This window comes from Mycobacterium sp. IEC1808, from assembly GCF_002101935.1.
Lineage (GTDB): Bacteria > Actinomycetota > Actinomycetes > Mycobacteriales > Mycobacteriaceae > Mycobacterium.
The window spans coordinates 1-47,951 of sequence record NZ_LQPV01000034.1; the positions used below are offsets into that span (position 1 = coordinate 1).

The 47,951-nt window shown below is 68.3% G+C and carries 49 protein-coding genes and 2 pseudogenes; 20 read left to right on the forward strand and 31 right to left on the reverse strand.

Translation table 11 applies throughout. The annotated features are described in order from the left end of the window. Window positions 1-1,490 (reverse strand): Hsp70 family protein (locus AWB92_RS19560; protein ID WP_142282194.1); only part of this gene is annotated, 1,490 nt, incomplete at its 3' end. Window positions 1,491-1,645: 155 nt separating this feature from the next. Next, complete coding sequence (locus tag AWB92_RS19565) at window positions 1,646-2,872, reverse strand: hypothetical protein (RefSeq protein WP_085188611.1); 1,227 nt, start codon at window positions 2,870-2,872, stop codon at window positions 1,646-1,648. Between the two features lie 38 nt (window positions 2,873-2,910). Here AWB92_RS19565 and AWB92_RS19570 point away from each other — a divergent pair, with 38 nt between their 5' ends. Further along, a complete protein-coding gene (locus AWB92_RS19570) occupies window positions 2,911-3,492 on the forward strand; it encodes a TetR/AcrR family transcriptional regulator (RefSeq protein WP_085188612.1) in 582 nt (193 codons plus the stop codon). A 42-nt stretch (window positions 3,493-3,534) separates the two neighbouring features. Next, window positions 3,535-4,029, forward strand: coding sequence for a nuclear transport factor 2 family protein (locus tag AWB92_RS19575; protein ID WP_068187994.1), 495 nt, complete (start codon window positions 3,535-3,537; stop codon window positions 4,027-4,029). Here AWB92_RS19575 and AWB92_RS19580 read toward each other — a convergent pair. Beyond that, window positions 4,019-4,672: a L,D-transpeptidase gene (locus tag AWB92_RS19580; protein ID WP_085188614.1), complete on the reverse strand. Its 654-nt coding sequence runs from the start codon at window positions 4,670-4,672 to the stop codon at window positions 4,019-4,021. The two genes, AWB92_RS19575 and AWB92_RS19580, sit on opposite strands and share 11 nt — an antisense overlap. A 71-nt stretch (window positions 4,673-4,743) precedes the next feature. Then, entirely contained in the window at window positions 4,744-5,370 is a 627-nt protein-coding gene (locus AWB92_RS19585) for a phosphatase PAP2 family protein (protein WP_085188616.1), read from the reverse strand. A 36-nt stretch (window positions 5,371-5,406) separates the two neighbouring features. Between AWB92_RS19585 and AWB92_RS19590 the strand changes: the two genes are divergently transcribed. Continuing rightward, window positions 5,407-5,889, forward strand: a complete 483-nt coding sequence (locus tag AWB92_RS19590; RefSeq protein WP_085188618.1) for a hypothetical protein — start codon at window positions 5,407-5,409, stop codon at window positions 5,887-5,889. On the opposite strand, the gene AWB92_RS19595 is transcribed toward AWB92_RS19590, so the two are convergent. After that, window positions 5,873-6,157, reverse strand: a complete 285-nt coding sequence (locus tag AWB92_RS19595) for a hypothetical protein (RefSeq protein WP_085188620.1) — start codon at window positions 6,155-6,157, stop codon at window positions 5,873-5,875. The genes AWB92_RS19590 and AWB92_RS19595 overlap by 17 nt on opposite strands. A 31-nt stretch (window positions 6,158-6,188) precedes the next feature. On the opposite strand from AWB92_RS19595, the gene bluB reads away from it, so the two are divergent. Beyond that, entirely contained in the window at window positions 6,189-6,854 is a 666-nt protein-coding gene (gene bluB / locus AWB92_RS19600) for a 5,6-dimethylbenzimidazole synthase (RefSeq protein ID WP_085188692.1), read from the forward strand. Between the two features lie 72 nt (window positions 6,855-6,926). Then, entirely contained in the window at window positions 6,927-8,291 is a 1,365-nt protein-coding gene (locus tag AWB92_RS19605; RefSeq protein WP_085188622.1) for a sulfatase, read from the forward strand. A gap of 7 nt (window positions 8,292-8,298) precedes the next feature. Here AWB92_RS19605 and AWB92_RS19610 read toward each other — a convergent pair whose 3' ends face one another. Beyond that, entirely contained in the window at window positions 8,299-9,081 is a 783-nt protein-coding gene (locus AWB92_RS19610) for a trans-aconitate 2-methyltransferase (protein WP_068188004.1), read from the reverse strand. A gap of 102 nt (window positions 9,082-9,183) precedes the next feature. On the opposite strand from AWB92_RS19610, the gene AWB92_RS19615 reads away from it, so the two are divergent. After that, entirely contained in the window at window positions 9,184-10,377 is a 1,194-nt protein-coding gene (locus AWB92_RS19615; RefSeq protein ID WP_241523522.1) for an alpha/beta fold hydrolase, read from the forward strand. On the opposite strand, the gene eccE is transcribed toward AWB92_RS19615, so the two are convergent. From eccE to rpsN, 13 genes are all read right to left on the reverse strand, one after another. Next, entirely contained in the window at window positions 10,367-11,359 is a 993-nt protein-coding gene (gene eccE, locus AWB92_RS19620) for a type VII secretion protein EccE (protein WP_085188624.1), read from the reverse strand. The two genes, AWB92_RS19615 and eccE, sit on opposite strands and share 11 nt — an antisense overlap. Further along, the gene (gene mycP, locus AWB92_RS19625) at window positions 11,356-12,750 is read right to left on the reverse strand and encodes a type VII secretion-associated serine protease mycosin (RefSeq protein ID WP_085188626.1); all 1,395 of its coding nucleotides are present in this window, start codon (window positions 12,748-12,750) and stop codon (window positions 11,356-11,358) included. Before mycP ends, eccE begins: the two co-directional genes overlap by 4 nt. Further along, window positions 12,747-14,153 (reverse strand): type VII secretion integral membrane protein EccD, encoded by a 1,407-nt coding sequence (gene eccD, locus AWB92_RS19630; protein ID WP_142282196.1) that lies wholly within the window; start codon window positions 14,151-14,153, stop codon window positions 12,747-12,749. The genes mycP and eccD overlap by 4 nt, the downstream gene beginning before the upstream one ends. 82 nt (window positions 14,154-14,235) lie before the next feature. Next, on the reverse strand, window positions 14,236-15,126 hold the full coding sequence (locus tag AWB92_RS19635) for an ESX secretion-associated protein EspG (RefSeq protein WP_085188630.1): 891 nt from the start codon (window positions 15,124-15,126) through the stop codon (window positions 14,236-14,238). Window positions 15,127-15,136: 10 nt separating this feature from the next. After that, complete coding sequence (locus AWB92_RS19640) at window positions 15,137-15,427, reverse strand: WXG100 family type VII secretion target (RefSeq protein WP_085188632.1); 291 nt, start codon at window positions 15,425-15,427, stop codon at window positions 15,137-15,139. Window positions 15,428-15,457: 30 nt separating this feature from the next. Continuing rightward, window positions 15,458-15,751 carry a WXG100 family type VII secretion target gene (locus tag AWB92_RS19645; RefSeq protein WP_085188634.1) on the reverse strand — a complete coding sequence of 98 codons (294 nt, stop codon included), beginning with the start codon at window positions 15,749-15,751 and terminating at the stop codon, window positions 15,458-15,460. Between the two features lie 54 nt (window positions 15,752-15,805). Further along, a complete protein-coding gene (locus AWB92_RS19650; protein ID WP_085188636.1) occupies window positions 15,806-17,299 on the reverse strand; it encodes a PPE family protein in 1,494 nt (497 codons plus the stop codon). Between the two features lie 3 nt (window positions 17,300-17,302). Then, on the reverse strand, window positions 17,303-17,608 hold the full coding sequence (locus tag AWB92_RS19655) for a PE family protein (RefSeq protein WP_085188638.1): 306 nt from the start codon (window positions 17,606-17,608) through the stop codon (window positions 17,303-17,305). A gap of 31 nt (window positions 17,609-17,639) precedes the next feature. Then, window positions 17,640-21,620 (reverse strand): type VII secretion protein EccCa, encoded by a 3,981-nt coding sequence (eccCa, locus tag AWB92_RS19660; protein ID WP_085188641.1) that lies wholly within the window; start codon window positions 21,618-21,620, stop codon window positions 17,640-17,642. Next, window positions 21,617-23,230 (reverse strand): type VII secretion protein EccB, encoded by a 1,614-nt coding sequence (gene eccB, locus AWB92_RS19665; RefSeq protein ID WP_085188643.1) that lies wholly within the window; start codon window positions 23,228-23,230, stop codon window positions 21,617-21,619. The genes eccCa and eccB overlap by 4 nt, the downstream gene beginning before the upstream one ends. Then, window positions 23,227-25,071 (reverse strand): type VII secretion AAA-ATPase EccA, encoded by a 1,845-nt coding sequence (eccA, locus tag AWB92_RS19670; protein ID WP_085188645.1) that lies wholly within the window; start codon window positions 25,069-25,071, stop codon window positions 23,227-23,229. The genes eccB and eccA overlap by 4 nt, the downstream gene beginning before the upstream one ends. A 174-nt stretch (window positions 25,072-25,245) precedes the next feature. Continuing rightward, entirely contained in the window at window positions 25,246-26,793 is a 1,548-nt protein-coding gene (locus AWB92_RS19675; RefSeq protein WP_085188647.1) for a PPE domain-containing protein, read from the reverse strand. A gap of 322 nt (window positions 26,794-27,115) precedes the next feature. After that, window positions 27,116-27,421, reverse strand: a complete 306-nt coding sequence (gene rpsN, locus AWB92_RS19680) for a 30S ribosomal protein S14 (protein ID WP_085188649.1) — start codon at window positions 27,419-27,421, stop codon at window positions 27,116-27,118. Window positions 27,422-27,605: 184 nt separating this feature from the next. Between rpsN and AWB92_RS19685 the strand changes: the two are divergent. The 6 genes and pseudogenes from AWB92_RS19685 to AWB92_RS19710 form a co-directional block, all read left to right on the forward strand. Beyond that, window positions 27,606-27,893 (forward strand): annotated as a pseudogene (locus AWB92_RS19685) (hypothetical protein); the annotation flags it as partial. Then, window positions 27,893-28,147 carry a type B 50S ribosomal protein L31 gene (locus AWB92_RS19690; RefSeq protein ID WP_085188653.1) on the forward strand — a complete coding sequence of 85 codons (255 nt, stop codon included), beginning with the start codon at window positions 27,893-27,895 and terminating at the stop codon, window positions 28,145-28,147. The pseudogene AWB92_RS19685 and the gene AWB92_RS19690, both read left to right, overlap by 1 nt. 233 nt (window positions 28,148-28,380) lie before the next feature. Beyond that, window positions 28,381-28,794, forward strand: coding sequence for a transcriptional repressor (locus AWB92_RS19695; protein WP_085188656.1), 414 nt, complete (start codon window positions 28,381-28,383; stop codon window positions 28,792-28,794). Between the two features lie 169 nt (window positions 28,795-28,963). Continuing rightward, on the forward strand, window positions 28,964-29,875 hold the full coding sequence (locus tag AWB92_RS19700) for a zinc ABC transporter substrate-binding protein (protein WP_241523523.1): 912 nt from the start codon (window positions 28,964-28,966) through the stop codon (window positions 29,873-29,875). Continuing rightward, a complete protein-coding gene (locus tag AWB92_RS19705) occupies window positions 29,872-30,708 on the forward strand; it encodes an ATP-binding cassette domain-containing protein (RefSeq protein WP_085188658.1) in 837 nt (278 codons plus the stop codon). The genes AWB92_RS19700 and AWB92_RS19705 overlap by 4 nt, the downstream gene beginning before the upstream one ends. Continuing rightward, entirely contained in the window at window positions 30,705-31,580 is an 876-nt protein-coding gene (locus AWB92_RS19710) for a metal ABC transporter permease (RefSeq protein WP_085188660.1), read from the forward strand. Before AWB92_RS19705 ends, AWB92_RS19710 begins: the two co-directional genes overlap by 4 nt. Before the next feature lie 79 nt (window positions 31,581-31,659). On the opposite strand, the gene AWB92_RS19715 is transcribed toward AWB92_RS19710, so the two are convergent. Next, window positions 31,660-32,565 carry a class I SAM-dependent methyltransferase gene (locus AWB92_RS19715; RefSeq protein WP_085188662.1) on the reverse strand — a complete coding sequence of 302 codons (906 nt, stop codon included), beginning with the start codon at window positions 32,563-32,565 and terminating at the stop codon, window positions 31,660-31,662. A 10-nt stretch (window positions 32,566-32,575) separates the two neighbouring features. Then, window positions 32,576-33,784 carry a GTP-binding protein gene (locus AWB92_RS19720; protein WP_085188664.1) on the reverse strand — a complete coding sequence of 403 codons (1,209 nt, stop codon included), beginning with the start codon at window positions 33,782-33,784 and terminating at the stop codon, window positions 32,576-32,578. A gap of 110 nt (window positions 33,785-33,894) precedes the next feature. Between AWB92_RS19720 and rpmB the strand changes: the two genes are divergently transcribed. From rpmB to rpsR, 3 genes are read left to right on the forward strand one after another with little or no spacing between them, the layout of a single operon-like run. Beyond that, window positions 33,895-34,131 (forward strand): 50S ribosomal protein L28, encoded by a 237-nt coding sequence (gene rpmB / locus AWB92_RS19725; RefSeq protein ID WP_085188666.1) that lies wholly within the window; start codon window positions 33,895-33,897, stop codon window positions 34,129-34,131. Next, the gene (gene rpmG / locus AWB92_RS19730; RefSeq protein ID WP_067109236.1) at window positions 34,132-34,296 is read left to right on the forward strand and encodes a 50S ribosomal protein L33; all 165 of its coding nucleotides are present in this window, start codon (window positions 34,132-34,134) and stop codon (window positions 34,294-34,296) included. It abuts the gene before it with no gap. A gap of 2 nt (window positions 34,297-34,298) precedes the next feature. Then, on the forward strand, window positions 34,299-34,562 hold the full coding sequence (gene rpsR / locus AWB92_RS19735) for a 30S ribosomal protein S18 (RefSeq protein ID WP_085188668.1): 264 nt from the start codon (window positions 34,299-34,301) through the stop codon (window positions 34,560-34,562). 400 nt (window positions 34,563-34,962) lie between these two features. Here rpsR and AWB92_RS19745 read toward each other — a convergent pair whose 3' ends face one another. From AWB92_RS19745 to AWB92_RS19775, 7 genes are all read right to left on the reverse strand, one after another. After that, a complete protein-coding gene (locus AWB92_RS19745) occupies window positions 34,963-35,706 on the reverse strand; it encodes a TIGR03943 family protein (protein ID WP_085188672.1) in 744 nt (247 codons plus the stop codon). Beyond that, window positions 35,706-36,698 carry a permease gene (locus AWB92_RS19750; RefSeq protein ID WP_085188674.1) on the reverse strand — a complete coding sequence of 331 codons (993 nt, stop codon included), beginning with the start codon at window positions 36,696-36,698 and terminating at the stop codon, window positions 35,706-35,708. Before AWB92_RS19750 ends, AWB92_RS19745 begins: the two co-directional genes overlap by 1 nt. 180 nt (window positions 36,699-36,878) lie before the next feature. Then, window positions 36,879-37,169, reverse strand: a complete 291-nt coding sequence (locus AWB92_RS19755; protein WP_085188632.1) for a WXG100 family type VII secretion target — start codon at window positions 37,167-37,169, stop codon at window positions 36,879-36,881. Between the two features lie 30 nt (window positions 37,170-37,199). Next, window positions 37,200-37,493 (reverse strand): WXG100 family type VII secretion target, encoded by a 294-nt coding sequence (locus AWB92_RS19760; protein ID WP_085188634.1) that lies wholly within the window; start codon window positions 37,491-37,493, stop codon window positions 37,200-37,202. A gap of 17 nt (window positions 37,494-37,510) precedes the next feature. Continuing rightward, window positions 37,511-39,289 (reverse strand): PPE family protein, encoded by a 1,779-nt coding sequence (locus AWB92_RS31105; RefSeq protein WP_085188676.1) that lies wholly within the window; start codon window positions 39,287-39,289, stop codon window positions 37,511-37,513. A gap of 2 nt (window positions 39,290-39,291) precedes the next feature. Then, window positions 39,292-39,600: a PE family protein gene (locus AWB92_RS19770; RefSeq protein WP_085188678.1), complete on the reverse strand. Its 309-nt coding sequence runs from the start codon at window positions 39,598-39,600 to the stop codon at window positions 39,292-39,294. A 122-nt stretch (window positions 39,601-39,722) separates the two neighbouring features. Continuing rightward, window positions 39,723-40,619: an oxygenase MpaB family protein gene (locus tag AWB92_RS19775; protein ID WP_085188680.1), complete on the reverse strand. Its 897-nt coding sequence runs from the start codon at window positions 40,617-40,619 to the stop codon at window positions 39,723-39,725. 74 nt (window positions 40,620-40,693) lie between these two features. On the opposite strand from AWB92_RS19775, the gene AWB92_RS19780 reads away from it, so the two are divergent. Then, window positions 40,694-41,398 carry a TetR/AcrR family transcriptional regulator gene (locus tag AWB92_RS19780; protein ID WP_085188700.1) on the forward strand — a complete coding sequence of 235 codons (705 nt, stop codon included), beginning with the start codon at window positions 40,694-40,696 and terminating at the stop codon, window positions 41,396-41,398. Here AWB92_RS19780 and AWB92_RS19785 read toward each other — a convergent pair. Together AWB92_RS19785 and AWB92_RS19790 are read right to left on the reverse strand one after the other, a co-directional pair. Then, window positions 41,331-41,879 (reverse strand): hypothetical protein, encoded by a 549-nt coding sequence (locus tag AWB92_RS19785; RefSeq protein ID WP_085188698.1) that lies wholly within the window; start codon window positions 41,877-41,879, stop codon window positions 41,331-41,333. The two genes, AWB92_RS19780 and AWB92_RS19785, sit on opposite strands and share 68 nt — an antisense overlap. A 37-nt stretch (window positions 41,880-41,916) precedes the next feature. Then, a complete protein-coding gene (locus AWB92_RS19790; protein WP_068184200.1) occupies window positions 41,917-42,498 on the reverse strand; it encodes a VOC family protein in 582 nt (193 codons plus the stop codon). 92 nt (window positions 42,499-42,590) lie between these two features. Between AWB92_RS19790 and AWB92_RS19795 the strand changes: the two genes are divergently transcribed. The 4 genes from AWB92_RS19795 to AWB92_RS19810 are packed head-to-tail and all read left to right on the forward strand — an operon-like array spanning window position 42,591 to window position 47,569. Beyond that, on the forward strand, window positions 42,591-43,235 hold the full coding sequence (locus AWB92_RS19795) for a TetR/AcrR family transcriptional regulator (protein ID WP_085188682.1): 645 nt from the start codon (window positions 42,591-42,593) through the stop codon (window positions 43,233-43,235). A 26-nt stretch (window positions 43,236-43,261) separates the two neighbouring features. Further along, window positions 43,262-44,365 (forward strand): alpha/beta hydrolase, encoded by a 1,104-nt coding sequence (locus AWB92_RS19800; protein ID WP_142282198.1) that lies wholly within the window; start codon window positions 43,262-43,264, stop codon window positions 44,363-44,365. After that, the gene (locus tag AWB92_RS19805; protein ID WP_085188686.1) at window positions 44,356-45,312 is read left to right on the forward strand and encodes a 2-hydroxyacid dehydrogenase; all 957 of its coding nucleotides are present in this window, start codon (window positions 44,356-44,358) and stop codon (window positions 45,310-45,312) included. Before AWB92_RS19800 ends, AWB92_RS19805 begins: the two co-directional genes overlap by 10 nt. Before the next feature lie 55 nt (window positions 45,313-45,367). Further along, the gene (locus AWB92_RS19810) at window positions 45,368-47,569 is read left to right on the forward strand and encodes an acyl-CoA dehydrogenase (protein ID WP_085188688.1); all 2,202 of its coding nucleotides are present in this window, start codon (window positions 45,368-45,370) and stop codon (window positions 47,567-47,569) included. Window positions 47,570-47,640: 71 nt separating this feature from the next. Here the strand turns inward: AWB92_RS19810 and AWB92_RS19815 are convergent. Further along, window positions 47,641-47,951: pseudogene (locus AWB92_RS19815) on the reverse strand (hypothetical protein); the annotation flags it as partial.

Consider the following 47,951-nt stretch of genomic DNA (forward strand, 5'->3'; position numbering starts at 1 on the left):
GGCGTCGGGGGCGGGGGCACGGGCCGCGCCGGCAGGGAGCTGACGGGCGGCGCGGGCAGGGGCGCGACGGTGGGCGCCGGGGGCACCTGGTGGTTCTCGATGCCCGACAACGTGTAGGCCACGCCGCCGATCGACGTCATGGCCACCACGGCGCACATCCCGATGACCAACTGCGACAGCCGCAGGCGCCGCCACGAGCTCTGTTTCGGCGGCTCGATCACGTTGAGGCGCATCGACCAGCCGGACCCGCCGTCTTCGTCGAAGGCCGTGGGGCTGTACGGCACCCGGATGTCGGGGCCGTATTCGGTTTGCGACCAGGCCAATTCGCGGTCGGTGAGCGCCTCGTCGTCGATCACCAGCACGTCGCCCGCCGGCAACTCCACGATTTCGCCGGCGGCCGCCGTGAGCAGGCCGATGGACGTGCGCGCCTGCAAATCGACCTGCTCCCCCCGGGACGCGATCTGCAACGCGCCGAGGGCGGCGGCGTGCGCCGGCTCCAGCGGGCTCACGACGGGTCGGCGGCCGTGCACCGAAAGGCGTTCCTTGACAAGGGGAATGCTGGCACCGCCGCCGACCATGACGACCGCCGACAGGTCGGACCAGCTCCTCTTGTGCCGGACCAGCATCTCGTCGAACGCGTAGATGAAGCCGGACAGCCGGTCCTGGATCAGGTCTCCTAGTTCGTCGCGCGTCAGCTTCATGGTGCACCGGCGACCACCGAGCTCGGCCGAGAATTCGGCCACCGTTTGGGTGGACAGCTGCTCCTTGGCCGCGCGGCACTGTTCCCGGAGCAGGCCGAGCTGGCCGACCGCGGCCGTGCTGGCCGGGTCCATCCCGCTGCCGTGCCCGAGTTCCTCGAAGACCTTGAGCAACAACGCCTGGTCGATTTCTTCGCCGGAGAAGGCGGTGTAACGCATTGTCGGTGTGAGGAGTTCGAAGTCGCCGGCGAGGCTGATCAAGGTGGCCGAGGTGCCGCCGCCACCGAAATCCAGCAGGCCGACCACGCCCGTCGCCGCGAGGCACAGCTCCGCGTTCGCCGCCGTCAGCGCCGCGATCGCGTCGGAGACCAGGCGGGGCGCCATGCCGCTTCGGACGAAGCCCAAATGCGTTCGTAGACCGTTGCGCAGCGCCTGCACCGTGCCGGGTTTCCAATACGCCGGGACGGCGATGGAGATCTCGGATGCGCCGGAGTCCGCCCCGGCGGCGGCCACCATGGCGTCCAACGCCTCCACCATGAGCAGGTCCGGGTCGTGAGCGGACCCGTCGGGCGACACCAGCGCAACCGAGTCGCCGACGCGCTCCACGAAGCCCCGCATGAGCACCCCGGGCTCGGACAACGGAGGGTTCGCGGAGTCTTCCACGGGCAGGCCGATTTTCGGCGCGCAGTGCGGATAAAGCGTCAGCACCGCACGGCGTGCAACCGGCGAACTTCCGTTTCGCGCAGCGACCAGGTTCGCGGTCCCGATCGACAACCCCACTGGGTCGTACATAGAGCGAGAACTTTCGTCTATAGAGGTCGGTGGCCAGCGTTAACCATAGCCGCGCGCGCACTGTATTCCGCCCGGCCACAGCCTCATTGGTATCCGGTCGATGCCGTGTCGTCACCGAAACGGTATCGACGATTCCCTTGACAGAGCGCGGTTGCTCAGATCACAGTAAGCGGCAGCGAACGCCTCGGCTCGAACTGGAATGTCGATCCGTGACTGACCTTGGCCACCTGCACCTCGGGCAGTTCCTTTGCCGCGGCGTCGGTTTCGACCAGCTCGGCGGTCCAGTCGGTCGTGGTGCCGCTGACCCGTACCTCGAGGTGGGGGTCGACCGCGGTGGCGATCGCCTGCAGCGGCTGCACGGATTCCGGTGAGCACAGCGAAATCCAGGCGCCGTCGTCGTGCGCCGGGGACCGGTGCACGAGCAGCCGGTTCTGCGCCGTTTCCGCGACGACGTAGCCCGCGGGGTTGAGCAGCGGGTGCAGCTCGAGCACCTGTCTTGTCCCCTCGATCCCGCCGGGCAATTGCAGCGCGCGGTGGATGCGCTCGGATGCCAGCCCGGCCAGGCCGGTCAGGCCGCGGGTGCACACGTCGACGGCCTGGGCGTCGTTGGCGGCGCGCGCCCGCACCGCGAGGGCGAACGACAGATACAGCAGGTGCATCTGCAGGCACACCTCGTCGGCCATGCGCATCAGCGCCGAGCGCGAGAACGCGGCGAAGTCGAAATCGGACAGCAACGGCCCGGAGTAATCAGACTGGCCCTCGTCGGAGCCATCGATCGGGTCCAATTCCCAAGCGGCGGTGCGTGTTTGGCGGATGACCTCGAGCGCCGGGATGCTCTGCGCCTCCGGGTGGGACTCGTCGATGATGACGGTCCACGCGCAGTGCGGATGCCGGTCCGCCGGCACCCGTGGCGGCCGGTGGATGGGGCGCATCTGCGCACGCGCGTTGGTCGCCACGGCGGTGGCGTCGAACGTCGGGTCCTCGATGGTGTGGCACATCCCGAAGACGTACTCGTCGCCCATCGGCTCCACGTCGAGCAGCGCGCCGCAGTGGTCGAGCTGGAACTCCCCGTGCCAGCGGTCGTGAATCGTGTAGCGGAAGTCCATGAATTGCGGCGGGGCGCCGATGTCGAGCTGCAGGCCCTTGAAGATGGTGGGCACGTCGTCGCCCTCGTAGTTCAGCGCCCGCTGCATGCGCTTGGTGTAGATCGGGCTGGCGCCGGCCCACTCCTCGATGGCGATCTGCACCATCTCCTCGCGGCCGAACTCCGTGATGCACCACGCCATGCCGGAGCGGTCGATCATGTGACCGATCAAGAGCAGTTCGGGAACCAGGACCGACAGCTCCTGGCGGGATAACCGCGCGTATCGGGATCCGGTCACCGCCCAAAAATAGACGGCTTTATGTTATAAAGTCAACAATGCCGATTGCCCCCACCCGCCGGACCAGCGCGCCGCGCAAGCGCGGCGATGACACGCGCACGCGGATCATCGACGAGACCGTGCGCTGCATCGTGGAGGAAGGGTTCGCCGCCGCCACCGCCAAGCACGTGGCCGAACGCGCCGGCGTGACGTGGGGGGTCATCCAGTACCACTTCGGGGACCGCAACGGCCTGCTGATGGCCGTCGTAGACGACGGCGTGGCCAGGCTGGTCGACAGCCTTTCCGCGGCCGACGTCAGCGAGCTTCCGTTGCGCGAGCGCATCGAGGTCGTCATCGACACCGCGTGGAGCTGTTACAGCAGCCCGACGTCGATGGCCGCCTTCGAAATCCTGCGCGCCACCCGGGGCGGGGCGTCGCGGCGCCACCTGATGGAGATGAACGCCGCGATCGGCCAGCTCGGCCGGCTGATCACTGACGACCCGGCCAATGCCGGTGTGGCCGAGGTCATTTGGGCCACCCTGCGGGGTGTGGTGCTGGCGCAGATGATCACCGGGACCACCATCGACTGGAGCCTGGAACGACGCGCGCTGATCGAGATGGCCACCCGCGCGCTGCAATGACGGTCCGGGACACTTAGGGCGACGTCGGCTCTCTCTATCACCGTGTGCTGCAATGTCGGGATGACCCCTCAAGAGTTCGCCGACATCGAAGCCATCAAGCAGGTGAAATACCGCTACCTGCGCGCGCTGGACACCAAGCATTGGGACGACTTCGCCGAGACGCTGGCCGAGGACATCACGGCCGACTACGGTCCGTCGATCGGCAACGAGCTGCACTTCACCAACCGCGCCGACCTGGTGGAGTACATGCGCACCTCGCTTCCCCTCAACGTCATCACCGAGCACCGGGTGACCCACCCCGACATCACCGTGGACGGCGACACCGCAACCGGCAGCTGGTATCTGCAGGACCGGGTCATCGTGGCCGACCTCAACTTCATGCTGATCGGCGCGGCCTTCTACCGCGACACCTACCGGCGCACCGACGCCGGCTGGAAGATCAGCGGAACCGGTTACGACAGGACCTACGACGCCACAATGTCGTTGGCGGGCTTGGACTTCAAGATCAAGCCCGGACGCGCGCTGGCTACTTCGTAATCGCAATCACCGCGCCGGGCTTCAGCCAGCGGATGATCTGCACCAGCGTGGCGTCGTCGATCGCCACGCACCCCTCGGTGGGCCCGCCGTCAGTGGTGTGAAAGAAGAACGCGGCACCGCCGCCGGGGGTCTTGTTCTTGTTGACACCCATCACGACCGCGTGCTTGTACTGCGGGATCTGCAGGTTCTCGCTGTCGGCCGTGTTGAACGGGCACTGCGCCTTCTGGCAGACCTGCATGCTGTTGAAGGTGGGGCTGTGGTCGTCGCCGCTCCACCAATGGTTCGGCCCGACTTGCGTATATGGAAGTCCCCCACCGGGATTGGGCGCCGTGCCGAAGGCGGAATCGAGGGTGTACACGCCCATCGGGGTGGCCGGCACTCCGCTGCGGGCCTGCGGCGCCATGCCCGCAGACCCAACGTGGGTGGGTATACCGGTCACCAGCGCCTGCCAACCGCTGGCGGTGCGTTGGTAGATATCCATTTTCGCGTTCGACCCGCCGGTGCTGACGACCGAAACCACCTGCGTGGCATTGCCGACGGAGTTCGCGAACCACGGAGTGGCCGCACCGCTCACCGGCGCCAGCACCAGCGCCGCGACCATCAGGCACACCGCAGCGCACAGCGAAGCGAGCAGTCGGCGCATGGATTCAATGGTCCGGCGACGCGAACCCCGAGGTCAAGTAAAGCTTTAGACCCGGTTGTGTCACTACGGTGTTACCAACCGGGCCGAAACACCCACAGGCACAAGAGGAAATAGAGGTATCCGAGCGACCACCCGGCCAGCACGTCGGACGGGTAATGCACGTTCAGCGCGACCCGGGCAATCCCGACCAACAGCAGGCTAAGTGCCGTCAGCGCGATCGCAGCGCGCCCCGCCGCGCGGCCGATCATCGGCAGCACGAACGCCAGCAGGGCGAGCAACGCCGACGTCGCCTCGAGCGCGTGCCCCGAGGGGAACGACGACGACGCTGCCGGCACCAGCATGGTCGCCGGGCGCGGGCGGTTCACCAAAGCCTTGGCCGCCGTCGTCACCAGTCCGCTCAGCGGCGCGCACGCCAGCAGCACCAGCGCCGCCCGCACCTCGCGCCGCATCAGCGCGACGACGGCGGCCACCGCTCCCAGCACCCGCAACGGCACCGGGCCCAGCACGAACGACACGACCTCCCAAAAGCGCACCCACGCCGGGTGCTTGACCGCGATCTCGCGCGCGGCGTCGAGCATCGACCAGTCGGCGCGAAGCAGCCAACCCCAATGCTGGCAGTAGCCCACCCACATCGCCGCGTAGACCGCGACGGCCGCCACCGCGACCCACGCGGCCGGGGCAATCCGGGGCCGGGTCATGAGTCCACCGATACCAGGGCGGTCATACTGGCATTCATGGCGGTCTTCGTCCGCAAGTTGCTCGGCATCGGCAAGTTACCCGCCGATCTGCACGCCCAGGTCGAGGCGGAGGGCCTGATCTACCTCGCCGACTATGTCGCGGTGACCCGGCGGTTCAGCGGCATCATCCCCGGCGTGCGGCTGCCGCACAGCGTCGCCAGTTACGTCGGCTCGCTGGCGTTCACCTCGGAGCGGGTGCTGGCGACGTTGTCCATGCTGCCGAAGCTGGCCGGGCCGACCGTCGACGCGCGCTGGGACGCGCCGCAGGCCGGCGCGGCCAAGGTCGAGATCTCGTCAACCGGGGTGCAGGTCGACGTCGACGTCAGCGAGGTGGACCAGAACTTCAGCGGCCACCTGTCGTTGCACTACAAGGTGGCCCTGGCGGACGACGTGCTGGCCGGCCTGCCGCGACGGTCGCTTGCCTTCGACATGCCGCCCGAGTACGTCTTCCGCGCGGTCGGCGTCACCTATAGTCCGTGAACGTCATCTTCGGCCAGGGCGGCTGGCGCAGCACCGCCAGGCTGGCGATCACCGCCGCCAACAGGCCGGTGAGCACGCCGATCAACGCGATCCGATTCTGATCTACCGCGGACACCCAGGACGCCTCGCCCCCGTGCACGACGAACACGCCGAGCGGCTTGGCAACGGGGATCACCGTGGTCCCATCGGCGGTCTCGTACGGTTCGCCGTAGACGCGCCCGTCGGCGCCGTCGGCGGACAACTGATCCAGCACGTCGGAAAACTTCATGGACCACTACGCTAATCCGGTTTTCCCTACGATGGCTGGCGTGACCGATCAGGCGTTCAGCCCCGAGGAGCGGCGCGCCGTGTATCGGGTGATCTCCGAGCGACGCGACATGCGCCGGTTCTCACCGGGCGCCGTGGTAAGCGAGGAGGTGCTGGGGCGTTTGCTGCAGGCCGCGCACGCCGCGCCCAGCGTCGGGCTGATGCAGCCGTGGCGGTTCATCCGCATCACCGACGACGCGCTGCGGCGGCGCATCCACGCCCTCGTCGACGAGGAACGCCCGCGCACCGCCGCGGCCCTGGGGGAGCGGTCCGAGGAGTTTTTGGCGCTGAAGGTCGAGGGCATCCTCGAGTGCGCCGAACTGTTCGTGGTCGCGCTCGGCGACGACCGCGACAAGCACGTGTTCGGCCGCCGGACGCTGCCGCAGATGGACCTGGCGTCGGTGTCCTGCGCGATCCAGAACCTGTGGCTGGCCGCGCGCGCCGAAGGCCTTGGCGTGGGTTGGGTTTCCCTGTTCGACCCGCGACGGCTCGCGGAGCTGCTGGCCATGCCCGACGACGCCGAGCCGGTGGCCATCCTGTGTCTGGGACCGGTGCCCGAGTTTCCGGACCGGCCGGCGCTGGAACTCGACGGGTGGGCCTACGGGCGACCGCTGCCGGAGTTCGTCTCCGAGAACCGCTGGGAATCGCGCCGATCGTAACGCCCGGCGACAACCTGGCGGCTGAGGTATCGTCGCCGGTCGAGGTGAGGCAATGACGGGCAAAGTCGCCACATGACAGCTAAAGAGAACGTGCTGATCGTGCACTGGCACGACCTGGGGCGATATCTCGGCGCCTACGGTCACCCGGATGTGTCCAGCCCGCGGCTGGACCGGCTTGCCGCCGAGGGCATCCTGTTCACCCGGGCCCACGCCACGGCGCCGCTGTGCTCGCCGTCGCGCGGGTCGCTGTTCACCGGCCGCTACCCGCAAAGCAACGGCCTGGTCGGCCTGGCGCACCACGGCTGGGAATACCGCAGCGGCGTACGGACCCTGCCCCAGATATTGGCCGAGTCCGGTTGGTACTCGGCACTTTTCGGCATGCAACACGAGACGTCCTATCCGAAGCGCCTCGGCTTCGACGAATTCGACGTGTCCAACTCCTATTGCGACTACGTGGTGGACCGCGCCCAGGAGTGGCTGCAGGACAGCGCCGAAAACCTCGCGGGCCAACCGTTCCTGTTGACCGCCGGGTTCTTCGAAACCCACCGGCCCTACCCGCGGGACCGCTACGAGCCGGCCGACGCGGCGGAGGTCGATACCCCGGACTTTCTCCCGGACACCCCCGAGGTCCGCGGCGACGTCGCCGACTTCTACGGCGCGATCGCCGCCGCCGACGCCGCCGTCGGCCGGTTGCTGGACACGCTGTCCCAGACGGGGCTGGACGCCAACACCTGGGTGGTGTTCTTCACCGATCACGGCCCGGCGTTCCCGCGCGCGAAATCCACGCTGTACGACGCCGGAACCGGCATCGGAATGATCGTCCGTCCCCCCACGGGCCGCACCACGGCGCCGCGCGTGTACGACGAGCTGTTCAGCGGCGTCGATTTCGTGCCGACGCTGCTGGAGCTGCTGGGGCTGCGCGTGCCGGCCGACGTCGAGGGCGTGTCCCACGCCGGTGCGCTGCTCGCGCCGCAGCCGCAGGCCGAACCGGTCCGCGAGCAGGTGTTCTCGATGAAGACCTATCACGACTCGTTCGACCCGATTCGCGCCATCCGCACCAAGGAATACAGCTACATAGAGAACTACGCGTCCCGCCCGCTGCTCGACCTGCCGTTGGACATCGAGGACAGCCCGTCGGGACACGCGGTGGCGCCGTTCATCGGCGGCCCGCGTCCGGAGCGCGAACTCTACGACCTGCGAACCGATCCCGCGGAGACCCACAACCTGCTTGCGACCGAAGACCCGGACGTCGACGCTGTCGCCGCGGATCTGGCTGTGCGCCTACATGATTGGCGTCAGCGCACCGGCGACGTCATACCGTCGGAGTTCGCCGGCGTGCGCATCGCGGTGCGCTACACCGAAACCTATCTGCGGATCCACCACATGAAGCCCACCAGCCGGTCGGCGATCGCCGTCGACCGCGGCATCGAGGAGTAGTTGGGGCCTACCCGGAGCGCTGGCCGCCGCCGACCTCGGCGACGATGAACACCCGGCGGAACGGGAAGATCGTCGTGCCGTCGGCCCGGGGCGGGTACGCGTCGTCCAGCAGCGGGATGAGCTCCCGGCGGAACTGTTCCCAGCCCTCGTCGTCGAGCCGCTCGCGCACCGGGACCAGCGCCGTTCCGGTAATCCATTCCAGCACCGGGTGCTCACCCGTCAACTGGTGCAGGTAGGTGCTCTCCCAGACGTCGACCTTGCATCCGGCGTCCAGCAGCAGGTTCGTGTAGGTCATCGGCGGCTGGACCACCGCGCCGACGCGAAACGGTATGTCGCGCATGAGTTTTGCGTACGGCTCGCGACGGGCCAGCGCCCGCACCGTCGCGTGTGAGGGGGTTTCGAAGTTGCCCGGGATCTGGACGCCGATCCACGAGCCCGGCGCCAACTCGCCGGCCCACCGCACCAGCAGATCGGCGTGCTCGGGCACCCAGTGCAAGGCCGCGTTGCACACCACCACGTCGGTGTCGGGCTTGGGCTTCCAGTCCCGCAAGTCGCCGACGACGGCGTCGATCCCACGTTCCTTGGCCGCGGCGACCATCTCCGGCGAGCTGTCCACCGCCTCGATCGCCGCCTCGGGCCACCGCCGCGCCAGGTACTTCGTCAGGTGACCGGGGCCGCAGCCCAGGTCGACCACCCGGCGCGCCTGCTTGGCGCCCACGCGCGACAGGAGGTCGTAGAACGGGCGGCTGCGATGGTCAGCAAAGGCCAGGTAGACGTCGGGATCCCACATGTCGGTCCTCCTGATCAACACCATCACGGCTCGAGCTGATAGGTAAACCGTATTACCGCATGCCGCCGCGGCAGCGACCGAGTGGGCGATAGCATCGCGTCTGTGACACCGACCAACCCGGATCCGGTCGCTCCCCCAGTTCCGGTACCGGATGTTCCCGGCGCCGACGTGCCCGCCGGCGCTGCGGGATTGCCGCCGCGCTCCGCGTTGTCGCCCCGTCAGCGAATGGTTGTCGAGGCGGCCGCCGTCTCCGATCTCGCGCTGCGCACCGCGGTCGCGTCGGTGCTGACGACCACCGTCACGCCGGCGGTGCTCGCCAGCGCGGTGCGCTCCGGCAGCGAACGCGACAGCCTGCGCTTCTACGCCGAGCTCGGCACCGAGCACGATCCGGCGAAGTCGTTTCCGGTGCCCACCGAGCCGCCCCGGGTGTCGTCGCGGCCGGCGAATCGGCTGGCGGAGTGGATCGCGCACGGGACGGTCGAGAACATCTCGTTCCCGAGCAGCTTCCGCGCGATCAACTCGGACATGCGCACGCGCTGGAGCGCGTTTGGATCGAACAACATCGTGCACGCGCAGCACTGGCGACATGCCGACGGGCCGCACCCGACGCTGTGCGTCATACACGGCTTCATGGGGTCGTCATACCTGGCCAACGGGCGGTTCTTCACGCTGCCGTGGTATTACCGCTCCGGCTATGACGTCCTGATGTACACCCTGCCGTTCCACGGCCCGCGCGCCGAAAGGTATTCGCCGTTCAGCGGTTTCGGCTATTTCGCGGGCGGGCTCTGCGGTTTCGCCGAGGCGATGGCCCAGGCCGTGCACGACTTTCGGTCCATCATCGACTACCTGCGCCACACCGGCGTGGAGCGCATCGCGCTGACTGGCATATCGCTCGGCGGCTACACCGCCGCGTTGGTGGCGTCGGTGGACGACCGCCTCGAGGCGGTGATCCCCAACTGCCCCGTCGTGACGCCGGCGACGATGTTCGACGAGTGGTTTCCCGCCAACAAGCTGATGGGCCTGGGGTTGCGGATGTCGAAAATCAGCCGCGACGAGTTGATCGCCGGGCTGTCCTATCACTCGCCGCTCAATTACCGGCCGCTGATCGATAAGGAGCGCCGGATGATCATCACCGGCCTCGGCGACCGGATGGCGCCGCCGGATCAGGCCGTCGCGCTGTGGGAGCACTGGAATCGCTGTGCGCTGCACTGGTTTCCCGGCAGCCACGTCCTGCACGTGAGCCAGCTGGACTACCTGCGCCGGATGACCCAATTCCTGCGCGAGGTCATGTTCTGACGGTTTCCGACAGCGGCGCCCGGTGCGCGCCGGCCTCGGGGGTGGGGCAGACCAGTTCGGCGAGCAGGCCCGCGGGTTCCTCGGTGTGCCCGTCAAGCCGTCGCGTCGACAGCAGCTCCAGCGCCGCCAGCGCCGGGAGGTGATCCCCGCGTTGCGGGATCAGCCCGGCCAGCGGGGCCGCGGCCGCCGGGGGCGTGTCGGTCACAAACGCGCACGCGGCCGCGACGGTGGGATGGTTTGCGTCGCCGGCGATCTCCAGCGCGGTCCAGGTCTCGCGCGCCTGGTGCGTCCGGATCGCCTCGAGCGTTTCGGGCAAGCCGTCGTCGACCCGGACCCGGTATGCCGCAACGTAATCCGAGGCGCCGCGCTGGACTCCCCGCCACGTCTCGCGCACGTTGGGCGCCAGCAGCCGCGGGGCGTCCTCGGTCGCAACGATGCCGGCGTCCCAGCCGATCTCGCGGAGGTGGTCGGCCAGTCGCCGCGCGGCCACCTGGGCCGTCTCGTGCAGCGGGATCCGGGGCGACCGCGCCCGCAGGGCCGCCAGGTTGTCGGCCGCCGAGATCGTGATCGCGATCCAGGTCTCCAGCGTCGAGGTGTCGGATGCGTTGCCGCGGTTGGTGATCCGGATCTTGTCGGCCCGGATGCCGTAGCGGTCCAGGTATCGGGCGAGCAGCGGCAGCGGCAACACGTCGGAGTCGCCGACGGGCGGCCCGAGCCGTAACAGCGCGGTCGCCGTTGTGGCAGAACCGGATTCGGGCACGGTCCCGCCGTTGCGGCGGATGATCGCAATCCGCCGGCGCAGGATCGTGGTGAAGTGCAACCCGCACCACCAGCCGAACAGCAGGATCACCACGGCCGCGGCGACGCCGAGCACCCAGTAGTCGCGCGGCGATCGCCACGGGTACGCGAGTACCGCGGGCACCACGGCCAGCAGCGCCAGCGTGATCCGGGCGGCGCCGGGGGTCGGTATCGAACGGCTCACGGGGTGCTCTCCTTCTTACGGACGATCGCGGTGATCGCGGCGACGGCCGCGACCACCAAAGCCAGCACGGCGCTCCCGACGAACGCCACGGTCCGCGGGGTGGTGTTCTCCGGCGCCGGTGCCGGCGGGGCGGCGACCGGCTTCACCGCGGCCGGATCGGGATGGTTGCCGCTGGGCAGGTCCCACGTCAGCGCGGCGACCGGGTCGACGCTCCCGGCGCCGACGACGTTGGAGGGCGCCCTGGCGCCGTTGTGCGCGGTCGCGGTGATGCGCCGCACCACCTGCGGGGCGCTCAGTTGTGGATACTTACTGCGCACCAGCGCCGCGACGCCGGAAACGTAGCCGGTCGCGTAGCTGGTGCCGCTGAGCGCGACCAGCTTCTGGTGGTCGTCGGGCAGGCCGTTGGCCAGCCCGCCGCCGTCGCGATTGCTCACCGAGACAATGCCTTCGCCGGGAGCCGCGATGCCCACCCATGGGCCGGCCATCGTGAATTTCGATGGCTGCCCATCCGGTGTCAGGGAAGCCGCCGACAGCACATACGGCTGCCACCATGACGGGATGGAGACCGACGTAACGCCCGACCAGTTACGCGGGTCGTCCGGACGGCTCAGGTCGGTGAGCTGATTGGATTCGCATGACGATCCGCCGGCCACAGATCCGGTCGATCCCGTGTTGCCCGCGGAGGCCACGATCACCGCGTCCTTGTCCACCGCCGCATACCGGATCGCCGCGCCCAGCGCCGCCTGATCAACGGTCCGGTCCCAGGGCAGGCAGGTGACCTCGGAGATGTTGATCACCCTGGCGCCCAGATCGGCCGCATGCACGATCGCGCGGGCCAGCGTCGCGACATCGAGGGCCGCCCGCGCCAAAAATGGGTCGCCGCCCGGCGTTTTCGGCGAGAACTTCGCCGACGTCGTCCTGATCGACAGCACCCGCGCCCCGGGCGCCACCCCCGCGAAGCCGTCGTCACCGGGCTGGCCGGCGATGATTCCGGCGACCAGCGTGCCGTGCCCGTCGCAGTCGGTGAGCCCGTCGGTCGTCTCGACGAAATCGCCGCCGGGGTCGACGTTGGGCAGGCGCTGGCTCGGCCGGACTCCGGTGTCGATGACCGCCACCAGTTGGCCGTCCCCGCGCGAAAACTGCCACGCGGCAGGAAAATTGAGCATCGCCTGGCTGGGCGTCACCGCCGCGGGGTCGCTGCCCGGGATGACCCCGGAGGCGCTGCAGGGACCGCGCTGTTCCATCGGCTGCCCGGGCCCCGGGGTCCCGCTGGGCGGCGGAACCGCGGGGTCCACCTTCGGCTGGTCGATGGCGAACGCCGACGGACAGGTCCACATCACGGCGGCCAGAGCCGCTGTAAGGCAGGCTATTCCGGTTTGGAACCGAATCATCGATTGAGCACCCAGGCGAAAAGACCGACCAAGTAGGCCATCACGGGGATCAGCGAGGCGTCGAGGCCGGCCGCGGCGAAGCCCACCAGCCGCCGCAGCGGAAGCGAATAGCTTTCCGGCGAGGCGATGCCCGGGTTAAGCGCCACCACTACCCAGGCCAGTGCCAGCGCGCCGAGCACCAGGGCCGCACCCAGGGCGGCGGGGTAACGCCCCGTCGCCGTGTAGAGGACCAGGAGGACACCCGCCACCAGGTAGGGCTGAGCGAGCAGCCAGGCCTTGCAGGCGGCCGAATCCCACACCCGGGCCCGGAGAACGGACGCCGCCGCGGTTGCGGCAACCACATACCAGCCCGCGCCCGCCAATGCCTCGGGACGCGGCGCGATCGCCACCGAACCCAGGACGCTGAGCAGCACCGCGGCGGCGATGAATCCGCTCTGATGGGCGTCGCCGATCCGTACCCGCCGCGGCAGGTCCTCGAGCAGCGCTAACGACGGCGCCGAGGGGGTAGGGTCGCCGGGCGCCGGGATGACCGGCAGCGGGAAGCGTGCCCAGGCCGCGGACAGCGGGGCGGCCTCGATGGTGACCAGCAGGGCCGCCGCGATCAGCCCGCAGCCGATGCTCAAAATCGGTAGGCGCCAAAGCAATTCGGCGCCGGCGGCCAGCAGCACACCGGCCCCGGTCACCGCGGTCGTGGTGAACACGCCGACGGTGCGTTCCCGCTCCGGGCCGGGGAGCAACAGGGCGATCAGCGACCACGCGGTGACGCCGGCCGCGGCCAGCATCAGTTGCGCCGGGCCGAATTTCCCGGGCACCGCCAGCGCCAGGGCGGCGGCGATGGGTAGCAGGGCCGCGATCGACAGCGCCATCCCGGTGCGCGCGGAACGTGGCGTGACGAGCAAGCCGGCGAGCGCGGTGAGCGCGGCGATCACGCTGACCGCGATCAGCCCGGCCAGCGCGCCGGTGGTGACCCGGTAGCTGACCCCCAGGCCCGTCGCCAGGAATGCCACGGCGATCGCCGCGGCCAGCGCACCACGCCGGATATGTTCGATGCCCCAGGGCCTCAACCGAGAGGTCGAGAAGATCATGGCCGCATCGGCGATGTCCTCCACGATGCCCGGCGCGGCCGGGCCGACGGGCACCGGCTGCAGCGCCAGTAGGTCACCGTCGACGACCCCGACGGTGTCCAGGCTGGCGTCCAGGCTGAACGGCGCCCCGCCGATGGGCGCCAGGCTCAGAGGGGAAACCGCACCGGTGTCGGTGGTGTCCTCTGTGTCACCATTCGTGGCCGAGGGGCCCGCCAACCGCTTGACCGCGGGCAGGATTTCGCGCAGCGGTAGCTCGGTCGGCAGGGCCATCTCCGTCAGCCTGGTGTCCGCGAGGATGGCCACGCGGACGACCGGCATGACGGCGCCGGACGTCACCGGACCCTCGAAGGATGCTCGGTCCGTTCCTGGGACATGGTTCTCTCTTCTCTATCTCGGTGGGTTATGCGTGTTGGGCAGTGAAATCTCGGTGCAGTCGCTGGCCGGCGAACCACTGATCGTCCGGCAAGAAGGAAGTCAGTTGTTCGATCGCAGCGGCGATCGCAAAGGGTGTCCCCGGACTGAAGGTCGACACCCACTCGCCGTCGAAGGCGCGGGAGGGGCTGACCAGCACCCGGCCCGCGGTGGTGTCGACCAGGCTCATCCCGACCTCGGTGGTGGCGTGCCGCCCGTCGCGGCGGCAGCCGGCGACGATCTCGACGTAGCTGCGCGGGCCGTTGAACACCGACTCCACCACGGGTCGTGCCGACTTCGGGATACCCAGGTAGTCAAGGACTTCGGATAGGGAGGCGCCGGACCGCAGCCGCTCGTCGGCCCGGGCCCCGACGCGCATCGGCATGCTGAACTCGTCGAATCGGGCCGGCGCCCGACGCGCGAGCCCAACACCGAGGACAGGAACCAGCGCGTGAGCATCGTCGATATCCATTGCGGTGAACGTGATCAGCTGGGCGCTGCGTAACGCCACAACGGTTTTTGACCGCCCACCGGTGGCCCAGGCACGCTGCGCGACCACGCCGCGCAGCAGCTCGCCGGTACCGGTGGCCTCACCGGTGTTTCTCACGGACCCGACGTAGCGCAGGTCGAGCCACCGGTCCGGAAAGCACACCACTTTGATCCACTCGGCGACCGCCGGGTTGATGGCACCACCCTCTGCCACCAGACCCATCCGGATCAGGTCGGCCTTCTGGCGTTCGAGGAACGCGTTTCGCTGCGCGGCGTCAGAATACGGCGTGGTGATCGCGAGTACCCACGGGAAGCTACCGGCCCCAATGGTTTCCGCGATGAACCACGCCTGATCGACCGTCAGCTCAACGGCGTTTGGTTGGGCGCTCATTTAGGCCGGACTAGCCGCCCCATTTGGCGGCTTCGGCCGTGTCGCGGGCAAGCATCGCGGTGGTGTTGGCCTCATGAGTGCCGGCCATCGCCTGATAGGCCCGCACCAACGACTCCATCGCCTCATTCCACTGGGCCTGCCACGCCTGATACGTCATCCCCGTATCCCCCTGCCAAGCATTCGACAGCGTCGCCTGCTCACTGGCGATATCCGCGCCCAGCGCATGCAACGTACCGGCATAACCCGACATATCCGCGGCATGCCCCAACATCGCCGGGTAGTTGTACATAATCTGCGACATCACAATCCCTTTCGCGAAAACTCAGCCGACTCAGAACCCGCTATAACCCGACGCGGCCGCAGCATCGGCAGCCACATAAGTCCCCGCCGCATCCCCCAGATTCGCCTGAGCGACATCCAACAACGCATTGATCCGCGCCGCCGCCTCCACAAAACGGGCATGCGCGGCCTGAAACGCCACCGACGACTCCCCCTGATGAAACGCCTGCGCCGACACCGCCTCCTGCTCAGCCTGACTAATCGTGCTCCGCATCACCCCCGCCTTAGCACCAAACGCCGACTGCGCCGCCACCAACTGCGGAATATGCGCATCCAACAAACTCATAATGATCTGTCTCCCTTCAGAATTCCGTTCGGATTTCGGTTGCTGACTCGCACGCTACGAATCCTCGTCTCCCCCTTCCTGTGACTCGTCCCGATCCCAAGTCCCCGGCACCATCGGTATCTTTGGGCCGCCGCCGAAGTCGTCGGCGGTCAGCGTGGCCAATCCGGCCGCACGCAGCGCGGTGGCTTTGTGCGCGGTCCCGGCGAACCCCAGTGCCCCGGCCCCATTTCCCGATGCCATCGCCGAGACCAGCCGCTCCCGGTCGCCGTAGTCGGGCGCAATACCGATGTCGGAGTCCATGTCCACGAATTCGTCGCCGTGGTCGTGCAGCGCGGCCCGCCGACGGCGCCGCGCTCGCGCTTCCGCCCGGCTAGGCGCCGCCGCAGCCGCCGCCGGAATCGTGGCGGACGGCGCCTTGGCGCCCCCACGGCCGCTCAACGTCGGGCCTGAGTCGGCCTCCGGGTCATCGCCGAAAGCCACCGCGTAAGCGAAACTCCCGGTTGTTGCCGCCGCGGCTGGCGCACTCGGCGCCCCGGCACCGGCGGCAGGCGCAGACGCCGGGGCGCCGGCCGAAGTCGCCACGGTAGGAGCCATGCCGGCCACCGGCCACACCGCGGAAGCGGTTACGGCGGTCGCGGCGATGCCCCCGGCCACCGGTGCCGCCAGCGCAGGGGCCGCCGCCGCCGCGAGCGCCAGCGCCGGTTGCAGGGCCACCGGGAGGACGAGCCCGAGGAAGGGACTGAGCAGCAGCGACGGGTATGTGATCCCCGCACCGATCCAGGAGAAAGCCTGGTAAGCGATCGCGAATAACAGCGGACCGTAAAGCACCAGTGCCTCAGACGGATTCGTCATGAATGCCTGGATAATCTTCACCGAGTTCCCGATGGGATCCTGGAAGAACGTGGCGAGCTCCTGGAACATGTTGCCGTAGAAATTGGTGTACTGCGACAGCAGGTCGGACGGGTTGAGAGACAAACCAGTCTGGGCGGCCGGGTTCGCCGAGCCGTTCTGATTCACGATGCTGGGGGCCGGGGTGGTGCGCGGGGCGGAGGCCAGCGCCGCACCCGAGGCCGCCTGATAGGTACTCATCACGGTGGCGGCCTGCACCCACATTCGCGCATAGTCGGCCTCGTTCAGCGCGATGGGAATCGTATTGATACCAAAGAAATTCGTCGCGAGCAGGACTGCGTGAATGACGTGGTTGGCGACCAATTCCGGCAGTGTCGGCATAGCCGCCAGCGCGCCGGTGTAGGCCGCCGCCGCGACCTCATGCTGGGCCGCCACGCCGGCGCTGTCGGCGCTGGCCTGCTGCAGCCACGCCAGATACGGCGCGTGCGCCGACACATATCGCTCTGCACTCGGACCCTGCCACGCCCCCGCCTGCACCGCCCCCGCAAGCCCACCGAGTTCGGCTGCCGCCGAAGCGTATTCGGTGCTGAGCGAGGTCCACGCGCCGGCGGCCGCCAACAGCGACCCCGGTCCCGGACCAGCGCTCAGCAACGCCGAATGCACTTCCGGCGGTGAAGCCATCCAGATGGGCGCGCTCATTTGTCAGACGCCCGTGCCCCATGTCGCGGCGGCCGCGGCGTCACCCGCGAGATAGCTGGCGCCGGACTCACCCACACCCACACCGGCACGCCCCAGCTCTTCGACGCCCTGGGCGGCGACCACGGCGTGCTCCTGGCCCTGGGCGCTGAATCCGGCGGCGGTCTGCAGCGACACAGGATCGGCCGCCGGTGGTACCACCGCGGTGATCGCGGGAGCCGCCGCGGCGTGCGCGGCAGCCAACCGCGCCGTCAACGCCTCCACCGCCGCGCTGGTCGCGGCCAGGCCCTCGGGGACCACTCGCAACGTCATTGCCACTCCTTTCGTTGCGTTTCGTTAACCATCAGCGGGCGAAACCATTGTCGGTGCCCCCCGTTACGGCTGCGCCGACGAGCGGGTTGACCAACTGCACGTACGTCGGACTATCGGTGTCGCCCAACAGGATCGCCCGCCCGGCAGGCAACCGGCTAAATCGCTGTCCGCGGATCTTGCCGCCGTCTTGCGGGTTGCCCGCAAGCATCAACGTGGTCGCCTGTAAGTCGTTGAATCGGCGCAGCAGCGGGCTGGTCATCAGCGCGTGGGCCGACCCACTGGCGCGCGCCGTGACGATCACCCGCAGTCCGAGATCAGCGGCCTGGGAGAGGAGCCCGAGCAGCGGAGTCCACGGCCGCTGGCCGACGTACGGACCGCTCATCGCCGGGGTATCCGGTATCTGGTCGACGTCATCGATGATCAGGTAATGGGTGTGGCCGTGGTAGGTCCACTGCGCCAGGTCGGACGCAGACAAGCCCGCCGGTGGCCGCCGCGATTCGATGAGGTTGGCCAGTCCCAGCATCGCCGGGAAGATGCGGTCGATGTTGGCCGTGTATTCGTTGTCGGGAAACAGCGGCTCGTCGACGAGGTGCAGCCGCCGATCCAGCACCGTGAACGCCACCTGGTCGGCCGTGGAGTTCTCGCGGACGGTGCGGATGAAATGGCGCAGCAGCGTGGTCTTACCAGACTTGCTGTCGCCGAACACCATTAACAACGGGTTGTCGGTGAAGTCGAGGACGACCGGTGCGAGGTCCTCTTCGCGCTGGCCGATGACCACCTGCTCCCGACCGCGGTAGAGCGGTTCCACCGCCTCGGGGGCGAGGTTGGTGGGAAGCAGCCGCACCGGTGGCGCGGCCACGCCCGGGTAGCGCGCGTTGATCGCGGCGATTTGGTCCAGCTCTGGAGCCGCGAACAGGAAATGCTCGGCGGCCATGGTCAACCCGCGACCCGGCTGATCGTGCGGCACGGCATCCGCGGGGCGGCGCAGGGCGCCAACTACCCGCACATTGCTGTCCCGCGCGTCGTGCAGCTTTAGCTCGAGCCGCAGCCCGAGGCCGTCGCGCATCGCCAACGGCACCTCCAACCAGCTGGGGGTGGTGATGACGACGTGGATGCCGTACGCCAGGCCGATGTTGACCAGTTCGGTTACCTTGGCCAGCAGCGGGTTTCGGGTGTTGAACTGATCGGTGTTGTCGCGGCCGAACGCGTACAGGTTGTCGATGATCAGGAACACCTCACCGAAGCCGTCGTCGGGTGCCGCACCATGCTTGTCCCGGAACAATCCTCGCTTTTGCCGGGACAGCAGCAGCTGCTCCAGTTCGCCGAAGGTGCGGCGGATGCGCTCGGGTTCCAGCGCCGAGGCAACGCTGCCGACGTGTGCCAGACCTTCCAGCGCCCGCAGCTGCCCGCCCCCGTAGTCAAGGCAGTAGAACGTGACGTCGCGAGGCGAGTGCAGGCTGGCGGCCGACAGGATAAACGTCTGCAGCGCCGTGGATTTGCCTGACTTGGGGCCGCCGTGAATCACCACGTTGCCGGCCGACGACGTCGCGTCGAACACCAGCGGGTCGCGGCGCATCTCGAACGGTTTGTCGATCTCGCCGAGCGGCCAACGCCATTGCCCCGCCGGAACTCCGGCGCGAGCCAGCGCCGCGGGCAACGGGATCGGTTCGTCGAGCGGCGGCAGCCACAGCTGCGGTGCCCGCGGCCCGTAGCGAGCCAGCTGTTCGCCGATGGTGGCGATCAGCTTGCGCGGCGGTCCGGCCGTTTCCTCATCCTCACCGTCGGATACCACCGTTGCCTGATCCGGCTCCACCCTACCGGCGGTGAACAGCTTTGGCTCTGGAATAGACTGCATTACAAGGGCTTTGGCTGCCCGCGGCGGATCATAGATTCCGTCGACATAGGTGCTGCGGAACTTGATCGGCGTCGCGCCGGGCGCGGGTACCAAGAAGCCCTCGCCCTTGTGCTCCTTGCCCGACTCGATGTGATAAGCGTCCTCCACGCCGATGATCTGGCGGGAAACGCTGGGGCTGGCGACCTTCAACCCGATGCGGTAAGAGGTGTTCTTGTCGATGTCCTTGATCTTGCCCACGTCCAGGGTCTGGGAGGCGAACAGGATGTGGATGCGGAACGAGCGACCCTTGCGGGCCACATAGTCGAACAGCTCCGCATACTCCGGATAATCGGCCAGCATCAGGGTGAACTCGTCGGCGACCACGAATAGCGTCGGGATCGGCGGCAGGTCGGCTGTGCCGGGCGCACCGGACTGGCAAGCGTTCTCGTACTCCACCACCGAGTTGAACGCGCTGCCCTGAACGCGGCGGCCGGCCTCGCGCAGCAGCGCCTCGCGGCGCGCCACCTCGCCGCGCAGCGTGTCCGCGAACCGGTCCGCCAGCGACTTCTTCTCGGCCATGTTCGAGATCACCGCGACAACCTGGGGGAAATTCCGGAAGCTGTCGGCGCCGGCCTCGCCCTTGAAGTCGGCGTAGATGACGATCAATCGGTCGGCCGAGTGAGTCGTCAACAGCGACAACAGGATCGACATCAGGGTCTGCGACTTGCCCGAGCCGGTCATACCGATCATCAGCCCGTGCGGACCCATCCCGCCCTCGGCTTCGTCCTTAAGGTCGAAGATCAACGGCTCGCCCGTCGCGGTGACACCGATCGGCACTCGCAACTCGTCGTCGCGGCGGCGCGGCGCCCACAGCGCGGGCACATCCAGCTGCGACGCGTCCGGAATGCTAAGCAGCGTAGTGAAACTGGCGCCGCGCGTGGCCGCCGAGCGCAGCCCGGTGTGGGTGGGGTTGGAGTCCCAGCGCGACAGTTGGCGGGCCAGATGGGCGGCCTCGTCGGCGTCGAGTTGGTCGGCGCTGTCGATGTAGGGCTGCCAGCCGCCGGTCTGCCAGCGCTGGATGGCGCCATTCGTGATCCGCAGGATCGGCTTTTCCGGATCCGAATATTGCTCGCGGTGCGGCGGTGTGGCGGACCGGTGCACGACGGTGACACCCGCCCGGCCCACCGCCAGCGCCGACGCGTTCACGTCGTAGTCGGGGTCGTCGACGACTATCAGCAAGTGCCGCAGCCCGTCGTTCGGCCCGCCGGTGAACGCGGGGCGGTCGTGCAGTGCCGGGCCCAGCAATGTGACCAACTCGTCAGGGTTGTTCGACAGGAAGCGAGCCGGGCCGACGCCGTCGACTTCGCCGGGAATGTCTACGTGCGGCAGCCATTTCAGCCACGACCAATCCGGGCTCTCCAGATCGCGGGTCACCAGCGCCACGCCGAGCACCGTCGGGTCGTGCCAGGTCACCGCCTGAGCGATCCAGGCGCGCAACGCGCCTCGCGCCTCATCCGGCTCACCCAGGACGGTGATCCGCGAGACCTTGGTCAGATCGACACCGGTCGGCACGTCGCGCACCATGCGGTGGGTGTCGAGCAGGCTGCGTAATGCGCTGTGCGACACCGGCTCCAGGTCGATCTCGTCGGCCGTGTCCTTGACCCGCAGCGCGGTGTCCAGGGCGACTTCGTGGCGCCCGGCCCGCAGGACCAGGAAGTCCGGGTCGTGCGGGTCACGCTCCCACTGGCGGCGAGAGCCGGGCACGGTAGCCAGTTCGCTCGGGTCGGGATGAGACCACTGCGCGGCCGCGCGCTGCTGAGCGGCCTGCGTCCGGATATTGTCCCGGACCACCGAGAGGTAACGCAGATAGTCGGCCCGCTCGGCGTCGACCTCCTCGGTACGCATCTTGTTGCCGGTGCCGCGGTAGAGCGCGGTCGCGGCCAACAGCAGCACGAACGGGAAGAACAGCGTCTGCGGCGAAATAACCCGCATCCCGGTCGCGAACAGCGCGACGATCATGCCCACGATGAGCATGACGATCACGACTGGCAGCGCCCGCCGCAGCAGCGACGGAGGAATCGCGCGGGGCAACTCGGGGGGCGCCTCGATGTTGATCGCGCCCTTACGGGTGCTCGGCGGCGCTAACCGCCGCCGCGCTTCGAAGATCAGACGGCTCATCGAGACCCTCCTTCGGCCGACGCGGGGCGGCCGGGCCTGGCGTCTGGCGCCAGCCCGTCGTGCGCCAGCAGCGCGTCGGCGCGCGACAGCGCCGGACCGCTCGCAAACAGCGACAACACCGACCACGGGATGGGCACTGGTGATCCGCTCAGGCCAAGGGCCTCAACGGTTTTGCCCTTCCCGCCGTTCTCGGCCTCGTTGTCGATGCCGTAGCGGACCCCGGTGTCGGATATCCAGAACAACGATCCGACGCCCGGTGAGGATGGACCGCCGCTCACCGTCTGGGCGAAATAACCGGTGCCGGGCGCCAGAGCGACGCGGGTGGCCGTCCCCGGGGAGCCGCCGCCCACCAGGTCGACTGTGCGTATCGAGTCGGGCACCGGCAACACCGAGCCGGACAACAGGCTCAGTGAGCTGGTGGCCGCCCCGGCCGGCTTACTCCAATAGGCACAGGTGACGGGATCTTTCGCGGCGTCGATCGGGACGACCTCCTGGTCCGGATAGCGGGCGGTGTCCAGTAGCCGCGACACCGGCAGCTTGGCGACCTCATCGGCTCCCAGCCGCGGCGGTTGGTCCAGGCCATAGGAATTGGTGTTGCGCAGGATCGCGGCGAGCACCGGCGAGACTGGCTGCAACCCGTCTGGCAACACCGCGTAGTACCGCGCAGTGTCCGACGAGTTCTTCTCCAAACTGTGGGAGACGACCACCCCCCCGATGGGCGCCGGCACCGAAAAGCCCGGAGGGTTACCGGCGTTGGGGATAGGCGGCGCCGTCAGCGCCGGGGATTCGGGGATCGCATTGAACAGACCGAGCGCGATGGGCCGCGGCGCAGGTACGTCAGAATTTCCCTGGCCCAAGCCAAGCGCGTTGGTGACCGCGTGGTTGGCCAGATCGATTCGGCTGCGCTTGCCGCCCCACAGCAGCCAGGTGCTGCCGCCGTTATCGACCAGGATCCCCTGGTTGGCGCGGATTGCGGCCGCCCGCGCGCCGTCGCCGTCCGGCACGCCCGCGATGACCGTGACGCCGGTGCTGTGGGCCGCGTGGGAGGTCCCTGCGACGGCGTCACACACCGTCCAGTTCGCATCGCGAGTGGTGTTCTGCACCATGCGCTCAGGTGCGCCGGGAATACCGATCAGGTTGCCGCGCGGAAAACGGTCGAGCTCACTGCTTTTCACCGTGGTCGGGTCGACCGGACGACCGACGATCAGCCGGGCCGAGGTCAGGTTGAGCACCGGGTGCAGATCGTCCCCGACCCGCACGTACAGCGCGGCCGTGGATCGATCGGCAAGCACCGCGTTGTTGCCCGCCGTCCCGCTGGGACGGATCAGGGAGAACACGAAGCAGCCCGCCAGCCCGGTGATCAGGATGAGCACGCCCATGAGCACCGCGCGCGACTGGGTGCGCAGCGGGTCGACCAGCATCCTGGTGTCGTGCAGCGCAATCCCGGAGGCGATGCGGCGCATCACGAAACGCCAGCCGCTCACCTGGTGCCGCGTGACGAACCCCCGGCGATAGACCACTTGGTCGGGGTTGTCGTTCACGGGAGTGCGTGAGGAAAACGATCGCCGTTCCCCCGTCCATTCGCCGTCCGGCTCGTGATTGGTCGTCATGCGGGCACCTCGAGGCCCAGGCCTCGCAGCAGCGGCTCGACCGAATATTGCACGTCCTGGTCGGTGATCGTTATCAGCTCCTCGTCGGTGAACTCGCCGGTTTCGGCGTGCTCGGAGTGGTCGAGGCGGAATTCGCGTTCCTCTTCGGACTTTTCGACCACGTTGCGGACAAACCGGCCGTTACCCGCGATGTCCAGGCCGCGACGTTCGACCCCATTGAAGTCGGGCTTCGACATCGAGGCCAGATGCGTGAACAACGCCTCGAGATGCTCGAGCGCGGCCTGATCGAACGCGCTGTCGCGCTTGTGCGCCATGAAGTTCGCGATCTCGATGAGCTCGGCCGGTTTGTACGACGGGAAGTCGATGCTGCGGGTGAACCGCGACCGCAGGCCTTGGTTGGTGTCGAGGAACTTATCTAGGTCGGCCCGGTACCCAGCGATGATCACGACCAGTCGATCCCGGTCGTTCTCCATCCGGGCCAGCAGGGTGTCGATGGCCACCAGGCCGAAGTCGTTCTTGGCGCCGGTGGCCACCAGCGCGTAGGCCTCGTCGAGGAACAGCACCCCGTCCAGTGCGCTGTCGATGACCGCGTTGGTCTTGGCCTCGGTCTCGCCGATGTGCTGGCCGATCAGGTCGGCGCGGTGCACCTCTCGGATGTTCTCCTTCTTCAAAAGCCCTAGGCCGCAATAGATTTTGGCGATGACGCGGGCGATGGTGGTCTTGCCGGTGCCCGGCGGCCCGGTGAACACCAGGTGGTGGGTGCGCTGCGCCACCTCTAGTCCGCGCGCCTTGCGGACCAGCTCCATGGCGACCGCACTCTTCAACCGGGCGACCTGGTCTTTAACCTGCTCCAAGCCGATGAATTCGTCGAGCTCGCGCTCGGCCTCCGCGAGCAGCACGTGCTTGCGCTCCTGGGCACCCGGGTCGATGAAATCCCCAGGCTGGGGCTCGGTTTCGGGATCCCACGGGTCGGTGCGCGCCGCGATGCGATCGGCGGTGGTGGTCACAAGACCGAAACTGGTGTCGGTGAGGGCGTGTTCGACCTGTTCGTTCTCGGGGTGGGCGGCGTAGAGGTCCTGCAGCACCTCACTTGCCGATTCCTCGTCGACGTGCGCGCGCAGCACCAGTCCCTTGGCCAGCGCGCCGTCCACCGCGGCCACCGCGACCGGGCCTTCGGGCTCCTCGAGGTACGAGAGCGCCGGGGCGAACATGCCCAGCCGGGCCAGCGCGATGCCCATCGTGACCTTGGCCGCGTGGGCGAAAGCGCCGTCGAGATCGGGGTCGTTGACGATCGGGGTCAGCAGCTTGACGACGTCCGACCAGCGCTCGGCGCGGTAGTTGATCACGACGGCGACCCAGCGGGCCTCGCGCCAGGTCGGGCGGCGCCCGGTGAGGCCGGTGACGATCTCGTGGGCCTTCGCGAACTCCCCGGCGGTCGCCAGGGCCGCCGCGTACGCAAGGTGGAAATCGTCCGGACTGGTCGCGCGGAACTGCAGGTAGAGGCCGGTGTCGTAGCGAAAGCCCAGGGCCCCGGGAGCCAGTTCCACCTGACGCTGCAACACACCCGTCGTGGCTGCGGTGCGCGAAATGGCCTCAAGCACCCGCATGGACACGTCACCGGCGGCGGCCCGGCCGGTCCAGGCGTCGCACTGATCGTGGGCGATACGGGTCAGCGCGGTGAAACCGGAGCGGGCCGCGGCCAGATCGGCGGGGCGCTGGCGGTCGTAGACGACGATGCCGAGCGCGCGGCAACACGTGGCGAAGCGGCTGACGACGTCGTCATCGACCCGGGAATTGGGGGGCTGGGCTGCGAGCACGCCGCCGGCCTCACCGCGTTCCACGGCCGCTTCTCCGGAACATAGTCTCCCCTAACTTAACCCGCCTGAAGTTAGCATTGCATAAGCTAACTGTCGAGGCGTTCGGACTCCATCGATTCACGACTCGGCTCCCGTTTCCGGCGCACTGATCAGGACATTTCGGTTGACCGTCCGGCACATTCCACTAAGCAGCGCAGCTTACTGAAAATCGTTGTCATTAGCAAAGCGTGACGATCCGGCCGGGGTCTCGCCCTCGCGCGGCTCGTGCGGGTCGGCCTGCCAGGTGCGCGGCACCATGGGGAGCGACGGGGCGCCGCCGAAATCGTCGCCGGCCAGCGTGGCCAGCCCCGCCGCCTCGGCGGCGGCCCTGCTCGCTGTCCCAGCAAATCCCAGGGTCCCGGCGCCCTGCGCTGATGCGACCGTTGAGGCGGCTGACTCCCCGCCGCGGCCCCAGTCGGGCTCAACCTCGAAATTCATGTCCATGAATTCGTTTCCGTGGCCGCGCAGCTTCGCTCGGCGGCGCCGACGCGTCCTGTCCTTTTCCCGCGCCGCCGCCCCGGCGGCCGCCGCCGCGGCGGCGCTGTCGGACTCCGGCGCCCGCCGCTGTGCGCTGGTGTTCAGTCCCGCGCCGGCCCCCACGGTTGGGCCGCCCACCAGGTAGGGGTAGGCGGCTGCCTCGATGCCGGCGGGGGGCGGCGGTGGGGCTCCCGTCGCGGGTGCGGTGGCTGGCGCAGGCACCGGAGCCGAGGCCGGGGCAGAGGAGGGAGCGGGGCCAGGGGCCGTGGCGACAGTCAGCGCCGGAGAGCCGACGGTGAGCGGCATCGCCGGCGTTTCGGGAATCGGTGCGGCCGCCGCCGGGACGGCCTGAGGCTGAATGCCGGCCAGTCCACTGAGGCCGGCGAGGCCACCCAAAGACCCGACGCTGGTGGCGGGGAGAACCAGCGCAAGCGGCGCGATCGCCTGCAATTGCGGGAACGTGCTCAAAACTTCGCCCACGTGGGTGGTCTCGTCCGCGATCAGTGCCGGAACGTCCGCCTGCGCCTGCGCGATCGCCAGGGACGGATTCTGGGGGAACTCGAGTGCGTCCCGCCACAGGGTTTGCGGGACTTCGAGGAATCGATTTATCCACCAGCTCAACTGGGTCGGGTCGCCGGCGTCGTTGTCGACAATGTCTTGCAGGCCGCTGTCGCCGCCGTCGGAGCTGTCGGCGGGGTTCAGGATTTGCGGCGCCGCCGTGGTCTGCGGCGCCGCTGCCACCGCCGTCGTGGAAACCGCCTGGTAGGTGGTCATCGTGGTGGCGGCCTGGATCCACATTCGCACGTAGTCGGCCTCGTTGACGGCGATGGGAATGGTGTTGATCCCAAAGAAGTTTGTCGCCAGCAGTACCGCATGGATCGCGTGGTTCGCGGCCAGCTCCGCCAAGGTCGGCATTGCGGCCAGTGCGGCAGTGTAGGCGGCGGCCGCCGTCTCGTGCTGGGCAGCCACGTCCGCGCTGTTGGCACTGGCCTGCGTCAGCCATGCCACATACGGCACGTGCGCGGCGACGTACCGCTCGGCGCTGGGTCCTTCCCATGCCCCGGCCTGCACCGCGGCCACGGTCGCGCCGAGCTCCTCCGCGACCGACGCGTAGGTCGCGCTCAAGGAATTCCACGACTCAGCCGCGGCCAGCAAGCTGCCCGGTCCGGGCCCGCTGCTCAGTAACGCGGAATGGACTTCGGGCGGCGAAGCCATCCACACCGGCGTCATGCAGCCACTCCTCACCGATCGGGTGGATTCAGCGACCGCCAGACTGTGGTGGCGGCGTAATGAGCATGCAGACAGTAGTCGGCGGGCGGCCCGCAAAAGTTCCCGTCCGCGGCCAACTCATGGGAGATTCGTCATCGTCGAACTCCGCAACGCTTGGGCTCGGCCATCATGCCGTCGCTGGCCTGGCTTGACGCTGGTGCGGACGTTCGGCTGCCGCAGTAATGAGCGAATTGATCGACGAGTCGCGGTCCGGCGCCCCGGAGCGCCTCCCATCATCGACGCGACGAGGGAGGCCGCTCGAGGCTTCGCCGAGCCTGGGGGGCTACCAGCTCGCTTTGCGGATCCCGGGCAGTTGTCCCTGGTGGGCAAGTTCCCGCAGCCGAACCCGGGACAGCCCGAATTTACGCAAATGCCCGCGCGGGCGGCCGTCGACGGCGTCGCGGTTGCGCACCCGCACCGCACTGGCATCGCGGGGCTGGCGGGCCAGCTCCGCTTGGGCGGCCAGGCGGCGGTCGGCACTCGTCGCGGGCGACCGGATGATCGCTTTGAGTTCGGCGCGGCGCTCGGCGTAGCGGGCCACGATCGCGCGGCGCTTTTCGTTCTTGACGATCTTGGATTTCTTGGCCATCGAGTTGCTCAGCGTTCCCCTCGGAGGTCCGGCGCTTATTGACAATCGTTTTCGACAAGCGTCGTCGCCGACTGTACGCTGAAGCCCGCCTAGATGAAAATCGTTTTCAACAAGGAGGGTGATGCGCACTCCTGTAGCACTCGTGGCCGGACAGGGCGACGGCGACGCAGTGACAAGGCCGCCGGAGTTGAACAATGTCGACCCGCAACGACGCGCCATCGCCGAGCTCATCTGGGATTACCGCTTCGGCGATCGGCACACGTCGATGACCGTGCTCGTGTGTGGCGCCGATCCACCCAAAATTCTGGACACCCTGGACGGGGCGCTGCTCACCGACGCCGAAATGTCCCGTAGCCACCAATGGGCCCGCTATGACGACCCGTTCGACGACTGGCACGAGGACCCGTGCGATGACATGCCAGGGCTTGCCCGCGAATCACCAACACACAACACCCAGAAAGATGAGCAGTAATGAAGCCAGGCATCCATCCCGATTACCATCTCGTGGTCTTTCAGGACGCGACCACCGGCGCGGCGTTTCTCACGCGTTCGACGATCACCAGCTCCCGCACCATCGACTGGGAAACCCCGGAGGGTGTCCGCACCCTTCCGTTGGTGGTCGTCGAGATCTCGTCGGCTTCCCACCCGTTTTGGACCGGGGATCGTCGCATCGTCGACACCGCCGGCCAGGTCGAGAAGTTCAACCGGCGGTATGGGCGGCGATAACGATCACGGACCAGCCGCTCGGCTGGAGGTGAGCCCTTCCGCTGTCGCTGCGACACATTGACAACGATTATCATTTCGACTGACCGTTGTCGCCGTCGAGAGGGTCTTCGCCATTGATGGGGTCTCGCGTTTGCCAACAGATCTACCGGCGTGCTGCTCGACGCCCCGTCGACAGCTGCCCGGGTAGCCACGCTCATCGTGGTGATCGGCGTGGACCCTAGGGCGCGCGGGCGATGACCGCACCACCCGCCAGACCGCGACGACGAACCACCGCGAAACGACAAGCTGTCCTCGACGCGCTGAGCCGGGGCAACAATTTCCGCAGCGCTCAGCAGCTCTATTTCGAGGTCCGTCAGCAGCGAGCGACCCGGATCGCGCTGACCACCGTCTATCGCATCCTGCACGCCTTGGCCGACGAGCGCATCGCCGAAACGCAGCGCGCCGAGGACGGCGAGATTCTCTACCGCCTGCGCACCGGCTCCGAGCACCGGCACTACCTGTTGTGCCGACGCTGCGGCGACGCGGTCGCCTTCATCCCGACCGCACTGGAAAAGCACACCAGCGAGCTCACCAATAAACATCACTACGCCGACGTTGCCCATCACATCGACCTCTACGGGACGTGCCCTCGGTGCCTTGACGATTGACGCGGCGGTGCCTGCTTCGCCAACCACGCAATCGGGTTCGGGCTAAGCCGCCGGACCGTTTTCGTGGGTGCGTGACGACGCCTCGCCGTTTATGCTAATGACAATCATTATCGTTTTCTTGACCGGTGGATCAGGAGTTGCCGTGGCTGCCCGAACCTCTCGTCGCGTCATGGTGCTGCTCGCCGTATTGCTGTCGACTGCCGCCCTGACGGCGAGTGGTTGCGGCTCGAATTCACCCTCGGGATCGCCATCAACACCGGGCCAGCAGTTGGTCAACGTGGTGGACGCGGAGAACTTCTGGGGTGATATCACCAAGCAGATTGGCGGCAGTCACGTGAATGTCACCTCGGTGATCAGTGACCCGAGCGCGGACCCGCATCTGTACGAGTCCGACGCGACAACCGCCGCGGCGGTGAGCAAGGCCCAGCTGGTTATCGTCAACGGCCTGGGTTACGACGATTTCATGGGCAAGCTGCTGTCCGCGTCGCCCAACCCAAACCGCAAAGTGCTCACCGCGGCCGACCTGATGCAGATTTCAGGGCCCGACGCCAACCCGCACATCTGGTATGACGTCGCGAAGGTCCCGGCGGTGAGCACGGCGATCGCCGCACAGCTGGGCGCTCTCGACCCGGCCGATGCGGCCACCTTTACGGCCAACGCCAAGACGTTCAGCGATAGCCTGGCACCCATCAACGCCGCGATCGCAAATATCAAATCGAAGTACGCCGGTGCGCCGGTCGGCTACACCGAACGGGTGCCGGGTTATGTCCTGGACGCGGCAGGTTTGAAAGTGGTGACCCCCGCCTCGTTCGCCCGAGCCATCGAGGACGGCAACGACCCAACCCCCGCCGACAACTCGGCGATGAACACCGCCGTCAAAACCAAGGCGATCAAGGTCCTGCTATACAACGCGCAGGTCACCAGCCCGGCCACTGACACCCTGAAGGCGCTCGCCCAGCAAAGCGGCGTGCCGATCGTCGGCGTGACTGAGACGCAGCCGCCCAGCGACCCGAACTTCCAGGCTTGGCAACTGAGCCAAGTCAACGAAATCGCTACGGCGCTAGGTGAAATAGCCAGATGACCACCTCCCCCGAGGGTAAAACCGCGGCGCCGATCGTAGAGCTGCGCGGCGCCGGGCTGGGCTTCGGGTCGCGGCGGCTATGGCAGAACGTAGATCTCGAGGTGGCACCCGGCGAGTTCGTCGCGGTGTTGGGCCCCAACGGCTGCGGCAAGACGTCGCTGATCAAGGTGCTGCTCGGATTGACCGCCCTGTCGTCGGGATCGGCACGGGTGTGCGGTGCCCCGCCGCGGCGCGGCAACCACACGATCGGCTACATCCCCCAGCAGCGCGGCTTCGAACGGGACCTGCCGATCCGGGGTCGCGATTTGGTGCGGCTCGGGATCGACGGCCATCGCTGGGGAATCGGGCTGCCAAGCCGCGCGAGGCGGCGCCGCGTCGAGGCGGTGGTCGACGCCGTCGGGGCGTCCCGGTTCGCCGACGCCCCGATCGGGCGGTGTTCCGGAGGCGAGCAGCAACGCCTGCGAATCGCCCAGGCCCTGGTTGGTGACCCGAAGCTATTGCTGTGTGACGAACCGCTGCTGTCGCTGGACATCAAATACCAGGCCGAGGTCGTCGACACACTCGACCGACAACGCCGCGCCGCCGACCTTGCGGTGGTGTTCGTGACCCACGAGATCAACCCGATCCTGACGGTCGTCGACCGGGTGCTCTACCTCGCGGGCACCCGCTGGGCGATCGGCACGCCCGGGGACGTGCTGACTAGCGCCACCCTCTCGGAGCTCTACCAGACCACCGTCGAGGTCCTGCGCGTACAGGGGCGGATCGTCATCGTCGGGGCACCGGAGGCGGTGCGGGTCGGCGGCCATCACGACGATGCGGTGCTCGCGCTGTGACGCTGTCGGATTATCTGAGCGACACCTTCGTCCAGAATGCCCTGATCGCGGCAACCCTGGTAGCCGTCACCGCGGGGCTGATCGGCCCGTTCGTGATCATCCGCGACCTCGCGTTCGCGGTGCACGGCGCCGCCGAGCTGGCGTTCACCGGCGCCGCGGCCGGCCTGCTCGTCGCCAACAACCCCGTCCTCGGTGCGCTACTCGGATCGCTGATCGTGGCCACCGCCATCGGACTGCTGGGCGACCGTCCCCGCGAACGGAATTCCGCGATCGGGGTGATCCTGGCCTTCGGGCTGGGCGTGGGCGTATACCTGCTTTCCCTCTACACGGGGTTCGCCACGGCCGCCACCAACATCTTGTTCGGCCAACTCTTCGGCGTCAGCCCCAGTCAGATTGCTTTGCTCATCATCGTCGCGGTCGGCGTGCTGACCACGATGACGCTGCTGTACCGCCCGCTGCTGTTCGCTTCCGTCGATCCCGACGTCGCCCTTGCGCGGGGGGTTCCGACCCGGTTGGTCGGGCTGCTGTTCGTCTACCTGCTGGCACTGACCGTCACCGAAGCCGCGCAGATCGTCGGCACGCTGCTGGTCCTGAGCCTGGCGATTACGCCCGCAGCCGCCGCCACCCGGCTCACCGCCCGCACCCCGGTGCTGATCGCCCTGTCGATCGGGTTTGCGCTGATCGCCGCCGACGGTGGACTGCTGCTGGGTCTGCTCCGACCGCATGTCAAAGCCAGCGTTTTCATCAGCGCGATTAGCTTCGCGATCTACGCCGTCGTCCGGCTGGCCAGCCCCGGCATTCGCCGGGCCGTCGCCGGCAGCCGCCCGGCCAAATGGATGACGACCAGCATTGGTGGGGTCGCTAGCAAGTAACGCGTCTAGCGAGGATCGAATGCAAGGCGGCTGGACCCTGGCTGTTGTGCCCAGTGCCGGCCCGTTCGACCCGGCGGGGTCAATCCTTGACCGCGCTGACCAGAGTGTTGCGGGCGATCATCGGCCCGGATTCGGTGTCCGGGCCGGGCACCGGGCGCCCGACCTGTCGCAGGTAGTCAGCGAGCGGGGTGCCGACCGCGGTCCACCCGCGCTGGCCGAACCACTCGGCGGCGGGCGCGTGCTGCTCGTTGTAGACCAACTGGAAGAACAGGCGCTGGTCGCCCTCGGCGGCCGCGGCGCGCTCTTCCTCGACTGCGGCCTCGAACTCGTCGGGCTCGAGCGGGGCGCCGTCTTCGATCGCGACGTGGCTGCCGTGGCCGGCCAGGCCGTCGATGCCGGTGAACAGCTGCTCCTGCGCGCTGGCCGGCAGGTAGATCAGCAGGCCCTCGGCGATCCACGCGGACGGCTTGTCCGCGTCAAAGCCGCTGTCCCGCAAGGCCTGCGGCCAGTCGTCCCGGAGATCGACGGCGATCTCGCGACGCTCGGCGAGCGGTTGCGCGCGGTGCTGGGTGAGCACCTCGCGCTTGAAGTCCAAAACCTGCGGTCGGTCCAGCTCGAAGATCGTCGTGCCGCCCGGCCAGTCCAGCCGGTAGGCGCGGGAATCGAGCCCTGCTGCCAGGATGACCACCTGCCGCACGCCCGCGTCGGCGGCCCGGCGGAAGTATTCGTCGAAGTACCGGGTGCGGGCGCCCTGGAAGTTGACGAAGTGCACGCCGAAGTCTTCGGACTTCAGCGGATGGTCGGGTTCCTTACCGTCGAGGACCTCGGCCGCGGGACCGCCGACGGCGCGGCAGAACAGCTCCGCGTACGGGTCGACGGCCAGCGGGTCGGGCTTCTGCGCCTCCAACGCTCGCGCGGTCGCGACGAACAGCGCCGTCGAACCGACACTCGTTGTGATGTCCCATGTATCGCCTTCGCTACGCACGCGATCGACATTACGCGGAGTCGCTGGGTCCGCTATCCCGACGACTTGGCCCCTCGTGATCGGCCCATGTTCGTGGCACTACGGCGCAGGGGTCCTCGTGCCAGTCGCCGAACGGATCGTCGTAATGCAGCCAGTCCTGCGGGGAGCCGAACTCGTCGTCGGTGAGTAGCGCGCCGTCGAGGGCGTCGACGACCTGCTCAGGTTGCGCACCGCACAGCAGGACGGTCATCGCTGTGTGTCGATCGCCGTGCCGGTCGTCCCACCTCAGCTCGGCGAAGGCGCGTCGTTCCGCATCGATATCGGCTAGCTCGGGGACCGGCAGTGCGGCGAGCCATTTGCCGGCCGAGCTCACCCGCAACCCGCCACCGGCCGATTCCAACCACATCGCGTGGTCGGGCTGGCTGGCCAGCCACAGCCGTCCCCGGGTTTGGATGACTCCGTCCAACAGCACGTCCAGAGAGGCGTGCAGCCGTTGCGGGTGGAAGGGGCGCCGGGCATTGAACTCGACGAGTTTGATCGGCCCCCGGGACTCCAGGGGTGGCTCGCCGGCCAGCAACGGACCATGCGGGTCGTCGCTTCGGCCTCGCCGCGCGTCGCGGTCCAGATTCTGCAGATCGTGCTCGATGCCGTCGGCGCCCACCCTGATGCGGGCACGCGGTGATAGGCGGCGCAGCGCGGCAGCCACGAAGGAATCGGGGCGGTTAAGCACGACGACGTCGGCGAATTCTGCCTGTGCGACAACCACCTGGGCGCACGTGCGCCCGTCGTCGAGTTCCGCCTCTCCGAGGGCCTGGGTCAGCCACACCGACGAATCGACACAGGTCACCACCGCCGCGACCGACACATCGAGGGCCGCAGGTCCGTTGACGTACCCGGGGGCCACGCGCACCCGGACATGGTCGATCGCTACGCAGATCGGTTCGGGTTCCAGCCACGGCGAAAGGCGCACCACGATTCGGTCGACGTCGTTGCGACGGTGCAGCTGACGCAGCAACACCATCAGGTCGTTGCGGATGGTGCACGACGCGCACCCGTGCGCGAGTTCCAGCGGACTCTCCGCCGTTGTCAATTCCCCTTGTCTCAGGAGCGCGGTCGTCCGGCGCACCACCTGACCGTCGAAACGGTGCATGACAACCAGCGATCCTGGGGTGCGCAGCAGTGCGCCCACGACCGGGTCCGTGTCCGTCTGGCCCGCGACCAGGATGACGGGCGTCCGCATCGGTTTCCTTATCGGTAATGATTTTCAATAGGGCTATCGGTACGGTACCGTGTCCGGCAGTGATTGTCGAAAATCATTTTCAATAAGAGTTCCCTCGAGGAGGCTGCCTGGTGTCCGCGTATTGCCAAGTGACCGGCCGCGTACCGAGCTTCGGCAACGCGGTCTCGCACTCCCACCGCCGAACTCGCCGGCGCTGGTCACCCAATATCCAGCTCAAGACGTACTACCTGCCCTCGGAGGGCCGCCACATTCGGCTGCGGGTCAGCGCCAAGGGCATCAAGGTCATCGACCGCGACGGCATCGAGGCAGTCGTGGCGCGATTGCGCCGGGAAGGACAGCGGATCTAGATGGCGCGCAACGAGATTCGGCCGATCGTCAAACTGCGCTCCACGGCGGGCACCGGGTACACCTACATAACCCGCAAGAACCGCCGCAACGACCCGGACCGGCTGGTGCTGCGCAAATACGACCCGGTGGTTCGCCGCCACGTCGACTTCCGAGAGGAGCGCTGAGCATGGCGAGAAAACCTCAGCGGGCCCGCCGGGCCGCCCGACCCGACATCAGGTCTCCCAAGAAGAACCTTCTCGCCAGCCTCGGGCTCAGCGCGGTCGACTACAAGGACACCTCCTCGTTGCGCGTGTTCATCTCCGAGCGCGGGAAAATCCGCTCCCGGCACGTCACCGGCCTGAGCGTCCAACAACAACGGCAGGTCGCCACGGCGATCAAGAACGCGCGCGAAATGGCGCTGTTGCCCCACCCGGGGCCGGCGGCACGTTGACCTCGGGGGGCCGCGGCACCGACCGCCCGTTCACCGTCGTCGTCTGTACCGCGTGTGCAGCCAACGACGTCCTCTCGGTCATCGACGAACTTCGTCCCACCATCCGACGCTGTCCGCGCGCCATGCTGGTCTCCGCCACGTGCATGCTCGGACCACTCACCTGTGCGTCGCGCCCCACCGGATGCGGGGTGATGGCCCTGGTCCAGCCATGCACCGACGACCGGGAAGCCTGCGGGCCAGCCCATTGGATCGGCCCCATCACCGACAGCGCCGAGGCGGCGGCCCTGCGCGATTGGCTCGAGCTCGGCCAGTGGGAAAACACCCCAGTGCCAGGAGATCTCGGCCGACATCAGTTTTGGGCCCGCAGCGCCAGTCGGAACAATTGACGTCGATTAGCCGGTCAGTGGGGATAGTCGTAGGGGTTGGCCGGCGCATCGATGCGTGTGACCGCGGTGGCCTGCATGGTCGGGATTGGCGCCGCTGAACTCGATTGTCTGGGCGGGACTTCGCCCTCGACCCGAAGCCAGGTGTTGTCGGGCAACCCGGCGGCCTGGGCGGCGGCCGGGCCGCGCAGGTGGATGCGCGCCAGTTGGGCGTCGGCCGCGCAACAGATGATGACGACGCGGCCAAGGTCGACGCCCTGCGCCTCGTTCAGCACAAAGCCGGTCACGGTGACAGTCCGGCCCTTCAGCGAGCCGGTGGTGTCCTGGGCCTCGCGCATCAGCAGCTCCGGCAGCGAAAGCTCGGGGGCCCTACCGGGCGGCAGCGGCGGAAATGCCCGATTCAGAACATCATTGGACACCGATGTCACCGACGGCGCGGCCGCCGACGGCCTCAGCGCCGGCGGCGTCACGAAACACAGCGCCACGATGGGAATGACGAGCAGCCACACGATGCCGCGCCGATGGGAATGCGCGTGGCCGTGATCGTCGGCCCCATCACCGAGCTCACTGGTCCGTGGACCGCCGCGGCGGATATCGCCGATCATCGCCCATAGGGCTAGGCCGATGAGCAGCACGGCCGAGGCGACCAGCCACGGCAGCAGTCCTGGCTTCACGTAGCGGGTGAACTCACCCGTGACCGTGATCATGACGATGCTGATGCCCACCACCAGCAGGACGGTGTTCTCGGTTTCGCGGGTCATTACCTGCCCCCAAGCACGAACAGTCCGACACCACAGGCGCATGCGATCGCGACGAGGAACGTGCACGGGGCGAAGCGGGCGGCGAAAGCCCGGCCGAATATGCCCGCCTGCATCGCGAACAGCTTGACGTCGACCGCCGGACCCACAACCAAAAACACGAGCCGGGGCAGCAGCGGCACCATGGTCATGCTGGCGGCCACGAAAGCGTCGGCCTCCGAACACAACGCCAGCACCACCGCCAGCGCGGCCATCACCAGAACACCCAGGACCAGGTTCGTGGCCAGATGCGCCAGCATCCAACGCGGCACCACGACATGAAGTGCCGCCGCGGCGGCGGCACCCACAACCAAATACGACGCGGCCTGAAGGAAGTCGTGTCTCGCCGCCTCGGTGAACACCGTCCACCGCGACTCGGTTCGGGTTCCCGAGGCGGGCAACCGGCGGGTGATCCACTCCGCGCGGCCCCGACGCGACCATGCCCAGCCCATGATCACCGCGGTCAGCAGCGACGCCCCCATGCGTGCGAGAACCATCCCGGGCGCACCGGGAAACGCGACCGCGGTGGCCACGAGCACCACCGGGTTGATCGCTGGCGCGGCGAGCATGAACGTCAAAGCCGCTGCGCCCGTGGCCCCTCCGTCGCCAAACAATCGGCGCGCCACCGGAACCGATCCGCATTCACAGCCCGGCAAGGCCGCCCCGCCGACGCCGGCGGCCAACACCGCCACGGCCGGACGGCGCGGCAGCCAGCGCGCCAATCGTTCCGGCGACACGAACACCGCGATCAACCCGCTGACCACGACGCCGAGCGCCAGGAATGGAATCGCCTGCACGAACACCCCGCAGAACACGGTTCCCGCGGTCGACAACGCCGGGCTGAGGGCGACCGCGTTCCGCAGCCTGGTCGCCGCGAAGGCGCCGACGAGCAGAATGCCTACCAGCACTTCCATCGACCCGACGCGCAACCCGCGCCGGGACTTTAGCGTCGTCACCGTCTCAGTATGTCAGCGCATGGGTGCACGCACCCGTACCCGCGGGTGGCGCCGCCACGGATCAATGAAGGGCGCGGCCGGGGCCGCGCGCAGCCGTCACGCGTTCTTACTGGAATACGAAGGAGCACAATGACTTTCGGGCCGACCGGAATGGGCGGCACACGCGTTCCGGAGCAAGCCCTAGCCGCCCCATTTGGCGGCTTCGGCCGTGTCGCGGGCAAGCATTGCGGTGGTGTTGGCCTCATGAGTGCCGGCCATCGCCTGATAGGCCCGCACCAACGACTCCATCGCCTCATTCCACTGGGCCTGCCACGCCTGATACGTCATCCCCGTATCCCCCTGCCAAGCATTCGACAGCGTCGCCTGCTCACTGGCGATATCCGCGCCCAGCGCATGCAACGTACCGGCATAACCCGACATATCCGCGGCATGCCCCAACATCGCCGGGTAGTTGTACATAATCTGCGACATCACAATCCCTTTCGCGAAAACTCAGCCGACTCAGAACCCGCTATAACCCGACGCGGCCGCAGCATCGGCAGCCACATAAGTCCCCGCCGCATCCCCCAGATTCGCCTGAGCGACATCCAACAACGCATTGATCCGCGCCGCCGCCTCCACAAAACGGGCATGCGCGGCCTGAAACGCCACCGACGACTCCCCCTGATGAAACGCCTGCGCCGACACCGCCTCCTGCTCAGCCTGACTAATCGTGCTCCGCATCACCCCCGCCTTAGCACCAAACGCCGACTGCGCCGCCACCAACTGCGGAATATGCGCATCCAACAAACTCATCGCGATCCCTTCCTTATTTAGCTGTCGCGCGCCCCGTTACCCTCCTCGGGAGCACCGTCCGGGTCCCAGGTGCCCGGCATCATCGGCATCTTTGGGCCGCCGCCGAACTCGTCGCCGGCCAGCGTGGTCAGCCCAGCCGCCTCGGCGGCCGACTCTTTGACCGCCGTGCCGGCAAAACCCAGGCTTCCGGCGCCCTGGCCGGACGCCGACGTCTCCCCGCCCGCACGCGTGCCCCAATCGGGGTCGACGTCGATGTTCATATCCATGAACTCGTCGCCGTGGCCACGCTGCCGCGCCCGCTGGCGACGGCGCGCCCGGGCCGCCTCACGCGCGCTCGCCGCGGCCGCCGCGGCGACGCTGCTGCCGGCTGCCGGCGCCTTCTTTTTCGCGCCCGATGCGGCGCTGGACCGCGCGCTCGAACTCAGCCCCATGCCCGACACCACGTAGGGAGGGGCAAACCCCGCGGGACCCGCGGCTGCGGGTGGCGGCGGTGGCGGTGCCAGGCCGGCGGGAGCGGCGGGGCTCGCGGGCGTGGCCGTGGGCGTGGGCGCGGGCGCCGGTGCCGACGCAACGCTCGTGGCGGGCACCGCCAAAGTCGGGGCCATCGCAACGGCCGGCAGGGGCGCCGCGATCGGTACCAGAGCCGGGGCCGCAGCCTGAGGAACGGCGGCCAGCGCGCCGAGCGCCCCGAGGCCGCCCGCCGATGCGAGCGGGGCCGCCGCCACCGCGGGGATGGCGGCGTACACCGCCTGGAACGGCACGCCGAGGGTGAACGCGAACTCTTCGATGTGAAGCGGAAAATCGAACAGCTGCCAGCTGATCAGGTATTGAAAAGCCACTACCGGATTTTGCAGGAGGTAGGTGCCGAACTGTTGAAGATCCTCAAAGACTTCGAGGGTTCGAGCGATCCACCATCCGACTGTGGTCGGATCCGTATAGGCGTCGTAGGTCATTCCATTGACCATGCCCTCGCTGGGACTCCAATTGATCCCGAAGTTCTGCAGGAGATTCGCAACCCATTCGTCTAGCGGATAGTCGAGAAGGGGGGCGTGTGCAACCGGGCTATTTCCGATGCCGAAGTTCTGCAGGCCCTGCACCAACCACGGCGGGAGATTTAGCGGGTTGGTCGGATCGGCATTCAACGGGTCGGTGAGCAGGCTTTGGTACAACGCCACGATCTGCTGCAGGAAGCCCTGCAGCTGCTGCACCACGCCCTGGGCCGGGTTGGCGCTCGCCGCCGGATTGGCCGTCGCGTCGGATTTCAGGATTTGCGGAGCGGGGGTGGTCTGCGGCGTCGCCGCCACCGCCGCGCCGGAGACCGCTTGGTAGCCCGCCATTGTGAGCGCAGCCTGAACCCACATCCGCACGTAATCCGCCTCGTTCACGGCGATGGGGATGGTGTTGATCCCAAAGAAATTGGTCGCCAACAGCACCCCGTGTATCACGTGGTTGGTGGCCAATTCGGCCAGCGTGGGCGTGGCCGCCAACGCGGCGGTGTAGGCCGCGGCTACGGTCTCGAGCTGGGCCGCCGCGGCCGTGCTGTTGGCGCTGGCCTGCGTCAACCATGCCAGGTACGGCACGTATGCGGCCGCAAACGATTCGGCGCTCGGCCCCTCCCACACGCCGGCCTGCACCGACGCCACCAAGGCGCTGAGTTCCTCGGCCACCGACGCGTATTCGGCGCTGAGCGAGTTCCAGCCCGCCGCCGCCGTCATCAGGGGCCCCGGCCCCGGGCCGGCGCTCAGCAAGGCCGAGTGCACCTCCGGCGGCGACGCCATCCAGATCGGCGCCGTCATCGTCAGGCCCCGGAGATGAGGTACGACGAGGCGGCGGCCGCGTCGCCGGTGGCATAACCGGCGCCCGCCCGGTCCACCCCGAGACCGGACCGTCCCAGGTCCTCGACGCCCTGGGCGGCCACCACGGCATGCTCCTGGCCCTGGGCGCTGAACCCGCTCGCCGTTTGTAGGGACACCGGATCGGCCGCCGGCGGCACTACCGCCGCGATCAACGGCGCGGCGCCGGCCTGGGCGGCCGCCAATCGGGCGGTCAACGCTTCGACCACCGCACTTGCCGCGGCCAGGCCTTCGGGCACGACTCGCAATGTCACGACAATGCTCCTCGTTTATAACTTGGGCTGATTGCCCGAAAGCCTACTGAAAATGATTGTCGTTAACAACTGGGCGCGGTCGGCCGCCCGCCTGGCGCGGCGAGCGCTGCTGCTGACCGGCGCTAGACCAGTGGGCGGCCCGTCCTGATCCGGCGGTCGACATCCCACAGCAGGACGTTGAATGGGAACCGCCGGACGAAGCGCGGCAGCGCGCGGTTGACCGCGCGCAACGCGGCCATCAGCCGGTCGAACCGCCGTTGTTTCACGGCGTCCCAGGGCAGCCGCATCTCGTCGCGGAAGCGCTGAGGCAGAAAGCCGGTGGTGATCAGAAGAGAGAAATCATCGGACAGGCGCTGCAGCGGGCCCGGCAGCCTCACCCCGCGAATGCGGCCGGCGGCAATGGGATACAGGTAGTCCCGGACGGTGTCGTCGATGTGCACCTTGGCCAGCGACTCCTGCCAGTACCGGTCGAAAGCCGCCCGGTCCGCCGGCCACATCTCCGGCGGCACCTGCAGCGTGGTGGCCAGAGCCATGCCCTCGCGGTAGTGCCGGTCGGCGTCCTGGCCGTCCAGTTCGCCGACGAAGGTCCGGTGGATGTCGACACCGCCCTTGTACAGGCACGCCCCCACCCACAGCTGCAGGTCGGCGTCGAAGGCGTTGTAGGCGACGGGACTGTCGGGGGTGGAGTACACCTGCGCGTGGGCCCGGTTCACCGCCCGGCGAAAGGCCTCCTTCTGGGCATCGCTGCCGGCCGACGCCACCGCCAGGTACGTGAAGGTGGTGCGCGCCCGTTTGATCGGGTGCAGGTCCACCCGTCCGCTTTCGACGCGGCTTTCCAATACGCCGTAACCGACGCCCGGACGCGCCAGCTGCATGATCACGTTTGCCGGCCCGGCCAGCAACGCCACGCCCATCAGCCCCTCGTCGATGCCCAACCGGTGCCCGCGACGGGAAGGTCCGGGGCGTGGCGGGTCGGCGATGGCCCGCTCCACATGGCCGATCGAGTCAGGCATCGCCATGGGCGAATCCCCCCTGCGCAAAATGTGCGAACGTCTGTTTCCTGATGTTGTCGCCTATCCGGGCCGGTGTCAAGATGGTGGCTATGGCAGAGGCCTCCAAAGCGCGGCCCTACCGCGGCGTCGACGCCGCCGAGCGGGTGGCCGTCCGCCGCCGCCAATTCTTGACCGCCGGTCTGGACCTGCTGGGGGCCGAACAACAGGACGTCTCGGCGCTGACCGTCCGCGGCATCTGCGACCGGGCAGGACTGGCCGCCCGATACTTCTACGAGAGCTTCAGCGATAAGGACCAGTTCGTCAGCCGGGTGTTTGATTGGGTGGTGGCCGAGCTGGCCGCCACCACCCAGGCCGCCGTGGCGGCGGTGCCGGCACCCGAGCAGACCCGCGCCGGGATCGCAAACATCGTCCGGACCATCGCCGGCGACGCCCGCATCGGGCGCCTGCTGTTCAACACGCAGTTGGGCGACCCGGTGATCGTGCGCAAGCGCGCGGAGTCCAGCGCGCTTTTCGCCATGCTGTCCGGCCAGCATGCCGTCGACACGTTGCGGGCACCGGCAAACGAACGTGTCAAGGCCGCGGCGCACTTCGTCGTCGGCGGCGTCGGGCAGACCATCAGCGCCTGGCTCGCCGGCGACGTCCGCCTGGAACCCGACCAGCTCGTCGATCACCTGGCGTCGCTGCTCGACGAGCTCACCAACCCGGACCTGTACCGCGTCACGGAAACAGGGGCAGGTGCCAAAGCCGCATCCGGGGATCCAGGAGCCACAACCGCATCATCGTGAGCCGCATGATGCGAATCGCGCCCCGGATCAGCAAGAACGCCAACGGCACCTCGATGCCGAGCGCCGTCGCCACCGATATCCGCACGTCCGCTGGTCCGGCGGTCATCAGGTCGAACCAAGCGTCGCAGATCAGCAGCACGCCCGCGGTGAACGCGGCGAGGACCACCAGCTGGCGGCGCAGGTAACCCAGGACGGCCGTTGCCACCATGAACACGACCAAAAGGATGTCGAAACCCACCCACGTGGCGGTCCAGTTGTGGGCGACGTAGTTGTCCGGCAGCGTGGTCGACAGGTATCCCAGCCACGGAACCATCGCGATCGAGCCACCGACCATCAGGCCCATGCGGGTGCGCCGTATCCGGCTCAGCAGCACCGGGTCGATCACGTCGCTCAGGGGCCGCTCCAGCCGGTTGATCAGGTCACGCCGCTGCTCGGGCGTCAGCGCGGCGATTTGATCGTCGGACAATATGCCGTTCGTCATCGTGGACATCCCCCGGCTCAGGCACGGTCTTGCCCTTTCAGCGTACGGCGTCCACCGGGGGCCTCCGGTCGGCCGCGGTCTTGGGGATTGCCTTGTTGTCGCTGCTCGTGAATTCCTTTACCCAGCAAGCGAATTCCAGCGTGATGCCGTCGGGATCCTGAAAGTAGAACGAGCGCACGTAGACCCCGGGATGCACGGTCGCCGAGACCTGGCGCTCGCTTTCGTCGTGGTTCAGCACCGGCCCGACCCGCACGCCCTTGTCCTTGAGCCGCTGCCGGTAGGCGTCGAATTTCTCGGCCGGCACGTGGAATGCCAAATGGTTCATGGTGCTTACCGCGCTGGTGATGTCGCCGATGCCCGGGATGGCGCCCGGCGACGAGATGCCCGGCACCCGGTCGGCGGCGTCGGCGAACCAGAAGAACGCGACGCAATCGCCATTGCCCGCGTCGAAGAAGAAGTGCTGGCCCGCACCATCGGGCAGATCGAGCGATTTGATCAGTGGCATGCCCAGGATGTTGGAGTAGAAATCCACGGTCCGCGCCATGTCCGAACACACCAGCGCGACGTGGTTGATCCCGCCCAGCTCGAATTCCGTGTTGGCGTTGTGCGGCTTGATCATCCTGCGGCTCCTATCGATCCGCGAAAGCCCTGGCGGAGATCCAAATCTGAATCTAACATCAGGTTCAGTTCTGCTCCAGGAGGTTCGCACGATTGTCCACCGCGGCCGAACCTGCTGAGCGACCCGACCCCCCACCGGCGTTTCCGACGCACCGCGGCAGGCGAACTCAGGCCGCGATCGACATGGCCGCCCGAACGGTTATCGCGCGCAAAGGCATTCTGGCGACGACCATCGCCGACATCGCCGCCGAGGCGGGCCGCTCGGCCGCGTCGTTCTACAACTACTACGACTCCAAAGAGGCGATGGTCCGCCAATGGGCCCTGCGGTTCCGCGACGAGATCACCGAGCGCGCGCGTTCGGTCACCCAACACGGCCTGTCCGACCGCGAGCGCGCGTACCAGGCCGCCGCCGCGCAGTGGTGGACCTACCGCAACCGGCTCGCCGAGGTCGTCAGCATTTACCAGCTGGCGATGATCAACGACGACTTCGCGCGGTATTGGGCCGACATCTGTTCCACCCCAATTACTTTCATCAGCGAGTCGGTTCGCCGTGCCCAGGCCGAAGGCCATTGCCCCGATGACGATCCGCGCCTGATCGCCGAGGCCATTTTGGCCATGTTCTACCAGTTTTGTTACACGCAACTCGCCGGGCCCGGTGAACCCGACGACGCGGCCTGCATCCGAACACTGGCCAACATCTACTACCGAGCCATCTACGGCGGAGGAGAGTCAAATTGACCCGTCAAAACGGCGCCGCTGGCGTGATGCAGGAATTCGTCGGGTTGCCCTCGCCCACCGCGGGCCGGGCCGGGGCCGGCGGGCATCCCTGCCAGGGGCTCTACCACCGCGCGGTGGGGCGCAAGCCGAAGGTGGCGATGATCGCCACGCACTACCAGATCGACTTCGCCGAGCACTATCTCGCCGACTACATCGCCACCCGCGGCATCGGTTTCCTGGGCTGGAACACCCGGTTCCGCGGATTCGAAAGCAGCTTCCTGTTGGACCACGCGCTGGTCGACATCGGCGTCGGGGTGCGTTGGCTGCGTGAGGTACAGGGCGTGGACTACGTTGTGCTGCTGGGTAATTCGGGCGGTGGTTCGCTGATGGCCGCCTATCAGTCACAGGCGCTCGAACCGAACGTGACTCCCCTGGAGGGGATGCGCCCGGCGGCCGGGCTCAACGAGCTGATCCCCGCCGACGGCTACGTCGCCACGGCCGCCCACCCCGGACGCCCCGACGTCCTGACGGCATGGATGGACGCCGCCGTCGTCGACGAGAACGACCCGGTCGCCACCGATGCCGACCTCGACCTGTTCGAAGAGCGCAACGGGCCTCCGTACTCGCCCGAGTTTCTCGCCCGCTACCGAGACGCTCAGATCGCGCGCAACCACGCCATCACCGACTGGGCCGAGCGGGAACTCAAACGGGTTCGCGCCGTGGGCTTTTCGGACCGGCCGTTCACCGTGATGCGCACCTGGGCCGATCCCCGCATGGTCGATCCGAGCATCGAGCCGACCAAGCGCCAGCCGAACCTGTGTTACGCGGGCGTCCCCGCCAAGGCGAACCGGTCCGCGCACGGCATCGCCGCCGCCTGCACCCTGCGCAACTGGCTGAGCATGTGGAGCCTGCGGGTGGCGCAAACCCGCGCCGAGCCGCATCTGGCCCGCATCACCTCCCCGGCCCTGGTGATCAACGCCGAGGCGGACACCGGCGTCTTCCCGTCGGACGCGCAACGCATCTACGACGCGCTCGCCAGCACCGACAAGACGCAGGCCTCGATCAACAGCGACCACTACTTCACCACCCCGGGCGCGCGCAGCGAGCAGGCCGATACCATCGCCAGGTGGATCACCAAGAGGTGGCGTTAAGGGTTCTCGCCCATTTCATTCCCGGCGACACGGTACTCGACTTCGTTGCGCCAGAATCGGATTGGCTTGACATCCGGTGGTGCGCCGAGGACGACGACGAGGGCTTTTACCGGGAGCTGCCGCACGCGGACGTGATCTGGCACGTGCTGCGGACGCTGTCGGGCGAGGATCTGCGGCGCGCGACCAGGCTGCGGCTGGTGCACAAGCTGGGCGCCGGGGTGAACACGATCGACGTACAGACGGCGACGGAACGCGGCATCGCGGTCGCCAACATGCCGGGCGCCAACGCGCCGTCGGTGGCCGAGGGCGCGGTGCTGCTGATGCTGGCCGCGTTACGCCGGCTGCCGGAGCTGGACCGTGCGGTCCGCGAGGGCCGGGGCTGGCCGGCGGATCCGGCGCTGGGCGAGACGGTGCGCGACATCGGCGGCTGCACCGTCGGGCTGGTCGGGTACGGCAACATCGCCAAACGGGTGGCCGAAATCGTCGCGACGATGGGCGCGGGCGTGCTGCACACCAGCACCCGCGACGACGGCCGGCCGGGCTGGCGGCCGCTGCCCGACCTGCTGGCCGCCAGCGACATCGTCTCGCTGCACCTGCCCCTGACGCCGCAGACACATCACTTGCTGGACCGCGATGCGCTGGCCCGGATGAAGCCGAATGCGGTGTTGGTCAACACGTCCCGGGGCGCGGTGGTCGACGAGGGCGCCCTGGTCGACGCCCTGCGGGACGGGCGGCTGGCCGCGGCGGGGCTCGACGTTTTCGAGGCGGAGCCGGTGGCGCCCGGCAACCCGCTACTGGGCTTGGACAACGTGGTGCTGACGCCGCACGTCACCTGGTACACGGCCGACACCATGCGGCGGTACCTGATCGAGGCCGTCGGGAACTGCCGCCGGCTGCGCGACGGGCAACCGCTGGCCCATGTAGTCAACCAACCGACCGGTTGTTAGCTTGGAAGGCGCTGGCACGAAACGTGAGGCAGCAAAGGGACGAGGAAGGCGACCAATGCCGATCGCAATCACTCCTGAGCATCAAGACCTGGCCGATTCGGTGCGATCCCTGGTGGCGCGGGTCGCGCCGTCCGAGGTGCTGCACGCGGCGCTCGAGTCACCCATCGAGAATCCCCCGCCGTACTGGCGGGCCGCGGCCGAGCAGGGACTGCAGGGCGTACATCTGGCGGAATCGATCGGGGGGCAGGGCTTCGGCATCCTCGAATTGGCCGTGGTGCTGGCCGAGTTCGGCTACGGGGCGGTGCCCGGGCCGTTTGTGCCGTCGGCGATCGCCAGCGCGCTGATCTCCGCGCACGATCCGGAGGCCAAAGTGCTGGCCGAGCTGGCGTCCGGCGCGGCCATCGCCGCCTACGCGATGGAGTGTTGCGCGCTGACCGCCACCCGCCAGGGGGACTCGCTGGTGATCCGCGGCGAGGTGCGCGCCGTCCCCGCCGCCGCGCAGGCCTCGTTGCTGGTGCTGCCGGTCGCGATCGACAGCGGCGAGGAATGGGTGGTGCTGCGCGCCGAGCAGCTCGAGATCGAGCCCGTGAAAAGCCTTGACCCGCTGCGCCCGATCGCGCACGTGCGGGCCAATGCCGTCGAGGTCGGCGACGACGTCGTGCTGAGCAATCTGACCATGGCCACCGCGCACGCGCTGATGGTCACGCTGCTGTCGGCCGAGGCCATCGGCGTGGCGCGCTGGGCAACCGACACCGCGTCGCAGTACGCCAAGATCCGCGAGCAGTTCGGCCGGCCGATCGGCCAGTTCCAGGCCATCAAACACAAGTGCGCGGAAATGGTCGCCGACACCGAGCGGGCCACCGCGGCGGTGTGGGATGCCGCCCGCGCGCTGGACGAGGCCCGCGAAAATGGTTGGGACATAGCGGCTGCCAAGGTCGACTTCGCCGCGGCCGTGGCGGCGACGCTGGCGCCGGTCGCCGCCCAACGCTGCGCGCAGGATTGCATCCAGGTGCACGGCGGCATCGGCTTCACCTGGGAGCACGACACCAATGTGTACTACCGCCGGGCGCTGATGCTGGCCGCCTCCTTCGGCCGCAGCTCCGACTACCCGCAGCGAGTCGTGGACACCGCGACCACGACGGGAATGCGCGCGGTGGACATCGACCTGGATCCCGACACCGAAAAGCTGCGGGCCGAGATTCGCGCGGAGGTCACCGCGCTGAAGGAGATGGACCGCGAGCCGCGCAGGGTGGCGATCGCGGAGGGCGGCTGGGTGCTGCCCTACCTGCCCAGGCCGTGGGGCCGGGCGTCCAGCCCGGTGGAGCAGATCATCATCGCCCAGGAGTTCGCCGCCGGGCGGGTCAAGCGGCCGCAGGTCGGCATCGCGGCATGGATCATCCCGTCGATCGTCGCGTTCGGCACTGAGGAGCAGAAGCAACGGTTCCTGCCGCCGACCATGCGCGGTGAAATGATTTGGTGCCAGCTGTTTTCCGAGCCGGGCGCCGGATCGGACCTCGCCGGGCTGACCACCAAGGCGACCCGGGCCGAGGGCGGCTGGCGCATCACCGGCCAGAAGATCTGGACCACCGCCGCCCAGTTCTCGCAGTGGGGAGCGCTGCTGGCGCGGACCGATCCGAGCGCGCCGAAGCACAACGGCATCACCTACTTCCTGCTGGACATGAAGAGTGAGGGCGTCACGGTCAAGCCGCTGCGCGAGCTGACCGGCCAGGAGTTCTTCAACACCGTCTACATCGACGACGTATTCGTGCCGGACGAATGCGTGCTGGGCGACGTCAACCGGGGGTGGGAGGTCAGCCGCAATACCCTGACCGCGGAGCGGGTGTCGATCGGTGGCAGCGACGCGAATTTCCTTGCGACGCTTCCCGAATTCGTCGACTTCGTGCGCGACGGGCAGTTCGACCAGGTGGGCCAGCACCGGGCCGGGCAGCTGATCGCCGAGGGCCATGCCGCCAAGGTGCTGAACCTGCGTTCGACCTTGCTGACGCTGGCCGGCGGGGACGCCATGCCGTCTGCCGCGATCTCCAAGCTGTTGTCGATGCGCACCGGCCAGGGGTATGCCGAGTTCGCGGTGTCGTCGTTCGGCACCGACGCCGCGATCGGCGACACCAGCCAGCTACCGGGCAAGTGGGGCGAATATCTGCTGGCCAGCCGGGCCACCACGATCTACGGCGGCACCTCGGAGATCCAGCTCAACATCATCGCCGAACGGCTGCTGGGCCTGCCCCGCGATCCGTGATGAGACGGGTCATGCCGACCTGACGCACGTCTGCCAGGTCGGCATGGCCCGGGTTCTTGGGGGTTGCTGGATCACCACCACCAGTTCCACAACGGCCACCACGGCCGGTAGCCCTGTCCGGGCGGGCCCCATCCGCCGTTGCCCCAGCCGGGGTGACCCCAAACGCCGCGGTCCCAGTCGCCGCGGGGACCCCACCAGCCGCCGCGGTCCCAGTCGCCGCGCGGGCCCCACCAGCCGCCGCGACCCCAGTTGCCGCCGCGGTCCCAGTTGCCGCCGGGGCCGTTCCAGCCACCGGGTCCGCCCCAGCCGCCGTGGCCGGCCCAGCCGCCGTGAGCGCCGCCGCCGGGGCCGTTCCAGCCACCGTGGCCGCCCCCGCCCCAGC

Coding starts and splice junctions, on each gene's coding strand:
- AWB92_RS19570 (WP_085188612.1), top strand. CDS start 2,911: ATGCCGATTGCCCCCACCCGCCGGACCAGCGCGCCGCGCAAGCGCGGC.
- AWB92_RS19580 (WP_085188614.1), bottom strand. CDS start 4,672: ATGCGCCGACTGCTCGCTTCGCTGTGCGCTGCGGTGTGCCTGATGGTC.
- AWB92_RS19585 (WP_085188616.1), bottom strand. CDS start 5,370: ATGACCCGGCCCCGGATTGCCCCGGCCGCGTGGGTCGCGGTGGCGGCC.
- AWB92_RS19590 (WP_085188618.1), top strand. CDS start 5,407: ATGGCGGTCTTCGTCCGCAAGTTGCTCGGCATCGGCAAGTTACCCGCC.
- AWB92_RS19595 (WP_085188620.1), bottom strand. CDS start 6,157: ATGAAGTTTTCCGACGTGCTGGATCAGTTGTCCGCCGACGGCGCCGAC.
- bluB (WP_085188692.1), top strand. CDS start 6,189: ATGGCTGGCGTGACCGATCAGGCGTTCAGCCCCGAGGAGCGGCGCGCC.
- AWB92_RS19605 (WP_085188622.1), top strand. CDS start 6,927: ATGACAGCTAAAGAGAACGTGCTGATCGTGCACTGGCACGACCTGGGG.
- AWB92_RS19610 (WP_068188004.1), bottom strand. CDS start 9,081: ATGTGGGATCCCGACGTCTACCTGGCCTTTGCTGACCATCGCAGCCGC.
- mycP (WP_085188626.1), bottom strand. CDS start 12,750: ATGATTCGGTTCCAAACCGGAATAGCCTGCCTTACAGCGGCTCTGGCC.
- eccD (WP_142282196.1), bottom strand. CDS start 14,153: ATGCCGGTCGTCCGCGTGGCCATCCTCGCGGACACCAGGCTGACGGAG.
- AWB92_RS19635 (WP_085188630.1), bottom strand. CDS start 15,126: ATGAGCGCCCAACCAAACGCCGTTGAGCTGACGGTCGATCAGGCGTGG.
- AWB92_RS19640 (WP_085188632.1), bottom strand. CDS start 15,427: ATGTCGCAGATTATGTACAACTACCCGGCGATGTTGGGGCATGCCGCG.
- AWB92_RS19645 (WP_085188634.1), bottom strand. CDS start 15,751: ATGAGTTTGTTGGATGCGCATATTCCGCAGTTGGTGGCGGCGCAGTCG.
- AWB92_RS19650 (WP_085188636.1), bottom strand. CDS start 17,299: ATGAGCGCGCCCATCTGGATGGCTTCACCGCCGGAAGTGCATTCGGCG.
- AWB92_RS19655 (WP_085188638.1), bottom strand. CDS start 17,608: ATGACGTTGCGAGTGGTCCCCGAGGGCCTGGCCGCGACCAGCGCGGCG.
- eccCa (WP_085188641.1), bottom strand. CDS start 21,620: ATGAGCCGTCTGATCTTCGAAGCGCGGCGGCGGTTAGCGCCGCCGAGC.
- eccB (WP_085188643.1), bottom strand. CDS start 23,230: ATGACGACCAATCACGAGCCGGACGGCGAATGGACGGGGGAACGGCGA.
- AWB92_RS19675 (WP_085188647.1), bottom strand. CDS start 26,793: ATGACGCCGGTGTGGATGGCTTCGCCGCCCGAAGTCCATTCCGCGTTA.
- rpsN (WP_085188649.1), bottom strand. CDS start 27,421: ATGGCCAAGAAATCCAAGATCGTCAAGAACGAAAAGCGCCGCGCGATC.
- AWB92_RS19690 (WP_085188653.1), top strand. CDS start 27,893: ATGAAGCCAGGCATCCATCCCGATTACCATCTCGTGGTCTTTCAGGAC.
- AWB92_RS19695 (WP_085188656.1), top strand. CDS start 28,381: ATGACCGCACCACCCGCCAGACCGCGACGACGAACCACCGCGAAACGA.
- AWB92_RS19700 (WP_241523523.1), top strand. CDS start 28,964: ATGGTGCTGCTCGCCGTATTGCTGTCGACTGCCGCCCTGACGGCGAGT.
- AWB92_RS19705 (WP_085188658.1), top strand. CDS start 29,872: ATGACCACCTCCCCCGAGGGTAAAACCGCGGCGCCGATCGTAGAGCTG.
- AWB92_RS19720 (WP_085188664.1), bottom strand. CDS start 33,784: ATGCGGACGCCCGTCATCCTGGTCGCGGGCCAGACGGACACGGACCCG.
- rpmG (WP_067109236.1), top strand. CDS start 34,132: ATGGCGCGCAACGAGATTCGGCCGATCGTCAAACTGCGCTCCACGGCG.
- rpsR (WP_085188668.1), top strand. CDS start 34,299: ATGGCGAGAAAACCTCAGCGGGCCCGCCGGGCCGCCCGACCCGACATC.
- AWB92_RS19745 (WP_085188672.1), bottom strand. CDS start 35,706: ATGACCCGCGAAACCGAGAACACCGTCCTGCTGGTGGTGGGCATCAGC.
- AWB92_RS19755 (WP_085188632.1), bottom strand. CDS start 37,169: ATGTCGCAGATTATGTACAACTACCCGGCGATGTTGGGGCATGCCGCG.
- AWB92_RS19760 (WP_085188634.1), bottom strand. CDS start 37,493: ATGAGTTTGTTGGATGCGCATATTCCGCAGTTGGTGGCGGCGCAGTCG.
- AWB92_RS31105 (WP_085188676.1), bottom strand. CDS start 39,289: ATGACGGCGCCGATCTGGATGGCGTCGCCGCCGGAGGTGCACTCGGCC.
- AWB92_RS19775 (WP_085188680.1), bottom strand. CDS start 40,619: ATGGCGATGCCTGACTCGATCGGCCATGTGGAGCGGGCCATCGCCGAC.
- AWB92_RS19780 (WP_085188700.1), top strand. CDS start 40,694: ATGGTGGCTATGGCAGAGGCCTCCAAAGCGCGGCCCTACCGCGGCGTC.
- AWB92_RS19785 (WP_085188698.1), bottom strand. CDS start 41,879: ATGACGAACGGCATATTGTCCGACGATCAAATCGCCGCGCTGACGCCC.
- AWB92_RS19790 (WP_068184200.1), bottom strand. CDS start 42,498: ATGATCAAGCCGCACAACGCCAACACGGAATTCGAGCTGGGCGGGATC.
- AWB92_RS19800 (WP_142282198.1), top strand. CDS start 43,262: ATGCAGGAATTCGTCGGGTTGCCCTCGCCCACCGCGGGCCGGGCCGGG.
- AWB92_RS19810 (WP_085188688.1), top strand. CDS start 45,368: ATGCCGATCGCAATCACTCCTGAGCATCAAGACCTGGCCGATTCGGTG.